The 57,671-nt window shown below is 36.9% G+C and carries 34 protein-coding genes and 2 pseudogenes (1 of these 36 running past the window's edge); 8 read left to right on the forward strand and 28 right to left on the reverse strand.

The window, feature by feature from the left end:
* Positions 1–43 precede the first annotated feature (43 nt).
* From IQ247_RS33085 to IQ247_RS09390, 8 genes are all read right to left on the reverse strand, one after another.
* Positions 44–145, reverse strand: coding sequence for a DUF4351 domain-containing protein (locus IQ247_RS33085; protein WP_322745470.1), 102 nt, complete (start codon positions 143–145; stop codon positions 44–46).
* 25 nt (positions 146–170) lie between these two features.
* Positions 171–605 (reverse strand): DUF2887 domain-containing protein, encoded by a 435-nt coding sequence (locus IQ247_RS33090; RefSeq protein ID WP_322745471.1) that lies wholly within the window; start codon positions 603–605, stop codon positions 171–173.
* Entirely contained in the window at positions 599–973 is a 375-nt protein-coding gene (locus tag IQ247_RS33095; protein WP_265579676.1) for a DUF2887 domain-containing protein, read from the reverse strand. The genes IQ247_RS33090 and IQ247_RS33095 overlap by 7 nt, the downstream gene beginning before the upstream one ends.
* A gap of 243 nt (positions 974–1,216) precedes the next feature.
* Complete coding sequence (locus IQ247_RS09370; RefSeq protein WP_193919252.1) at positions 1,217–4,237, reverse strand: thioester reductase domain-containing protein; 3,021 nt, start codon at positions 4,235–4,237, stop codon at positions 1,217–1,219.
* 73 nt (positions 4,238–4,310) lie between these two features.
* Positions 4,311–7,934, reverse strand: a complete 3,624-nt coding sequence (locus IQ247_RS09375) for a non-ribosomal peptide synthetase (protein ID WP_193919254.1) — start codon at positions 7,932–7,934, stop codon at positions 4,311–4,313.
* Between the two features lie 105 nt (positions 7,935–8,039).
* Complete coding sequence (locus tag IQ247_RS09380; protein ID WP_193919256.1) at positions 8,040–8,747, reverse strand: hypothetical protein; 708 nt, start codon at positions 8,745–8,747, stop codon at positions 8,040–8,042.
* Between the two features lie 149 nt (positions 8,748–8,896).
* Positions 8,897–9,811 carry a 2OG-Fe(II) oxygenase gene (locus IQ247_RS09385; RefSeq protein ID WP_193919258.1) on the reverse strand — a complete coding sequence of 305 codons (915 nt, stop codon included), beginning with the start codon at positions 9,809–9,811 and terminating at the stop codon, positions 8,897–8,899.
* A gap of 146 nt (positions 9,812–9,957) precedes the next feature.
* Positions 9,958–13,251 (reverse strand): non-ribosomal peptide synthetase, encoded by a 3,294-nt coding sequence (locus tag IQ247_RS09390; protein ID WP_193919260.1) that lies wholly within the window; start codon positions 13,249–13,251, stop codon positions 9,958–9,960.
* 452 nt (positions 13,252–13,703) lie between these two features.
* Here IQ247_RS09390 and IQ247_RS33575 point away from each other — a divergent pair.
* Positions 13,704–13,766: pseudogene (locus IQ247_RS33575) on the forward strand (hypothetical protein); the annotation flags it as partial.
* A gap of 72 nt (positions 13,767–13,838) precedes the next feature.
* Positions 13,839–14,159, forward strand: coding sequence for a hypothetical protein (locus IQ247_RS32470; RefSeq protein WP_228059602.1), 321 nt, complete (start codon positions 13,839–13,841; stop codon positions 14,157–14,159).
* 266 nt (positions 14,160–14,425) lie between these two features.
* Here IQ247_RS32470 and IQ247_RS09400 read toward each other — a convergent pair whose 3' ends face one another.
* The 7 genes and pseudogenes from IQ247_RS09400 to IQ247_RS09430 all read right to left on the reverse strand — a co-directional run bounded on the left by IQ247_RS09400 (position 14,426) and on the right by IQ247_RS09430 (position 38,243).
* The gene (locus IQ247_RS09400; protein WP_193919262.1) at positions 14,426–22,609 is read right to left on the reverse strand and encodes a non-ribosomal peptide synthetase; all 8,184 of its coding nucleotides are present in this window, start codon (positions 22,607–22,609) and stop codon (positions 14,426–14,428) included.
* A gap of 101 nt (positions 22,610–22,710) precedes the next feature.
* Positions 22,711–23,076 carry an ABC transporter substrate-binding protein gene (locus tag IQ247_RS09405; protein ID WP_193919264.1) on the reverse strand — a complete coding sequence of 122 codons (366 nt, stop codon included), beginning with the start codon at positions 23,074–23,076 and terminating at the stop codon, positions 22,711–22,713.
* A gap of 12 nt (positions 23,077–23,088) precedes the next feature.
* On the reverse strand, positions 23,089–23,262 hold the full coding sequence (locus tag IQ247_RS09410; protein ID WP_193919266.1) for a hypothetical protein: 174 nt from the start codon (positions 23,260–23,262) through the stop codon (positions 23,089–23,091).
* Between the two features lie 171 nt (positions 23,263–23,433).
* On the reverse strand, positions 23,434–24,276 hold the full coding sequence (locus IQ247_RS09415; RefSeq protein ID WP_193919268.1) for a DUF2887 domain-containing protein: 843 nt from the start codon (positions 24,274–24,276) through the stop codon (positions 23,434–23,436).
* A gap of 217 nt (positions 24,277–24,493) precedes the next feature.
* Positions 24,494–31,867: pseudogene (locus IQ247_RS09420) on the reverse strand (amino acid adenylation domain-containing protein); the annotation flags it as partial.
* 257 nt (positions 31,868–32,124) lie between these two features.
* Positions 32,125–36,855 carry a type I polyketide synthase gene (locus IQ247_RS09425; RefSeq protein ID WP_193919271.1) on the reverse strand — a complete coding sequence of 1,577 codons (4,731 nt, stop codon included), beginning with the start codon at positions 36,853–36,855 and terminating at the stop codon, positions 32,125–32,127.
* A gap of 383 nt (positions 36,856–37,238) precedes the next feature.
* Entirely contained in the window at positions 37,239–38,243 is a 1,005-nt protein-coding gene (locus IQ247_RS09430; protein ID WP_322745468.1) for a DUF3102 domain-containing protein, read from the reverse strand.
* A gap of 630 nt (positions 38,244–38,873) precedes the next feature.
* Here IQ247_RS09430 and IQ247_RS09435 point away from each other — a divergent pair.
* Entirely contained in the window at positions 38,874–39,596 is a 723-nt protein-coding gene (locus IQ247_RS09435) for a VOC family protein (RefSeq protein WP_193919273.1), read from the forward strand.
* Between the two features lie 606 nt (positions 39,597–40,202).
* Here the strand turns inward: IQ247_RS09435 and xisF are convergent.
* Positions 40,203–41,519, reverse strand: a complete 1,317-nt coding sequence (gene xisF, locus IQ247_RS09445) for a fdxN element excision recombinase XisF (protein ID WP_193919275.1) — start codon at positions 41,517–41,519, stop codon at positions 40,203–40,205.
* A 268-nt stretch (positions 41,520–41,787) separates the two neighbouring features.
* Between xisF and IQ247_RS09455 the strand changes: the two genes are divergently transcribed.
* Positions 41,788–42,312, forward strand: coding sequence for a nickel-dependent hydrogenase large subunit (locus tag IQ247_RS09455; protein ID WP_193919277.1), 525 nt, complete (start codon positions 41,788–41,790; stop codon positions 42,310–42,312).
* Positions 42,313–43,295: 983 nt separating this feature from the next.
* On the opposite strand, the gene IQ247_RS09460 is transcribed toward IQ247_RS09455, so the two are convergent.
* The 10 genes from IQ247_RS09460 to IQ247_RS09505 all read right to left on the reverse strand — a co-directional run bounded on the left by IQ247_RS09460 (position 43,296) and on the right by IQ247_RS09505 (position 50,872).
* Positions 43,296–45,080 (reverse strand): ankyrin repeat domain-containing protein, encoded by a 1,785-nt coding sequence (locus IQ247_RS09460; protein WP_193919278.1) that lies wholly within the window; start codon positions 45,078–45,080, stop codon positions 43,296–43,298.
* Positions 45,080–45,421 (reverse strand): hypothetical protein, encoded by a 342-nt coding sequence (locus IQ247_RS09465; protein WP_193919280.1) that lies wholly within the window; start codon positions 45,419–45,421, stop codon positions 45,080–45,082. The genes IQ247_RS09460 and IQ247_RS09465 overlap by 1 nt, the downstream gene beginning before the upstream one ends.
* 131 nt (positions 45,422–45,552) lie before the next feature.
* The gene (locus IQ247_RS09470; RefSeq protein WP_193919282.1) at positions 45,553–45,705 is read right to left on the reverse strand and encodes a hypothetical protein; all 153 of its coding nucleotides are present in this window, start codon (positions 45,703–45,705) and stop codon (positions 45,553–45,555) included.
* Between the two features lie 108 nt (positions 45,706–45,813).
* A complete protein-coding gene (locus IQ247_RS09475) occupies positions 45,814–46,020 on the reverse strand; it encodes a phosphoheptose isomerase family protein (protein WP_193919284.1) in 207 nt (68 codons plus the stop codon).
* Positions 46,007–46,210 carry a hypothetical protein gene (locus tag IQ247_RS09480; protein ID WP_193919286.1) on the reverse strand — a complete coding sequence of 68 codons (204 nt, stop codon included), beginning with the start codon at positions 46,208–46,210 and terminating at the stop codon, positions 46,007–46,009. Before IQ247_RS09480 ends, IQ247_RS09475 begins: the two co-directional genes overlap by 14 nt.
* A 189-nt stretch (positions 46,211–46,399) precedes the next feature.
* Positions 46,400–46,714 (reverse strand): hypothetical protein, encoded by a 315-nt coding sequence (locus IQ247_RS09485; protein ID WP_193919288.1) that lies wholly within the window; start codon positions 46,712–46,714, stop codon positions 46,400–46,402.
* A 93-nt stretch (positions 46,715–46,807) separates the two neighbouring features.
* Positions 46,808–47,434 (reverse strand): ribonuclease III domain-containing protein, encoded by a 627-nt coding sequence (locus tag IQ247_RS09490; RefSeq protein WP_228059603.1) that lies wholly within the window; start codon positions 47,432–47,434, stop codon positions 46,808–46,810.
* A 36-nt stretch (positions 47,435–47,470) separates the two neighbouring features.
* Positions 47,471–47,863: a putative dsRNA-binding protein gene (locus IQ247_RS09495; protein WP_228059604.1), complete on the reverse strand. Its 393-nt coding sequence runs from the start codon at positions 47,861–47,863 to the stop codon at positions 47,471–47,473.
* Positions 47,864–47,952: 89 nt separating this feature from the next.
* Positions 47,953–49,290, reverse strand: coding sequence for a helix-turn-helix transcriptional regulator (locus IQ247_RS09500; RefSeq protein WP_193919290.1), 1,338 nt, complete (start codon positions 49,288–49,290; stop codon positions 47,953–47,955).
* Positions 49,291–49,588: 298 nt separating this feature from the next.
* Positions 49,589–50,872 (reverse strand): site-specific integrase, encoded by a 1,284-nt coding sequence (locus IQ247_RS09505; RefSeq protein ID WP_193919292.1) that lies wholly within the window; start codon positions 50,870–50,872, stop codon positions 49,589–49,591.
* Between IQ247_RS09505 and IQ247_RS09510 the strand changes: the two genes are divergently transcribed.
* From IQ247_RS09510 to IQ247_RS09525, 4 genes are all read left to right on the forward strand, one after another.
* Positions 50,865–52,136 (forward strand): nickel-dependent hydrogenase large subunit, encoded by a 1,272-nt coding sequence (locus IQ247_RS09510; RefSeq protein WP_228059605.1) that lies wholly within the window; start codon positions 50,865–50,867, stop codon positions 52,134–52,136. The two genes, IQ247_RS09505 and IQ247_RS09510, sit on opposite strands and share 8 nt — an antisense overlap.
* A gap of 96 nt (positions 52,137–52,232) precedes the next feature.
* The gene (locus IQ247_RS09515) at positions 52,233–52,658 is read left to right on the forward strand and encodes a hypothetical protein (protein ID WP_193919294.1); all 426 of its coding nucleotides are present in this window, start codon (positions 52,233–52,235) and stop codon (positions 52,656–52,658) included.
* Between the two features lie 693 nt (positions 52,659–53,351).
* Positions 53,352–54,548, forward strand: coding sequence for a glycosyltransferase family protein (locus IQ247_RS09520; protein WP_193919296.1), 1,197 nt, complete (start codon positions 53,352–53,354; stop codon positions 54,546–54,548).
* Positions 54,549–55,202: 654 nt separating this feature from the next.
* On the forward strand, positions 55,203–55,712 hold the full coding sequence (locus IQ247_RS09525; protein WP_193919298.1) for a hydrogenase maturation protease: 510 nt from the start codon (positions 55,203–55,205) through the stop codon (positions 55,710–55,712).
* On the opposite strand, the gene IQ247_RS09530 is transcribed toward IQ247_RS09525, so the two are convergent.
* Positions 55,704–56,195, reverse strand: coding sequence for a hypothetical protein (locus tag IQ247_RS09530; RefSeq protein ID WP_228059606.1), 492 nt, complete (start codon positions 56,193–56,195; stop codon positions 55,704–55,706). The two genes, IQ247_RS09525 and IQ247_RS09530, sit on opposite strands and share 9 nt — an antisense overlap.
* A 1,082-nt stretch (positions 56,196–57,277) precedes the next feature.
* Positions 57,278–57,671, reverse strand: the 3' end of a protein-coding gene (locus IQ247_RS09535; RefSeq protein ID WP_193919300.1) for a glycoside hydrolase family 68 protein. It continues 674 nt past the right edge of the window; only the last 394 of its 1,068 coding nucleotides appear in the window; its start codon lies beyond the right edge, outside the window — the gene reads right to left on this strand; the stop codon is at positions 57,278–57,280.

Below are 57,671 nucleotides of genomic sequence, written 5' to 3' on the forward strand. Positions count from 1 at the left end.
CTTCCCCCTCTACCCCCTCTTCCCCCTCTTCTCCCTCTCCTTATCACTCAACGGCATCCAACCAAGTTTGTAAATCACCCATGCTGTTAAAATCAAGCAGTGCTTCACCAAGATTTTCTAATTGTTCTAAAGGAAGTTTTTCAATTCGCGATACCTTCGGTGAGCTTCGCTTAACGCGCTTCTTGAGATAATTCTCCCACCCGTCGAGTTAGCTGACGGAGAATAAGCGATCGTGCTTCTTTTTCGCGTCCCCTTTGTTCTCCTTCTTCTTTGATATCCCGGTAAAATCGGGTTTCCTCAAACGTAATTCCTAACATTTCTTCTACCTCCCTTCGGCTAAGTTGTTCAAATTTGTAGGCTATTATCGTGGTTATTAACTCTATTATGGCTTGAGTCGAAGGTTGAGGTGTTTCTTGTTGAGTTCTTTGTAATAAATACCTAGCTTCTTCTGGTGCTTGCTGCTCCGGAACTGTTGTTAAAAGCATTAAAGCTACCCATACAGGTAATTGTCGAATATCTCCTAATTCATCTAAATATATCCGATGTACTTGGTCGCAGTTAAGCTGGTTCCGATAGGGATAAATATCACCCTTCGGGTTCAGCAGTTACTCCACTTGGGGAGACCCCAAGACCGTACTGCTTCACTTTGTTCGATATTACGCGATGGGTAAATTATTACTATTTGTAAATCGCTATATCTCTTACGATTACGATAAAAATACAAATAGGTTTCCGCAAACACCCGCTCATAAAGCATTTCATCCGTTTGAAATTGTACTTCACAAAAGTACACTACCCCCGGACTTTGATTTTCCGGTGGTACAAATACACCATCAATTTCAAATCTCGGTTCTTTAACAGCTTTGGAATCAAACGTGTATTCGGATGCATTTTCCGGCTGATTTGTCAACAGTTCAAACAATAAAGCCGGGTATTGTTGAAATAATTTATAAAAAATTGAATCTCGGCGCATGGAAATCAGTAATAAAGGTCAAAGGTTAAAGGTTAAAGGTTTTGAGTTAGGAGTGAGGAGTTAAGAATTCTGGCGTTGCTGAAAAGAAGTATGAATCAAATTTTATAGATAACCGAAACCTGTGTAGAGACGTTACACTGTAACGTCTCAAAATCTATATTCATACCCGGATTCTGCAACGCCAGAATTCTTGTCTCCTTGTCCTCATCTTCCCATGCCCAATCCCCCATGCCCAATCCCCAATTACTTCATCAAATAAGAAATATAAGTAGATAACAATTGTGCATCTATCGCCGGACAGATAATTGAAGTATCGGCAAGTCCGGTTAATGTATTATGAGCATCAAACTGTAAAGGTTTTGACTCGGTTGTACTATTGCTGGAATTGGCAGAGAATAAAGAAGCAATAGCATACAAAGGATGGTTGGGAGAATTTTCGATAATTTTCAGTAATTTTTCTCGCCATTGCTGGTAAGGAAGTCTTTCGACGGGATAACCCATCGAATCAAGTTGTTTAAATAATACATCTACAGAAACTGGTTGTGGATGTACCAAATGAAAAACTTTGCCCCAAGATTGAGATTGTTTGGATAAATTAATTATTGCCTGACTAACGTAGTCTACTGGCATTATATCTAACATCATATTACCTACAGGGGCGCTTCCTAGCTGCACGCAACCCTGAATCATTTTGTAAAGAAAATCATTTCTGTTAAAAACTCCCGTTTGGCTGTCTCCGCTAACGGCTCCTACGCGGTAAATTGAAACGGGAAGGTTTCGCTGACGGGCTATTGTCATCAATTTTTCCGCTACCCATTTAGTTTGAGCGTAACCACCAGCAGGAGTACGGTTTACGTCAAGGGGTTGATTTTCGTAGATAATTTGGTTTGTGCCAGCAAATACGCTGATGGTGGAAATAAAGTGTACGGGTTTAACTTTGTTTTTACAAGCTAATCGCAAAACTTCTTGAGTTCCCAACACATTAGTTGTTTTCAGTAAAGAATAAGGGGATGTATGATGAACCCATGCGCCGTTATGGTAAATAGTGTCAATTTCAGTAGAAAGTTGTTGAAACTGGCTTTGAGAAAGTCCTAATAATGGTTGAGATAAATCTCCGACAATGGGAATAATGCGACTACTCAATGAATCTTGCCATTGTTCGCAAAGATTATAGGATTCTAGAGACTTTTTAATTTTATCTCGTGCCGATTCAGTATTTTCAGCCCGGATGAGACAGTGAATTTTAGCTTCAGTTGTTTGTAATAACTCATAGAGAAGGAAAGCACCAATAAAACCCGTTGCTCCCGTCAAAAGAATGTTATTAAGCGCAACAGTAGATGGGATACAATTTTCAGGTTGAATTCTTTCATCTAAAACAGCTTCTGCTTCTAAATCGAGCTTACTACCATTGGCTCGCTCGTGCAAAAATTGCACAATCTCTGCTTTCCGCTGTTTAATTTCAGTTTTAATTTCGGAAGTTAAACCACCTTTGGGAGCATTACACTTAAGCTTGGGTTCCTCTGAAGTATCTTGATTCTCTTCCACCCAGAGTTTAATATCTTTGTCGGAAAGCTCTTTGAGAAACTCGTTAATAGGTTTAATTTTTTCCTTCTGATTATTATAACTCCTTCCCTCTATTTCTTTGCGCCCTCTGCGTCCTCTGCGGTTAAATTCTCCTAAAATAATTTCCTTACAACCAAACAAACGCTCGCTATAGATACCATCTTGTAGACATTGCTCAACTAACTTATTAGACTCAATAATCGGACGAGAATCATCTGTATAATTAATCGATGTAATATAAGTCAACCAAGGCTCTTGTCCCATCGCATAAACATAAACCTGTTGCGGATGAAATTGATTGACTAAATTAAACGCTTTTTGAGCATCAGAACCATCTAATCTTCGCGTCTGTGCCATTTTTCTGGGAACAGATTGGGTTAACAAAGAACCATAAGCCCATGTATAAGGAGCGCCATCGCATTCCATACCAATAAACATTACATCTACATCGCCCAAAAGACAATGTAAATTTCTATATAAAGCAGGTTCTATATTATTAGAATCAGCAGCACATAATATCTTTCTACCTTTAATATTGAACCAATAAGCAGCTTTTGTGGCAATATTTAAGTCACCATGTTCGCCGAGTACGGGTAATGCTATTATAAATCCATCGTTAATTTCTATAGTTTCTAAATCATCAATTTCTTTGACATTATTAAAACCAATTGCTTCTAAAATTAACTTTAAAGAAGGGTCTATCAAAGTACCTTTATTACCTTTTGGTACTACAACATTACGGATTTTGTGCCGCAATTGTAGTAAAGTTTCAAACATTACATGGTCTTGATGATTGTGAGTAATTACAGCATAGTCAATTACTTCCGGTAAATCGGCATAGGTATAGCGAGTAATTCCAGCGCGATGTTGATAACTAATTAGTGGGTCGCATAGTATAGTAATATCTTGAGTTTCTATCAAAACACAAGCATGACCGAAATAACGAACCCGAACATCATCACCTTGATAATTATTCGATTCAGGAGGTTTTTCGGTTGTAAATAAAGAAGAAAATACAGCTTCTTGATGACTTTTTATCTGAAAGATTTCTTTGATTTCATTATAAGAATCTGCCTGATATCGCATTCTAAATAATCTATCCCAAGCAGGATGATTAAATTTAAAATCGAGATGTAAAGTATCTTCTGATGGTAAACGAGGGGTACTTAAAACAAAAGAGCGAGAATCTTCATCCGTCAAAGATAAAGCAACTGTTTGACGAGCAGTTTGATAATCGGAACTGCGATATAAAAGACCTTCAATCAAACGAATTGCGGCATGATTGTTAGCATCATAAACAAGTTCTACATAACCCTTTAATTCTTCTGGAACTTGTTCGTATAAAGGTTCTAAAGAATATCCAGTTGCTTGTTCGCGTAAAATATTTTCTAAATCGTGAATAGAGTAAGCTAACTTTAATAAACTAGCTTGTTCTGCCTTAGTTTTTGCGAGTAAATCCTTAATTTCATCAACCCTATCAATATCATAATTAATAAAAGGTCCCCCCATCATCGCCGGATTTTGCAAAGCTGACTTATGCACTTGCGGAGCTTCGATAAAAGACTCCATAATTTTGATATGGGAATCAGCAATATACATCGCAGCAGTTGCAGGTGGTACCAAATATGACCAAGCATACCACTGGTTGATTAAAGGTTCGGCGATCGCGTTTGGTTTTAGATAAACTTTGTCTTTATTCATCAGTAATTAAAAATACCTCAAATACTTCTTCCTCTCCGCGTTCCTTCGCGAAAACCTCCGCGTCCCTTTGCGTTTAAAACTCCATCTCCTCCCTCTCCCCCTCAACATCACTAACAAAACCTTGAGTCAGCAAATTCTGATCTATCCGCTCTGCTAACTCAGCAACAGTAGGCGCTTCAAACAAATCAATTACAGTGATTTCAACATCAAATATTTTCAGCAACTGACCAATTAATTTAGTTGCTAACAAAGAATGTCCTCCCAAGGTAAAGAAGTCATCTTCTACCCCTACTGTTTCTAGCTCAAGCACGCTGGTAAATATTTTAACTAACTTTTCTTCAGTCGGTGTCCGAGGTGCGACAAATGTAGACTCAGCATTACCAAACCAATCGGGAACAGGAAGGGATTTTGGATCAACTTTACCGTTAGGAGTCAGTGGTAAAGCATCTAGCATTACAAATGCAGCAGGAATCATGTAGTCTGCTAATTTTTCTTTTAAGACACGACGTAATTCGGAAGATGTGGGAGTTTTGTTTTTACTTTCAGGGACAATATAAGCGACTAAGCGTTTATCACCAGGGTTATCTTCTCGAACTATGACAATGCTGGCTTGGATACCGGGATATTGATTTAGTAGCGCTTCAATTTCCCCGATTTCAATCCGAAAACCACGAATTTTTACTTGATTATCAATCCGACCAAATAATTTAATGCTACCGTCTGGGAGATAACAGGCTAAGTCTCCAGTTTTGTATAACCTCACCCCGCCTCCGGCACCCCTCTCCTTATCAAGGAGAGGGGAAATTCGGACACCCTTCTCCTTATCAAGGAGAGGGGAAATTCGGACACCCTTCTCCTTTACAAGGAGAGGGGATGGGGGTGAGGTTTTATCATTAAACGGATTGGGAATAAATTTTTCGGCTGTCAAATCTGGTCGATTCAAGTAACCTCGCGCTAAACCGACACCAGCTATGTGAAGTTCCCCAAGTACGCCGACTGGTAGAGGTTGCAGATTATTATCTAATATATAAAGTTGTTTGTTGGTACTCGATCGCAACACGGGTAAAATCGGATTACCATTGCCACACTGTACCATGCTGGCGTTGACGGTAACTTCTGTAGGTCCGTAAGCGTTAATAAATCTGCGTTTTTGCGACCATTTCGTTATTAGTTCGGGGGAAGGTGCTTCACCACCAACTAATACCATTTTCAAGGCTGGTAATTCTTCAACGGGTAAAGCTGATAATGCTGAAGGTGTAATTGTAATATGAGTAACTTGTTTATCCCGCAATAATTTTACTAAAGGAAGTCCGGGAATTACATCTTTATCGGATGCAAGATAAAGTTTAGCACCACTAGCCAATGCCATAATGATTTCTGGAATCGAAGCATCGAAACTAAATGAGAAGAATTGCAGTATACAGCTATCGGGATGAACATCGCAAACTCGGATTTTATCTTCTGTAAGGTTAGTTAATCCCCGATGAGGAATCAGTACACCTTTGGGTTTTCCTGTAGAACCGGAGGTGTAGATTAAATATGCGAGATTGTCGGTTGTAACTCCACTTGTAGGATTTTGATAGTTTTGCGAGCTATTATTCTCTTCCCAAAAACTATCAAGATTAATTAACATCTTTTCCGTTTGCATCGGAATTATTCCGAATTCCTCTTCTTCCCTCTTCCTCAGCGTCCTCAGCGCCTCTGCGGTTTTTTTCTTATTCTTAAATTTGTTAGAAAAAGAATCTGTTATAATCTGCTTCGCTACATCAGTAGTTTGGTTATGAGTTAATAATAAAGATATTTGAGCATCTTCCACCATAAATGCTAATCTTTCTAAAGGATATGCGGGATCGAGGGGAACGTATGCACCACCTGCTTTGTGTACGGCAAGCATCGCAATAATAATTGCGGGGGAACGTTGAATACAAATTCCCACCCGTACTTCCGGAGCTACTCCATTACTTTGTAAATAATGAGCGAGTTGATTGCTGCGGTGATTTAATTCTTGATAAGTAAGTTGCTCATCGTTGTAAATTATGGCGATCGCATTACTGTTTTTTTCTACTTGTGCTTCAAATAATTGATGGAAACACTTTTCTTGAGAAAATTCTTTTTGGGTTTGATTCCATTCCACCAAGATTTGTTGTTTTTCTGTGGGGGTAAGTAACGGTAATTCCCCTATAAGCTGAGTTGGTTGATTCGCAATTCCTTCTAATAATGTACAAAAATGTCCTACCATCCGCTCGATAGTAGTTTTCCCAAATAAATCGAGGTTGTACTCAAATCCTCCCACTAAACCATCGGGAGTTTCGTACATATCCAAGCTTAAATCTAATTTGGCGCTAGCATTTACCTGCCCCAAAGAACTTAAAGTTAAACCCGGTATTTCTATTTTCTCTGCTGGTGGATTTTCCAGTCTAAATTTGATTTGAAATAAGGGATTGTAACTCAAATCCCTTTCTGGATGTAATTCTTCTACTAACTTCTCAAATGGTAAGTCTTGGCGATCGTAAGCATCCCAAGTTATCTGACGCACCTGCTGCAATACTTCTTGAAATGTCGGATTTCCATTTAAGTCAGTCCGTAACACCAAAGTATTGACAAAAAAGCCAATTAACCCTTCTAATTCAGCCCGATTCCGATTCGCGATGGGAGAACCAACTATAATATCTGCTTGTCCGGTGTAGCGATAGAGCAGAACTTTGTATGCTGCCAGCAGAGTCATAAATAAAGTTGCTTTCTCGGAAGAAGCAATGGTTTTCAATTTATTGCTCAATTCTGATGAAAGCTGAAAAGAAACCGTTTCACCTCGGAAAGCCTGAACTCTAGAACGGGGAAAATCTGTAGGTAACTGAATTACTGGTAAAGTACCTCCTAGCTGTTGCTTCCAGTAACCAAGCTGCGTTGCTAATACTTCCCCCTGCAACCACTGACGCTGCCAAACTGCAAAATCAGCATACTGGATTGGTAATGGTTTTAAAGGAGACGGAATACCTTGAGATAAAGCTGCGTATAAAGTTGCAATTTCTTTTACCAGCACTTGCATTGACCAGCCATCTGAGATAATGTGATGCATGGTCAAAAGTATTACGTACTCGGTTTGATCGAGTTCTAGCAAAGTGACTCGTAACAGTAAATCTTGCTCTAAATCGAAAGGTTTTTGAGCTTCTGCGATCGCAATTTCCTTTACTTTAATTTCTTGTTCTGATTTCGGTATCAGTTGCAGATTAATTGAGTTTAGAATAAGTTCTCGACTGGGAGAAATAACTTGAACTAACTCTTCATCAACGGCTTTAAAGTTAGTGCGGAGAATTTCGTGACGTTCAATAATAGTATTAAGAACTTGTTGTAAAACTTTGATATTTAAAGTACCAGTAAGACGAACTGCTGTAGGAATATGATATGTAGAACTACCGGGTTGCAGTTGTTCGAGAAACCATAGTCTTTGTTGAGCAAAAGATAAAGGTAATTTGTTAGTTCGTGGGGTAGCTGGGATGGAAGTAACTGTTTTTTGATTAACTAAATTTGCTTGTTGGAGAAAGGCGATAATTTCGGGTTTACGGGTTTGTAATTGAGCGGTAAGTTCGGGTGTGAGAATGTCATCTGGAGCGCTACAGCGTAATTTTGTATCGTCTTCGAGCCATAGTTGGACATCTAAATTGTGAAGATGGGTCAGGAATTGTTCTATAGTATTCATGGGATTTTGATTTAAAATAAATCCTTCTAGAGGCAGAGGAAAAAAATTGTAGAGACGTTTTAATAATGTCTCCCAAATATAAGCGGAAAAACAAACCAGCCAAAATTAATTATTATCAATTTTCCAAGCCTTTTCTATTGCAGAATATCCTTGGATATCGTATTCTTTTAATTGTTTTCTATTAAAAGGATAAAAGTCATTTTCACCAAAGTAAGCTTCTGATAGTTCTGCAAAATACTCTGATTTATTTTTTAAAGCATAAGCATCTTTTGCTTTTTTACCGTGATTTTTAGGTACTTTTCGATATAAACCCGCATTTACAGCATGATTATAAGCATTAATAATTGGTTGAAAGTCTTTGCCGATAACGTTATCGTGATAAGCATGAGCTAGTTCGTGTAAAACGTGCCAAGGTTGGGTTTTTGTTCTGGAAATAAAATTGCGGATATTGGTAATTTCGACAGCTTTAGCTTTATCTGGATTATAACCATGATTTTTTAACCATTTTGCAGAAGGATGGTAAACCATTCCGGAAAAACCCTGAATGTCTTTTTCCACCCAAATAGTCACGCTTTTGAGAAAATCATGGTGTTTTCGGGGAACAACGCGATCGACATTTTTTAATTTTACATCGAGTAACGCGATCGCGTCTTTGGTAATTTGTTTTTCTTCTTTCCAAAGTTTACGATTAATTTTAACTTTCCAGCCCTGAATATTTTTAGTTTCATATTCTGAGTTACTAAATCCACAACTGAATAGAAAAATTAAAAGTAAAAGGTTGATTGAAGAAAATGCGAGCCAAAAAATCTTCATTAATTATTATAATCTAGAAATAAAATGGCGAATTAATTCGCGTCTACACAGGCAAAGTCCACCTGCGTGGACTAATTAATTAATTTATAACCCGCGCAGGCGGGTTTTGTTTGTGTAGACGCGGTTTCAACCGCCCGGTAATGTGAAATTTACCGTCGCAACCAGCCATTCAGCGTAAAACGACTAGCTTTAAATTCCCCAGACGAACACAAAATCGGTAATACTTCATGTTTACAGCGACTGTTGAAGAAAACAATACTATTATTACGGGGTTCTATAACTCTACTATTCTCCTTTTGAATAATCTTTTTACCCTGCATTTCTGTATCATATATTTTTAATTCACCACCTGAAAATTGTTTTGGCTCTTGATAAAAGTAATATACATAAGTCAATTCTCTAGTTTTAGTTTTTTCGCTTCCTGCATCAGTATGAGCTTTGTAAAATGCACCATCATTATGAGCCGTCATCTGCATTTCTACATGGGAAACCGAAAACTCAGGATGTTTTAACTGATTTATAAGAGATGGAAATGTTTCTAAAAGCTTATTTTTTACTAAATAATAAACTTCAGAAAACTCTTTCCCTGGTAAAATCAATGATTGACGATAATTTTCGGTATTAGTAACGGTTCTAGAATCTTTAAACTCTGATTGTTTATTAAAGGCTGTATCTATAACTTTTTGATATTCTTCTTGGGGTAAAAAGTTGTCAATTTGTAAGTAATTAGCGGGGAAAAATTGAGATTCTGTCTGAGATGTACTTTTATTATTTGTGGGAAACTGAGCAATTTTTGCTGGTTCGGAATTTTTTACCGTAAGTGGTAATTTAATATTCTTGTTATCAATTACTTTTATTTGCTCGCTTTTATCTGAATACTTAGCAATTTGTAAGATTTTTAAAGCGATTTCTGCTCTTTCTGATGGGGGAGTTTCTGTATCGTCAAGAATTTTTTCTAAGGTTTGTTGAGATTTGATCGCTAACGAATTTAGAATGTTGGATATTTCTGCATTCTCAAATTCGGTTTCTGGTTGGCTATGACTCTGTTTGCTGTTCAACATCATTTGTATTACCGATTGTTAATATATTATTTACGTTTTTATTAATAATTATTCTTGATTATTTTAATACATTGCGACGGTAATGGTTCGTAGTTGCGCTTTAGCGCATCTTAATCCGGAAGCGCTGAAGCGCAACTACGAACATAATATTACAGTTCGATTTCTTTGCGTCCTGTGGTTGGGGTATTCGAGTTTTGTTGCTGTATGGTGATTTGTAAGGCTTGGATATAAACGGCGATCGCCACAATTGTCGGTTTTTCAAAAATGCTTCTCAATGGTAAATCTAGTTCAAATGTTTGTCGCAAGCGGGAGTTGATCCGAGTTGCTAAAAGTGAGTTACCACCCAAGTCAAAGAAGTTATCGTAAATTCCAACTTGTTCGAGTTTTAAAACTTCTTTCCAGATAATAGCAATCATTTCTTCGGTAGAGTTGCGCGGTAGTACCTGATGAAACAATTTTACACCCATTTCATCCAGTGCTAACAAAGAACGTCTATCAATTTTACCGTTGGGTGTCAGCGGTATAGATTCCAAAATTACAAATGCAGAAGGTATCATGTAACTGGGTAATTTTGCTTCTAAGAAAGAGCGCAAAGATGTTTTTAGCTCGGCTGTTTCTGTTTCTTCTTGAATAGGAACAACATAAGCAACAAGTCGTGAATTATTATTTTGGTTTTGGCTTTGATATTCTTTGGCAATAACTACAGCAGTTTTAACTTCCGGATGTTGCAATAACACAACTTCAATTTCACCTAGCTCAATGCGGAAACCACGAATCTTCACCTGATAGTCAATTCGTCCCAAAAATTCAATGTTCCCATCTGGTAAATAACGTGCTTTATCTCCAGTTTTGTATAATTTTGAACTCAACCTCACCCCGCCTTCGGCACCCCTCTCCTTAGTAAGGAGAGGGGAAGGGGGTGAGGTTTCATTAAACGGATTAGGAATAAAGCTTTGTGCTGTCAAATCGGGACGCTTAAGATACCCGCGTGCTAAACCATCACCTCCAATATACAATTCTCCAGCAACTCCAATCGGAACCTGACGTAAATGAGAATCGAGAATGTAAATTTGAGTATTGTGAATGGGAGTACCAATCGGAATAGTAAAAGGATGGGGAGAAGTATTCTTAATACCTTTTTCCTCTTTCCTTCTGCCTTCTGCCTCCTGCCTTCTGCCTTCATAATAAGTTACATCAATTGCGGCTTCTGTGGGACCGTAAAGGTTATGTAGTTGAGCATTAAGATGAGTAAAGAAACGTTTTTGGAGTTCAGATGTTAATGCTTCACCACTACAAATCACTCTTTTGAGAGATGTACAAAATTCTAATTGTGGTTCTTCTAGAAAAGCTTCGAGCATCGAAGGAACAAAATGCAGCGTAGTAATTTGTTGCTCTTTAATTAAATTTACTAAATATCCACTGTCTTTATGTCCTCCGGGTTCAGCTATGATTAAAGTTGCGCCAAATAATAATGTCCAGAAAAATTCCCAAACGGAAACGTCGAAGCTAAAGGGTGTTTTTTGCAAAACTCGGTCATCTGCTGTGAGTTGATAGGTTTGTTGCATCCAGTACAGCCGATTTACTAAGCCGCGATGGGTGTTTATTACTCCTTTTGGTTTACCTGTAGAGCCAGAAGTATAAATAACATAAATACTATTTTCTGGAATTGTATTATTTACAGGATTAGATTGCAATAATTGAGCAGCATCTGAGAGAATTTCTGTAATTTTATCTTGAGTTAGAACCGTTTTTACTTGAGTTTCTTGCTTGATAAAATCTAATCGCTCTTGGGGATATTCTGGATCGAGGGGAACGTAAGCACCACCTGCTTTTAAAATAGCAAGGATAGCGATTACCATTTCTACAGAGCGTTCTAAACTAATACCAACTAAAACTTCTGATTGTACTCCGAGAGTTTGCAGGTAATGCGCTAACTGATTTGCTTTAGTATTAAGCTCTTGATAGGTAAGCAAATCATCCTTAAAAATTACCGCAGTTGCATTCGGGGTAAGCTCAACTTGTGCTTCAAATAATTCGTGGATGCATTGCTGCGGATATTCACTTTGCGTTAAATTCCACTCTGTTAATAACTGCTGTTGTGCATCGGTTAACACGGGTAATTTTATCAAAGAAGAAAAAGGATTATTCGCAATTGCTTCTAAAAGAGTATAGAAACTCACGAATAAACCAGAAATTCTCGAATCATCAAAGCGATTTGAATCATATTTAATTTTAAAAGTTAGTTCACTAGCTACCGATACCAGCATTGTCAAAGGAAAACTTGTCCATTCCAGAGAATTTACTTTTTCAATTTTCAATCCGTCTTGCGATCGCAATAATGAAGCATCAACCGGATAGTTTTCAAATACTAGAATATGCTCGAATAGCATTGAACCCCGTGGAATCTCGCTCCAGTTTTGAATTTCTAGTAACGGTGTATATTCATACTGTAATGCCTCTATTTGTTGAGTTTGCAGTTGTTGTAACCAGGGAATTAAAGATGCTTCGGGGTCAACTTGCACTCGTACTGGTAGAGTATTGATAAATAATCCTACCATTGATTCAGACCCGGTAAGCGTAGGGGGACGACCGGAACTGGTAGCACCAAAAACGATATCATCTTGATTAGAATAACGACTCAACAGGATAGCAAAAGCTCCTTGAATCAAAGTGTTTAGAGTGAATTGATGATTCTTTGCTAAAGTTTTCAGGTTATTGGTAATAGAAGCTGGTAAAGAAATTTGTTGTTCAGTCCAATTAGGTTTTATTGAATTTGACGACGATTGTTTAACTTGTAGAACATTAGGTGTAGAAAATCCTTCGAGTTGCGTTTTCCAAAATTTTTCAGCCGTTGATAAATCTTGCTCTCCCAACCAAGTAATATAGTCAGCATAAGGACGATAGTTATAGATTAATAAATCAGGTAAATCTGCACCTTTATGAAATACTTGATATAGTTGAAAAACTTCTTTAAGAACTAATCCAGCTGACCAACCATCGATAATTAAATGGTGTTGCGTCCAAATCAGATGATAGCAGCTTTCTGTTAAATGAATTAAAGTAATCCGCAATAAAGGGGGAATTTTGAGGTCAAATCCCTGCTGTCTATCCTCCTCCAGAAAATCTTCTAACTTGTGCTGTTGTTCTTCCGGTGAGAATTCCCGCCAATCCTGCTGTTGCCAAGGTAAATCTAAAACCCGATATACTACTTGAAAAGATTGGTCTCGTTTTTCCCACCGAAAAGCCGTGCGTAATATAGAATGTCGTTGAAATACTTCATTCCAAGACTTTTGAAAAGCGATTACATCTGTCAATCCATCAACAGTAATACAAACTTGGGGTACATAAGCACCAGCATCCGGTGACAGCAAGCTGTGAAATAGTATACCTTGCTGCATCGGTGAAAGGGGATATATATTCTCAATATTTTTTTGTTTATCCATTTTTTATACTTAAGTGTGGAAGATTTTTAAAGTAAGCGATATTGCTTTGACTAGAAATTCAGGATGAAGCTGTAACACGCAACTCTAGTTTATATCTCAAATTATAAAGTAACGAAGCGCCCATTCAAATATTAAATTAAACTTTTCAAACATCCACTAAGGACGATACAAGCTATTTTAGCGAGATACTTTGTAAACGTGTCGCAAAAAACACTTGATCAATCAATAAATCATAGTAATATTCACTTAAGTACTTTTTGAGGGACAAACTATGACTGTAAATAACATCTCAACGCAAATATTACCCATACCTATTTTTAATATTATTATTGGTAAACAGAACGAAACCTTTACTTACGATGCAAATGGAAATCTTTTAACCAGCTATCGAAGTCTTTGGTAGCAATCAACTAATTTTCGGTGGAGATGAAAGTGATTTAATTGATGCTTCTATCGGTAGCGAAGGTGGAAACCGAATCTATGGTGGTAGCGGTGACGATACTTTCATTCTTGGAAGTGGCGATAGCTTCGCTCGCTCCTTCGGAGATCGCATTATCGGTGGTGAAGGTGATGATAAGTTCTTCGTCATGAGTGGTGGTGATAATATCATTACAGGTGGTGCTGGTGCAGACCAATTCTGGATTGCTACAGCAGAAATTCCCGATGCAGCCAACATCATTACTGACTTTACTTTAGGTGAAGATGTCCTTGGTATCGCTGGGTTAAGTATTGGCTTCGACGTTATTTTATTTGACTTTATTTTAGATGAAGAGGGTATTGGCTTTGATGATTTGAGTATTACTCAACAAGAAGATAATACTTTGATTGCTGTAAATGGTTCCGATTTAGCGATATTACAAGGTATTGTTGCAACTAGCTTGAGTGAGGATAATTTTGCTTTCGCTTAGTTCGTAGTTGCGATTGATTGCTGTAAATTAAGGGCTGAAGCCCAACTACAAACATTTAAAATAATTCGTAATTGATAATTCGTAATTCGTAGTTAAAGACTGTTTGAGACGGTGCGCCCTTCGGCATAGCTCAGGGACTACCCAAAAATTACGAATTACGAATTAGTAAAAAGACGCGATATATCGCGTCTCTACAAAAATTTCGGTTTCCCAAAAAATCCGTTTCATACATCAAACTCCTAACTCCTAACTCCTAACTCCCCTTCCTACAAATCTTCCAAAATATCATCTAATTCATCTTGACTCAACTGCATTTGGGGAAAATCGGAAGGTGTATAACCTCCAATTTCATCACAACAAAGTTGAATCAGATTACGCAAAGCACTCAGATATAATTCACTAAGATTAATAATAGTACTTCTACGGTGAACTGCTTGAGAATAAATCCAATCCAGCCTTAATTGACCTCCACTAATAATACTATTAATTTCTAGTAAAATATCTCGTTTACCGCGTTTGCTACGAACTGTACCCGTAGATTCTGTTGCTGGTTTTATCAAGGTTGATTCTGCAAAAACTCCATCAACTTGACCAAAATAATTAAATCGGATTTGTGGAGAAATGGCACTAAGTTGTGTTTGTATTTCTTGATTACCCAAATAGCGCAAAATACCATAATCAATTCCTCGGTTGGGAATTTGACGTAGTTGTTCTTTAATAGTTTTCAGAGCAGAAATTGTTTGTTTTTGGGCATCTTTTACTGTACTCAAATCCAGCCACACTGGAAACATGGTAGTAAACCAACCTACAGTACGAGATATATCTACTTCGTTAAATAAATCTTCTCTTCCGTGTGCTTCTAAATCAATTAATAAACGTTTTTCTCCCGTCCATTTTTCAAAGGTTTGCACTAATGCTGTTAGTAATACATCATTAATTTGAGTTTGGTATGATAATGGTACTTGTTGTAATAAAGCTTGTGTTTCTTCAACAGTAAAAGTGATTGAAACTGTATTTGTTGTCGCAACAGTGTTATTTTCTACTGAATAATCTAATGGTAAGGAATTTGCTGGTGATTTACAGACATTTTGCCAATATTTTACTGTTGATGAAGATATTTGAGATTGAGCATAATTTTGTAGAGATTTAGCCCAATATTGAAATGATGTAGTTTTTGGTGGTAATTGGATTTTTTGATGGGAAGTTAATTGTGTAAAAATCGTTTGTAAGTCAGATAATAAAATCCGCCAAGATATTCCATCGATAACTAAATGGTGAATTATAAATAGTAAGCGATTGGTATTATTATTAATATTATGATTATTTAATTTGAAAAATGCTACACGTACTAATCCTGTTGTCAAATCAAGACTTGTTTGTAGTTGTGTTGCTGTTGTGGTTATTGTTGATTGTTGCTGTTTTTCATTTAAAGCTGATAAATCAAATTGTAATAATGGAGTTTGTTTATTTATATAATTATCTACATCGGCATTAATTTGCTGTAAACCAAATTCTGTAGTTTGTTCTATATTTCGGAATTGTAAACGCAATGCGTCATGATGTGCGAAAAGTGTCTGTATGCTTTGCTCTATATATGTAAAGGAAATCGATTTATCAACTTCAAGCATAATCGATTGATTCCAGTGGTGGGAATCGGCAAGATTTTGAGCAAAAAACCAATGTTGAATTGGTGTTAAAGGTACAATACCTGTAATGATTCCTTGTTCTGCATTTACAGAAACAGTATCCGCTACTGCTGCTAATTCTGCTATTGTTTGATATTGAAATAATTGTTTGGGTAATAAACGTAAACCAGCTTGACTGGCTTTGGCAATCACCTGTATTGCTAAAATTGAATCACCACCCAATTCAAAAAAGTTATCATGAATTCCGATTGATTCAATACCAAGTAATTGACTCCAAATTTGTGTTAATATTTGTTCTTGTTGTGTTCTTGCTTCTGCATGATTAATATTCTTATTATTACTATTATTATTCTGATTATTTGAAATATTTGGTTCCGGAAGAGCGCGACGATTAATTTTACCATTAGGAGTTAATGGCATTTCTTCCAACATCATAAAGATAGCCGGAATCATATAATCGGGAAGTTTATTTTGGAGAAAATGACGTAATTGAGTTAAAAAATTATTTTCATTGACAGGATTTGTTAATACAAAGTAAGCGACTAATCGTTTATTTACAAATGTATCTTCCCATACTTTGGTAACAGCTTGATTAACTTCGGGATGTTGATTCAAAGCACTTTCAATTTCTCCTAATTCAATCCGAAAACCTCTAATTTTTACTTGATTATCAAAACGTCCGAGATATTCAATATTTCCGTTTGATAAGTAACGTGCTTTATCACCAGTTTTGTATAGACGTTTGTCTAAGAACCTCACCCCGTCCTGACGGACACCCCTCTCCTTATCAAGGAGAGGGGAAGAACTTACACCCCTCTCCTTATCAAGGAGAGGGGAAGAACTTACACCCCTCTCCTTACTAAGGAGAGGGGAAGGGGGTGAGGTTTTCTCTTCAAAAAACGGATTAGGAATTAATTTTTCTGCGGTTAATTCTGCTCGATTGAGATACCCCCGCATTAAACCATCACCCCCAAGATACAATTCACCGGGAATACCTATGGGAACTGGTTGTAGATAGGAGTCGAGAATATAGGTTTGAGTATTTGCGATCGCACTTCCGATAGGAGGAGATTGGTAATTGGTAATTGGTAATTGGTAATTGGTAATTAATTCTTTTTCTCCTTGTCTCCTTGTCTCCTTGTCCCCCTGCTCCCTACTCCCTGCTCCCTGTTCCCTATCTCCAGATACTAGTGCATAGGTTGAATATGTGGTATCTTCACTGGGACCGTAAAGATTATAAATATTTTCAATATGGTCATGTTGTTGGAGTTGTTGTACTAAACTTTGTTGTAACGCTTCTCCAGCTAAGTTAATTGTATTAACGGAATTAGGGATGGCTTTTAATTGCGATAATTGTAATATTGCACTTGGTACTGTATTAATTAAAGTAACTGAATTTGCTGTATTCAGGTAGGGAAGTTGTAGAGCATTTTCTGCTAAAATTACTTTCCCACCCCAAGATAAAGGTACAAATAATTCAAATACAGATAAATCAAAACAAATGGAAGTTGATGCGAGTACTCCTGCAAGTTGTTTATCGGTGAACACATCCCGCGACCAATGAATTAATATTGTAGCACTACGGTGAGTAATTGCGACACCTTTGGGTTTTCCGGTAGAACCTGATGTGTAGATGACATAAGCTAAGTTTTCGGGTTCTATTTTTAGATTAATATTTGTTGTGTTTTGCTGAGTTATTATATTCCAATCACTTTTGAAGTGAACAACATTTAACGATTCCGAATTAGAAATTTCAAAATCCGAGTTCTGAATTAAAACAGATACCTCAGCATCTTTAAGCATATATGATAAACGTTCTTGGGGATATTTTGGATCTAAAGGAACATAAGCTCCTCCTGCTTTAAGAATAGCCAACAATCCAATTACCATATTTATACGACGTTCGACGCAGATTCCTACCCGTGTTTCTGGTTTTACTCCCAATTTGATTAAATAATTAGCTAATTGATTTGACCTAATATTTAATTCTTGATATGTAAGTTGTTGATTTTCGTCTACAATTGCAATACTATCAGGTATTTTCTCTACTTGTATTTCAAATAATTGATCAATAGAACTTTGGGGATAGTTTACTTGAGTTTGATTCCATTCAACAAGTAACTGTTGTTGTTCTGATACAGTTAATAAAGGTAATTCATAAAGTTTTTGTTGGGGATTTTCGACTATTGCTTGTAATAAAGTTTGCCAATGTCCAATCATACGTTCAATAGTACTGACTTTAAACAAATCTTGGTTATACTCAAAGCTACCAATTAACCCGTTTGCTGTTTCACTCATGGACAGCGTTAAGTCAAATTTAGCCGTACCATTATCGCTATTAATCGGACTCCAACTTAAATCTTCTAATATCAAAGGTTGAATAGAAGCATTTTGCAACAGAAACATCACCTGGAACAACGGTGTATAACTTAAAGAACGTACTAATTGCAATTCATCTATCAACTGTTCAAAAGGTAAATCTTGATGAGCATAAGCACCTAAAGCAACTTCTCTAACTCTATTTAATAATTCCTCAAAAGTTGGATTTCCCGATAAACTTGTCCGCAAAGCAAGAGTATTCGCAAAACAACCAATCAACCCTTCTAACTCAGCACGATGACGATTGGCGATCGCACTTCCAATGACAATATCTTCACTGTTACTATAGCGATACAATAACGTTTGAAATGCAGCTAATAAAGTCATAAATAGCGTACATCCAGATTTCTGACTCAATTGTTTGAGCGCTTGAGATAACTCTACAGATAATTCAAATTTTATACTTCCACCCCGTGTAGTTTGTACAGCACCACGAGGAAAATCAGTAGGTAACTCCAACAAATTAGGAGCATTTTGTAACTGATTATGCCAGTAATTTAACTGTTTTTTTCTTACTTCTCCCTGAAGTAAATTTCTTTGCCAAGCTGCAAAATCAGCGTATTGAATTGGTAATTCATTTAACCTCACCCCCTTCCCCTCTCCTTGATAAGGAGAGGGGTGTCCGTCAGGACGGGGTGAGGTTTCCTCTTGATATATAAGAGCAACTTCTTTTACTAACACTCCCATCGACCAACCATCTGCAATAATATGATGCAAAGTTATGAGAATTACATGACTTTGAGAATTCAAACGCAGTAATTTTACCCTTAATAAAGGAGGTTTATCAAGTTGAAAAGGTTCTTGTGCTTCTTCTGTAGCTATTAGTTTTACTTTTTCTTGTTGAATTAGTTCAGTTAAATTAGTTAAATCAATTATTTGTAATTGAAATTCATTTATAGATAATAATTGAGCAACAGGTTTTCCTTCAACTGTGAAAAAAGCAGTACGTAAAACTTCGTGACGATTGATAATTTCTTGAAAACTAGCTTCAAGTACTAAAATATCAAGTTCACCGCTTATTTGTAGTGCAGCAGGTATATTATAAAAAGGACTATCCGGTTCCAATTCTGATAAAAACCACTGACGTTGTTGAGCAAAAGAAATCGGTAATTTATTTTGACGTTCGATTTTCTCAATTTTCGGTTGAATAAATTCTAATTTGCTTGTAGTAATAGCTTCAGCTATTCCAATAATCGTCGGATTTTCAAACAATATTCGTAAAGGTAACTCAACAGCAAACACTTCCCGAATTTGAGAAATTACACGAGTCGCAAGTAAAGAATGTCCCCCCAACTCAAAGAAATTATCATCAACACTAATTCTTTCAACTCCTAGAATCTGCAACCAAATATTTACTAAAAGTTCTTCAATTGGATTACGAGCAGCAATCAAATTTCTCTTTTCTTGAATATCAATTTGTTCAGGTAACGGCAAAGCTTTTCGATCAACTTTACGATTAGGAGTCAGGGGAAACTCTTCTAACATCATATAATCAGAAGGAATCATATAACCAGGTAACTTACTTTGTAGAAATTGCCTTAATTGAGTTATTGATACTTCTTCTTCCGCAATTAAATAAGCAATTAATTTTTCATCATCTTGATTATCATATAAAGTTACCACAGCTTGATTCACCTGTGGATGCTGCATCAAAACCGCTTCAATTTCCCCCAACTCAATCCGAAAACCACGTAACTTAACTTGATAATCAATTCTTCCCAAATACTCCAAATTCCCATCATGTAAATATCTTACTAAATCCCCCGTCTTATACAACTTAGAATCATGAATCTCTCTTTCCCCTCTTTCCTCAGCGCTCTCAGCGTCTCTGCGGTTAATTAATCCTACTTCCTCAATACTAAACCAATTATCAACAAACCTTTCCGCTGTCAATTCCGGTTGATTCAAATAACCACTAGCTAATCCCACACCACCAATATATAACTGTCCCGCTACCCCTATAGGAACTGGTTGTAAATCATCATCAACAACATAAAACTGAGTATTATTAATCGGTTTACCAATCGCAACACAATCATTAATAAAATCACCCGTAATTTGAATTACACTAGACCATATTGTTGCTTCCGTTGGTCCATATAAATTCCATAATTCTTTACCACGTTTAACTAATTCTGCTGCTATTAATCTATCTAAAGCTTCTCCACCACTGAGAATTTTTAAGTTTTGACTTCCTTCCCATCCTGCTGTTAACAATAACCTCCAAGTTGCCGGAGTCGCTTGCATTATTGTTACTTGATTATTCTCTATACTTTGCGCTAATAATATTCCATCTGTGGTAGTTTCTCTACTAGCAATGATTAACCGCGCTCCTGTAATTAAAGGGAGATATAATTCTAATGCGGCAATATCGAATGATAATGTTGTCACTGATAGTAAAATGTCATCTGATGTGATTCCTGGTTGCTGCTGCATTGATTCAAGACAGTTCACTAAGGATTTGTGCAGAATTTGCACTGCTTTGGGTTTTCCTGTGGAACCTGATGTGTAGATGATGTAGGCTAAATGGTTGGGTGTTGTTTGAGGTGCTAGGTTTGAGTGGGATTTTTGTTCGATTAATTCGCGATCGCAATCTAGGTTAATCAGCGTTTTTCTCTGTATCTCGGTTAGGGGTGAGGTTTTTGAATCGGTAATTAAAAAATTCACCCCTGAATTTTCAATCATATATATTAAACGTTCTTGGGGGAATGCTGGATCTAAAGGAATATAGGTTCCACCTGCTTTGAGAATTGCGAGTAATGTAATTAAGATTTTTTCTGAACGTTGTAAATATATTCCTACTTTGGTTTGTGTTTTTACTCCTATTGATTTTAAATAATGAGCAAGTTGATTTGCTTTTTCGTTTAACTCTTTATATGTAAGCTGTTGCGATTCAAATACGACTGCGATTTTTGAGGGAGTAAGTTCTACTTGATTTTCAATTAGTTGATGTAGACAAATAGGAGAATATTCGCGGTTTGTATTGTTCCATTCTATGAGTAGTTGCTGTTGTTCTCCTAGGGTTAATAGGGGGAGTTGGCAAATTTTTTGTTCGGGTTTGGTGACAATTGCTGTTAACAGAATTTGGAAATGACCGATAATTCTTTCAATAGTTGACTTCGCAAATAAATCTGTATTATATTCAAAAATTCCCGTTAAACCCGAAGCTGTTTCATACATATCCAGACTTAAGTCAAATCTGGAAGTTTCGTGTTCTGGTTCGAGATATTTTAACGATAACCCCGATAAATTTATGGTTTGTGTAGGTGTATTATGTAGAATAAACATCACCTGAAACAACGGATTATAGCTGAGATTGCGTTCTGGTTGCAGTTGTTCTACTAAATACTCGTAGGGTAAGTCTTGATTTGCGTATGCATTTAACGTAACATTCCGGACTTGTTGAAGGAAATCGTCAAAACTGGGATTACCGGATAAATTGGTACGGAAGATGAGGTTATTAACAAATAATCCGATTAAGTTACTAATTTCAGCCTGATTTTCTCGATTTGTAATCGTAGAACCAATTAGTATATCTTCTTGATTACTGTAGCGATAAAGTAATATTTTAAACGCTGCTAATAAGGTCATAAATAAGGTAGTATTTTGACCTTGGCTAAGATTTTTGAGTGCCTTTGATAAGTCTTGGGAAAGAGCGAAAAATTCTCTAGCACCACGAAATCTTTGTACGGGTGGACGAGGATAGTCGGTAGGTAGTGCTAATAAAGGTGGATAATTAGCTAAGTTTTTTTGCCAGTATTTTAGTTGGATATCACGTTTTGGACTTTTTAACCATTTTTGCTCCCAAGTTGCGTAATCGCCATATTGAACAGTTAATTCTGGTAGTTGTGCTGTTTCTCCTTTACTCAAAGATTGATAAATTGTTGCTAATTCTCGGATTAATAATCGCATCGAAAAATAATCTGAGATAATGTGATGCATGGTGAATAACAACACATATTCCTCAGAGTTTAATTTAATTAATTTGACTCGAAATAAAGGTTTATCAGATAAATCAAATGGTTGTATCGATGTTTTTTTAATTAACTGTTTAACTTGTTGTTCTTGCTGCTGGTTTGGTAATAATTGTAAGTCAATCAGAGGAAATTTTAATTTTAATTTAGGATAAACTTGCTGTATGGGTTCCTCTTCTACTACCGTAAAACTAGAGCGTAATACTTCATGACGCTGAATAATTTGATTAAGACTTTGTTGTAAAAGAATGATATTAACAGAACCAGTTAAATGTAAAGCTGCGGGAATATTATACGCTGATGATTCTGGTTGCAGTTTGTCGAGAAACCATAATCGTTTTTGAGCAAAGGAGAGAGGAAAGTTTTGGGGTTTGTTGGCTTTTTCTTGAAGTAGTTTTGCTAGTAATTGACGCTTTTGTTCTGGGGAGAGGTTTTCTAGAGATTTAGACATTTTTAAATAGTTTTAAACTTCTAATATTGTTAAAATAGGTAAGAGGCAAAAGGCAAGAGGCTTTATTGTAACGCCGGTTATTGACTCCTATACATTTTTATTTAATTATTAAAAAATGTAGGGTATATTATCGGCATTAATTTATCAAGCATCAAATTAATCATCCTGATACCGTTAGCATAATGCCATAATTGTTCTATTTCATAAACATGATTATTTTGTACTGCTTTTAATTGTTGCCAGGTTCGATTATTAGCAAGTTGTTGGGATAGGGGAATTTTGCCTGGAGAGTATGTTTGGAAGAAAATGATATCGGGATTTACCGACAAAATTTTTTTCAGAGAAACATTTGTTAAACCTGGTTCGATATTGTAACCTTTGGGTTCAAACCAGGGATAATGGCTAAATCGTTGAATAATGCTGCCAAAAGTTCCGATATTGGTTTCAATGATAAATTTACCACTCAAACAGTTGATTTTTCACCCTCCCATAAATAGCACCGTTTTGTAAGCTGTTGTGGGAATAGTATTACTATACATCTGTAGACGATGATTAATTGTTGCGATCGCCATTTCTGCTTGAGCTAGTCGATCAGTTAAGCAAGCAATATCGCGGAGTCTTCGCAATGCTGCTTGATATCCATTACCACCCATGAGGTAAAATGGAATTTCACGACCTAAATAATTTAACTCAAATAAAAAACTTCATAGATTTTCTTCCTGTTAATGAACCAACCTGAGAGTTAGCAGCCGAATTATGGGCAGAAGCAAGAAATAAAGGATTACCCATTACCAATTACCAATTACCCATTACCCCATCTCCGATCATTCCCCAACCGTATCTAACCAACTTTGTAAATCAGCCATGCTATTAAAATCAAGCAACGCTTCAGCAAGGTTTTCTAATTGTTCTAAAGGTAGGGTTTCAATGCGCGATCGCACTTGTTGTGATAATTCTCCCACCCGTCGGGTTAGTTGACGCAGGATGAGCGATTGTGCTTCCGCTTGTCTTCCTTCTTGCTTAATTTCACGGTAAACTCGCGTTTCCTTGAGCGTAATCCCTAACATATCTTCTACCTCTCTCCTACTTAAATTTTCAAATTTATAAGTTATTATCGTCGTCACTAATTCTATTATGGCTTGACTTGAAGGCTGAGGATTTTCTTGTTGAGTTCTTTGTAATAAATACCTAGCTTCTTCTGGTGCTTGCTGTTCATTAATTGTAGTCAGCAGCATTACCGCTAATCCCAATGGTAGTTCGCGAATATCTCCTAATTCATCCAAAAAAACCCGATATACTTGTCCACCATTCAGAAATGAGCGATGTGGGTAAATATCGCTTTGTTCAATGCTACGATTGGGATAAATTATAACTATTTGCCAGTCAGTGAATCTGTTACGATTACGGTAGAAATAAAGAGAAGTTTCTGCATCTACCCGTTCATAAAGTCTTTCATCCTTTTGGAATTGCACCTCACAAAAATATACTGCTCCTGGACTTTCATTTTCCGGTGGTACGAACACCCCATCAATTTCAAATCTTGGTTCTTTAACAGCTACCGAATCAAACTTGTATTCAGATGCATTCTCCGGTGGGTTTGTCAACAATTCAAATAGTAAAGCTGGATATTGTTGAAATAATTTATAAAAAATCGAATCTCGACGCATAATTATTTCTTAAATCTGATTCAGTTTGGAATACATTTAATCATAATTGGGTTACATATTGCTACTCTTCCATCATTTGTTTTAATAAAGCATCAACGTCTTCTTCAGAAATTTCTTCCAAGTTTTCTAATATTTCTTGGTTGTTATTTCGTTCAACTTTTTTAATTGTTTCTACGCAGCTAATTTGTTTTGGTTGCTGTTCAATGACTTGTGCTTGCTCTGCAATTGTGGGAGCTTCAAAGAAGTGACGAATTGTAATTTCTACTTGCAAGATTTGTCGCATTTGAGTAATTACTTGAGTTGCGGATAAGGAATTACCACCCAACTCGAAGAAATTATCATGAATGCCGATTTGTTCGAGCTTAAGAGCATTTCGCCAAATTTGTGCGATCGCCTTTTCTAATTCCGTCTTAGCTGCCACATATTCTACATCTATTTGACCGTGTAATTGCGGTTTTGGTAAGGCTCTACGGTCGATTTTACCATTGCTAGTTAATGGTAATGTATCTAAGAGCATATAGTGAGATGGCACCATATAATCGGGTAGTTTTTGTTGGAGATATTGACGCAATCTTTCCGAAATTGACATTGACTGTTGCGGTGTTTCTGAAGACATCCATTGTTGTGTCCAAGTTTGCTCAATTTTTCCACCAACGAAGCTATGTAATAAAATTTGACTGGGTTCTAAATTAAACCATTCTCGTATTCTTTCAAATTCTAGTACTCCAATGGGACATAAACCAATTTTAAAATCTGGTGCTGTTTCCATCAGTAATTGGCTGATATAACCTGCTTCTAATAAGCAAAAATCTTTCGCTTTGTCACCATATACGGGAGTAATTGCTGCTAATTCTGCAATTAGGAATAGTGAAAACCCGGACTCTTCAAAAATTGCTTGATTGCCGCTATAAACTTGATTATCAATAACTGATTCTTGATGGAGTAAAGTTAAATTATGCTTTGCAGGATGATAATAGTAAATTCCTGGTTCTAATCCTGCAATCCGATTATTTTTAACATACAAATAAGCTTGTACGGGATAAAGACTACCCGCAGAACCATAGCGATATTTAGGCAGTGGAAAATCCTTTAATTGCATTTGTGCTAAACTACCAATCCACTGACTAAATTGGTTTAAATTAATCGGTTGTTGGAGAAATTGACGGTAACTTTGTCGTCTTAAATAAGCTTGATTTATATTTTCATCCCGTTCAAGTTGTGGAAGTTCTATCTGTTTTTCACCTTCATCTTTACGAATACCAAGTTGCTGCAATTTAAAATCAATTTTTTCTACAGGATTGGGGACAATATAAGCTACCAATTGCTTATTATCAAGTTGATTATCAAAATTACCCACAGCAGTTACAACCGCTTCCTGAATCAAAGGATTTTTGAGTAATACTGTTTCTATTTCCCCCAATTCAATCCGATAACCATTTACTTTTACTTGAAAATCTTCTCTTCCCAAAAATTCGATACTACCATCTGGAAGATATCTTCCTAAATCCCCGGTTTTGTATAACCTCACCCCCTTCCCCTCTCCTTGGTAAGGAGAGGGGTGTCCGTCAGGACGGGGTGAGGTTCCCTTCCCCTCTCCTTGGTAAGGAGAAGGGTGTCCGTCAGGACGGGGTGAGGTTTCTTCTACAAAGGGATTTGGAATGAATTTTTCTGCTGTTAATTGGGGTTGATTCAAATATCCTTTTGCTAAACCAATTCCACTAATATAAAGTTGTCCTGTTACCCAAATCGGACAAGGTTCCATTGCTTCGTTTAGTACATAAAACTGTTGATTTGTCAATGGATAACCGTAAGGAATACTCTTCCAACTGGGATTAATTTCTTTGATAGGATAAGCAATCGACCAAATTGAAGCTTCCGTTGCTCCACCCAAGCTTATAATTTCTGCATTTGTAAGCTGATTCCAAATTCTTTGGGGTAGATTCAATGGTATCCAGTCGCCGCTCATCAACACTAAACGTAAGGAATTTGTTTTTTGTTCAACTGACTCTAAATGCTCTACTAACAATTGCATTAAAGCGGGAACCGAATTCCAAATTGTTACGTGATATTCCTGTATCAAATTTGTCCAGTGTGCGGAGTCTTTTGCTAAATCTGCATCGGGAATAACTATAGTTGCTCCTGCGGCTAATGTTCCGAAAATATCATATACAGATAAGTCGAAACTTAGAGAAGATAAAGCTAAAACGCAATCTTGTTGAGTAATTCCAAAGCGTTGATTAATATCCAAAATTGTATTAACCGCACCTTGATGATTAATCATCACACCTTTGGGTAATCCCGTAGAGCCGGAGGTATAGATTATGTAGGCAAGTTGTGAGGACTCCAAAGTAACCTCACCCCCATCCCCTCTCCTTACTAAGGAGAGGGGTGTCCGAAAGGACGGGGTGAGGTTTTTCATGGAATTTTCTACTACAATTCGGGTGATACCATCTTCCCAATAATCGGAATTATCTAACCAAGGTTGGATGACAACGTATTCAATTTGTGCTTGCTGTAATATCTGAGAGCGTCTTTCTCTTGGTAATTCTGGGTCTATAGGAACATAGGCTGCACCTGCTGTTAAAATACCTAAGACAGCTACTACTTGTTCCCAACCTTTGGACATTACAACCGCGATTAGTTGATTTTGTAGCCCTAATTCTTGTAACTGTGTGGTGAGATATAAAGTGCGATCGCGCAATTCTTGATAACTAAAACAAACATTTGAGGTGATTATTGCTTGTTTATCGGGATTGAGGGCAACTCTATCAAAAAATAATTCGTGTAAAAGCGGTTGGGTATTGATTAAATTTGCTTGTGTGGCATTTACTCGATTAAATATTTCCAGTTGTGTGGATGGTAATAGTTGTCTAGTAGTATTTTGCCATGCTGCTTGATTCGCCAAACTTTCTAGAAAACGGCTGTAGGTAGTAAACATATCATCGAGCATTCCCGAAGGGAACAGTTCGTCAATGGTATCCCAGTTATAAACTAATGCTCCGTTAATTTCGGAAACTTGATGATCGAGGTAAACTTGGGATGTTTGACTCACACTGTAGACGACTTCTCCATCCCAATTTCGATTTCTAGATGATTTTTCGGAATTATCTTGAGTAAGAGTGCTGGTAAATACAACGGGCATTAATGCGCCAGTCATTCGCCCTTTAGTACGCGCTAATCTTCGTAATACTTCAACTCCACTCACATAACGATGGTCTAAATCTGACCATAATTGTTCCTGAATTCTTTTAGCTCTAGTAGCAAATATATCTTTACCGCTATTATCAATTGCCAATAATGTTGATGAAGTAAAATCTCCAATTAGTTGATTTACCTGGGGATGTAATGGTAAACGATTGAATAGGGTTAAATTGAGAGTAAATTGGGGATTATTGCTCCACAATGTCAGGATTTCGGCAAAAGCTGCGAGTAATAAGCCAGAAGGGGTAATATTATTTTGGGTTGCAAGCTGTTTGATTTTTCCCCATAATTCTGGTTTTAAAGTGTGGGTACGACGGATAAAACGCGGTTGTTTAATTGCGTTGGGATTTTTTTGTAACGGTAGTTGGGGAGCAGGGGGTAAAGTTGTCAGACGTGACAGCCAATAATTCCAAGATTGCTGATATTTATCTGAATTACGAAACTCGTTTTCCGCTAATACATAATCCCGGAAAGAAATTTCTAACGGTGGGAATTTATTTGATTGTTGAATCAACAATACCAATTCTTGCGCTAATATCTGTAAACTCCAAGCATCACCCATCAATACATCAAAACTAATCAAAAAGCGTACTCTGTCATCTGACAACAACACCGCTTGAATATCAAATAAAGGATATTCTTCCGTGGATAACACTTGATGAGAAAGCTTATCCCGTAAGTTTGTTAACTCCTTATCAACCTCTTCCACAGAAGAAGCACACAAATTTAATGTTTTAATTTTATAGGGTGGCACTTGCGGTAAAATTCGCTGTTTACCATCAGATTCCACAATTACCCGCAGCATATCATGACGATTAATCAACTGCTGCAAAGCAACTTCCACCTGTTGAACACTTAACCCTACCGTTTCAATTTCTCGATAACCATGAGTCGAGACATTTCCCAATTCAAAAGCTTTATTTCGTCCAATCCAGTAAGCTTGTTGAATATCAGTTAAGGGAAAAGGTTCATAACGTTGCGTTAAATCTGGTACGAGTTTCGGTAAACTTTGGAAATTTGGTATTACTGAATTATTTTCTACTTGCTCAACCAATCCCGCAACAGTAGGATTTAGAAACAAACTGCGTAAAGGAATATCAACTTGTAAACATTGATTAATCTCCGCAATGATTTTAATACCTAAAAGAGAATGTCCCCCTAATTCAAAGAAATTATCGTGTAACCCAACTTGTTCTACCTTTAATTCATCTTGCCAAATTTTAGCGATCGCCTTTTCAATTTCCGTTTGTGGTTGAATAAAAGTCGTCTTTAATTCCCGACGAATGGTATCAGGTAAAGGTAATTTGCGTCGATTTATCTTACCATTTGGCAAACGCGGTAATTCATCCAACTCCACAAACGCAGCAGGAATCATATAAACAGGAAGTCTTTCCGATAAAAAATTACGAACTTGAGAAATTGATATTTCTAAATCATCCTTAAATACAACATAAGCAACCAGTAACTTATTTTCTCCCTCTTCTCTAACATTCACCGCTGATTCTTGTACTTGGGGATATTGACTTAAAGCAGCTTCCACCTCACCAATTTCAATCCGATACCCCCGAATTTTTACCTGACTATCCAGCCTACCAATATACTCAATATTACCATCAGCTAAATAACGTACCAAATCGCCAGTTTTGTATAATCTGCTAATGGGTAATTGGGAATTAGGAATCTTCTTCTCTCTTCCTTCTTCCTCAGCGCTCTCAGCGTCTCTGCGGTTAATTAATTCATCATCTTCCGTAAAAAACGAATTAAACCGATTCGGAATAAACCTTTGAGCAGTCAAATCCGGTTTATTAAAATAACCCCTTGCTAACCCCGCACCACCAAGATATAACTCACCAATGACACCCACGGGAACAGGTTGTAAATAACTATCGAGAATATAAGCTTGAGTATTCGCAATTGGAAAACCTATCGGAGGAGATTGGTAATTGGTAATTGGTAATTGGTAATTGGTAATTAATTCTTTTTCTCCTTGTCTGCCTACTCCCTTCCCCCTTCCCCCAACTAAAGCATAGGTAGAATAGATTGTATCCTCACTAGGACCATATAAATTAAATATCTGCTGAATATAAGGATGTTTTTCTAATTGTTGTACCAAACTCCACTGTAAAGCTTCTCCAGCTAAATTAATCGTATTTACCGAATTCGGAATTGCATTTACACGAGATAATTGAGAAATAGCACTCGGTACAGTATTAATCGTTGTTATACCCCAAGCACCAGGTAAATCCACTAAATCCAAAACGTTTTCTACGAGAATAATTTTTCCACCCCAACTTAATGGTACAAACAATTCAAATACCGATAAGTCAAAGCAAATCGAAGTTGATGCTAACATTCCAGCAATAACTTGATCGTTAAATACTTCCCTTGCCCAATGCAGCAAAGTTACCGTACTACGATGAGCGATCGCAACTCCTTTGGGTTTACCTGTAGAGCCGCTCGTGTAAATTAAATATGCTAAATTGTCTGCTGTAACTTGACTTTTGGGATTATCTGTACTGTGTTGAGCAATTTTTTCCCAATCGTTAAATAACCTCACCCCGCCTCCGGCACCCCTCTCCTTGTCAAGGAGAGGGGAAAAGCTTTCTTCTACACCCTTCTCCCTATCATGAGGGGAAACTAATCTACCTCCGGCTCCCCTCTCCTTACCAAGGAGAGGGGCTGGGGGTGAGGTTTCCGTCAATAAAATTTCTATTTGAGCATCTTCAATAATATATGCCGTGCGTGCTTCTGGATAAGTTGGATCTAAAGGTACGTAAGCCGCACCAGCTTTGAGAATCGCTAAAATACCAATTACTAATTCTAAATTTCGCTCAAAATAAACTCCAACTTTCGACTCTGGTTTTACACCCAATGTTTGCAAATAATGAGCTAATTGATTTGCACGCTTATTTAATTCCCTATAAGTCAAATGACAATCATCATGAACAAGGGCAATAGCATCAGGGGTTTTTTCTACCTGAAGAGCAAATAACTCATGAATACATAAATCCTCATACTCGCGCTGTGTCTGATTCCATTCCCACAATATTTGTTTTGATTCCGCTTCACTCAACAGTGGTAAATTACCAATATGACAATCGGGATTATCAACTATTCCCCCTAACAAAACCCGAAAATGTTCTACAAGACGGACAATGGTTTCCTCGTCAAATAAATCGCTGCTATATTCAACCTGTCCACAAATACCTTTTTCTGTATCTTGTAAATTCAAACGCAATTCGTACTTGACAAATTCTTGCTTGTATGCATCTCGTTCTACCGTCAAATTATTTAATTGTAAAGGTTTGACACTCGCTAATTGTAAATCAAACTTCACCTGAAACAACGGCATCATTTGACTGATATCGCGGTTAGGATTGAGAATTTCCACCAACTTTTCAAATGGTAAATCCTTGTGAGCAAAAGCTCCTAAAACAACTTCCCGCACTCGCTGCAATAATTCGCGAAATGTCGGATTACCAGAAACATCAGTTCGTAACACCAAAGTATTTACTAATAAACCAATTAAAGGTTCAATTTCAGTGCGATCGCGATTTGCAATATCGGTTCCAACAACAATATCATCTTGATGGGTGTAGCGATGCAGCAACACTTGAAAAGCAGATAACAGCATCGTAAACAACGTCACTCCGGATTTTGCACTCAAATTCCGCAGCTTTTCTGATAATCTTTGAGAAAGACTTAGAGGATAATGTGCGCCTTTATAACTTGGAACTGGTAATCTTTTTCTATCAGTAGGTAATTCTAATACCGAAAGATTATTTAATTTTTCTTTCCAATAATTAGTTTGGTTTTCTAAAACCTCACCCTGTAACCATTGACGCTGCCAAATTGCGAAATCACCATATTGAATCGGTAATTCATTTAGCGGGTTTTTCGTTGCATCTCCTCCGGAGATAGTTTTGCGATCGCAAAAAGCATTATAAATACTTGATAGCTCCCGTAAAAACACCCCTATTGACCAACGGTCGGATATGATGTGATGAGTTGTAATTAATAGGATATGTTCAAACTCGCTTAATTTAATTAAACTTAATCGTAATAAAGGTTTAGTCAAATCAAAAGGAGATTCATAAGCATCTCGCACCAACTTTCTGACAATATCTTCCCTTGATAATAAACCTTGTAAATCCACCACAGGTAAACTCAGTTCTTCGGGTACAGCAATCTTTTGAACTGGTTCTTTTTGGGAATTACTTATAAACGTAGTGCGAAGAATTTCATGTCTTCTTATTATTTCATTTAGCGATTTTTCTAAAACTCCTACATTTAATTTCCCCTTAAGCTTAAGAGCGCTAGGCACATTATAAGTACTGCTTTCGGGTTCAAGTTGCTGAATAAACCACAAACGTTGTTGAGCAAAAGACAACGGTAATTCATCCCCAGATTCTCGTGGATAAATTTGATTATTATCAGGAATTACTATCCCTCTTTCTTTAAGACGACGTTTGAATAGTTTACGTTGTTCGGGAGTTAGTTTTGTAAGTTGTTCGTAAATATTATCCATTGCTTAACACCATTTTTAATATATTTGCAACCCAGAGGCACGCAAAGGAAACCGCAAAGAAACGCAAAGTCTTTAAACCCTCCTCCGCGCATACCTCAGCGTACCTCTGCGTTTAAATCTCATTCCTCCAACTCCTTCGCAATCTCTTCAGCCGATAAACCTTGAATTTCAGCCAAAACATCAGCCATTTGAGCTAAATCATCCTCTTTCGGCTGCTCTCGCCCTATCATCCCCGCAATCTTACCCACCGTCGGTGCTTCAAACAAAACACTCCGCATTTCTAACTCAACCTGAAACATTTCTCTAAGTCTTGCTATTGCTTGTACCGCTAACAATGAATGTCCCCCCAACTCAAAGAAACTGTCATTTACCCCGACTTTATCTATCCCTAATAAATCTTGCCATATTTGAGCTATTGCTTGCTCAATATCATTCCTGGGTGCTACATATTCATTAGTTAAATTTGGTCTTGTATGACTAGAATTATTCCCAATGGTAGATGCTTCATTTAATGGTTGTACCCTTACCCACTGCTCGATTCTTGCATCTAACTCTCCCTTACTCACCACAACTTGAGGAACACCCATCTTTAAAATACTTTGAGTTGCTTCCCACACTTCACGGGGAGTCAGAGCAAATTGAGCCATATTGGAACTAAATTCACGATGTTGATTTAATTCAAAATCACAAGCATCCCAATTAACGCTAAACCAAGGAGTTGATTCCTCAAGATTATTACTTAATTGCTGATGAGCAAAAGCATCGACAAAATAATTTGCAGCACTATAAGCTCCTAAACCCAATCCACCAACAACAGTAGATAAAGAAGATTGCAAAATACAAAAATCCAACTTTCTTGACTGCAAAACCTTCGCTAAAACCTGTAAACCATAAACTTTATAACGGAAATTATACTCGCAATGATTCCCAGTCAATTCTCCAATTGTTGCAGTCGAATGCTCGTTACTCATCGGAGTGGAATAAAATACCCCATTAATTTCTCCAAACTCTGCTTCAGCTTGAGAAACAGCATCCTCCATTTGCGACTCTGATGTTATATCCGCTTCCACAAACAAATATTCCCACTCCCAACTTGGTTTCTCATCCCCAATCAAAACCAACCTTGCTCGCATCGTGTTAACTAAATACTCAGCAAAAACCCTACCCAATCCCCCAACCAAATCCCCAACAATTAAATAACTCCCCACCTCACGCAACACAATCTCCGTACTTCTTCCCTCAGCGCCCTCAGCGCCTCTGCGGTTATTTAACTCCGTAAACACCTTTCTCCAACGATACCTTCCCCGATAAGCAACAGTAAAATCTCTAACTTCACCCACCATCTCAATTAACAGCTGCTTAATTAACCTTTCCTTTTGCTCGCAAATCTTCACATCAATATTACAGCAAGCAATATTAGGATATTCTTGTCCAATCACCTTACTCAAACCCACTATAGGAGATTGAACCGGATTTAACTCCTCTTCCCCAACAACGTCATATAAACAATTAGTAATAATCTTGATATAAATCGAATTACTAATCTTCTGTTGAGAAATTGCCTTAGTTAAATACAGTAAACTATAAAATCCTAACTTTTGAGCATCTGCAAAGCTCGTACTAACATCATCTAGATTCCATAGATGAATCACCCGCTCAACATTTAATTCCCGTAATTCCAAATCTTCCAATAACTCAACATAATCTTCCTGACATTCGGGATTAATGCTAAATTGTCGATAACCCACTTGGTCAAACTTATCACCAACGGCAACAGTAATTACATCATGTCCGGCATTTGCCAATTGCTGAGCAATTTCGCTACCAATACCAGCAGCATCAACAAAAATTAACCATACATATTTATATGAAGCAAGTTTCTCCCTAGTTACAAACTCAACTCGATCGCGTTCCCAAGAAGATACATAAAACCAATCTCCATCATGATTAATTTTGACTCCACCTTTTATACTTCCTCTACCACTTCTTTCCTCAGCGCCCTCTGTGCCTCTGCGGTTTTTTAATCTATAATCTTCTACACCAAACAAACTACTTACTTCCCTAGCACCATCTATCCAGTAACGCTTTCTCTCAAAAGGATAAGTTGGTAAAGGTACTCGATAACGCTTCTGTTGCTGATAAAAACCACTCCAGTCAATCTTTAACCCATTTAACCACAGTTGTCCCAATGTATTTAAAATAAAATCAACATCGGATTTATCTTCTTTGGGATGTCTGACACTTGTTAAAACCAGTTCCCCTTGTCCCTTCGCAAAAGTACTCAACGTTCTTCCCGCACCAACTTCTAGTAAAATGCGATGGGAATCTTTTGTTAACTCTGTAACACCAGCAGCAAACTGTACCGTTTCTCGTAAATGCTTCACCCAATAAGCTTTATCCGTTGCTTCTGTTGCAGTAATCCAAGTACCAGTAACGTTAGATATAAAGGGAATCGAAGGAGGATTTAGTTTAATAGACTCCAACACCTGCATAAACGGTTTTTCAGCACCCGACATCATTGGTGAATGAAATGCATGGGATGTATGTAAAAGCCGACAAGCTATATTTGACGCTTCTAAACGTTTCTCTAAATTAGCGATCGCCTCACATTTTCCCGACACTACACATAATAATGGTGAATTAATCGCAGCTAAAGTAATTTCATCGTTTAACCAAGATTGAATATCATTAGCAGATAAAAATACCGAAAGCATAGCACCAGTTGGCTGTTGCTGCATTAACTTTCCTCGTACAGCAACCACTTTTAAAGCATCTTCTAAAGAAAATACCCCAGCCAAACAAGCTGCTACATATTCCCCAATACTATGTCCAATACTCACTTCTGGAGTAATTCCCCATGACATCCATAACTTAGCTAAAGCATATTCGATGATGAATATTGCAGGTTGTGCGATCGCAGTTTGGTTAAGGGGAGAAGGGGTAGAGTTTTCACTTCCTATTCCCTTTTCACTAGGATAAATAAGAGTTTGTAAATCAAAACCGAGATGGGGTTTTAGCAAAGTACAGCAATTATCTACTGTTTCTTGGAATACTGGTTGTGTTTCATATAGTTCCCGTCCCATGTTAACGTATTGACTGCCTTGTCCGGAAAACATGAAAGCGACACTTCGAGTTGTTGGGGTGTGAGTGTGGGTGAAAACTTCCGGAGAATCTGGTGATTTTAGTAATAGAATAGCGGATTCGATGTTTTGACAAACCAAGAAGCGACGATGTTCAAATTCTTGTCTACCAACTTTCAAAGTATAGGCAACATCCGCTAAGTTTAAATCGGGATGTGCTTCTAAATATCTGGCTAAATTTGCTGTAGCTGTTAAGACTGCCGATTCTGTTTTGGCAGAAATTAATAACAGTTCCCACGATTTAACCTCACCCCCTTCCCCTCTCCTTGTTAAGGAGAGGGGTGTCCCATCTGACACGCCTCTTTCTCCTCTTGTTGAGAGGGGTGTCCCATCTGACACGCCTCTTTCCCCTCTCCTTAATAAGGAGAGGGGTGTCCGTAAGGACGGGGTGAGGTTTTCTTCCAATACCAGATGAGCATTTGTTCCTCCAATTCCAAAGGAACTCACACCAGCACGACGAGGTAATTTATCGGTTTCCCATGGTGATAAACTCGTATTGACGTAAAAAGGACTAGCATTAAAATCAATTTGTGGATTCGGTTGCTCAAAATGCAAACTAGGAGGAATTTGTTTGTATTTGAGTGCCAAAACAGCTTTGATTAAACTAGCAATTCCCGCAGCAGTATCTAAATGTCCGATATTGGTTTTCAGTGAACCGATACCGCAAGCTTTTTGTCTTCCCCTTACTCCCTCCGCTCCCTCTGCTCCCTTTTGACTTCCAAATACTTGAGTTAATGCTGCAATTTCAATTGGATCTCCCAATGCAGTACCAGTACCGTGAGCCTCTATATAACTTATACTCGATGGTTCTACGGACGCTATTAACTGTGCAGCACGAATTACTTTTGCTTGAGCATCAATACTCGGAGATGTATAACTAACTTTAAAAGCACCATCATTATTAATCGCACTTCCTTTAATTATCGCATCAATACAGTCTCCATCATTTAAAGCATCTTCCAATCTTTTGAGAACAACAATTCCGACTCCACTTCCCGAAACTGTTCCTTTTGCATCAGCATCGAAAGCACGGCAATGTCCATCAGGTGAATAAATACCACCTTCTTGATATAAATACCCTACCTGCTTAGAAATTGCTACCCCACCCGCCAAAGCCATGTCGCACTCGCCGCTTAATAAACTTTGACAGGCTATATGAACTGCAACTAAGGATGTCGAACAAGCCGTTTGTACGTCAACACTTGGTCCTTCTAAATTCAGTTTATAGGATACTCGCGTTGTTAAAAAATCCTTGTCGCTGGCTAAAAATAACTGATAGTTACTAACAGAATTACGAATATTTGGATTTGTATAGAGATTAAACAAATACCCATTCATTCCCGCACCACCGTAAACCCCTATCAAACCTTGATAAGTTTGGGGATTGTATCCTGCGGTTTCTATTGCTTCCACAGCACATTCTAAAAATAAACGCTGTTGTGGATCTAAAATTTCTGCTTCCCTGGGACTAAAACCAAAAAAATCTGCATCGAATAGTTCAACATCTTCGAGTACCGCTCCTGCTTTTACATACTGGGGATGCTCTAAAGATGATTTATCTACACCTTGAGAAAGCAAATATTCATCCGTCAAAGGACGAATTGATTCCACCCCATTCTGAATATTTTGCCAAAACTCATCGATATTCTTAGCACCTGGAAACCTACCAGCCATACCGATAATCGCAATTTCTAATCCATTCGTAGTCATTTAAATTTTAGATTTTAGATTTTAGATTTTGGATTTTAAATTTTAGATTATGTCCTACGGACACAGTAATTAGATGATTATTTTTTCTAAAAATTAAGAAGTGGCTTGTAAACTTTAGTTTTTAAACACAATGGGCTTCGATTCGTTTCTATTCGTAACTTCTACTTTTTTGAGAACTATTTTTAATCTATTGATAATTTTTTTTTACATTTGACTATTATTGCACAATCATGAGCAATAAATACGTATTTTTGATTACTTATTTTCAATATATGAATTTTTTATGTTGTTTAAATATTTACGTGCTTTTCGTATATTTTGTGACTTTTACAATACTTAGCTTTGACCTTTGAGCTTAAACCTTTAACCTGTTCCTTCTCATATCATAATTTAACCGATGCAAAATCCAAACCAGATGCTGAAATTGCTTGCTGACACTTTTGAACCGACATATCACCCGCAATCGCTTTGCGATTTAACTTATTCGCGATCGCAATCATTTGTGAATATGGTAGCCAAGGAAAGACAATTGTGTCCCCTGGTTGAGAAAACATATTAATTAATTGCTCTAAATTATCTTGCTGCAACGCTGATTCTTGTAAAACAATCAAAGTTCCGGCTACATCAATTAACCAATCGTGATCCCAATTACTAGAAGTCGCAGCCACAGCTAAGGTGATGTCAGGGATATGAGAATGGAACTGGGATGAAGCCGTATCTCCACAAAAAACCAGATGTTGTCCTTCCAATACATACCAACCGGCTTCAACTTTCGTATCGGAAGCGAAATTTGGTTGTTTTGATTGTGCTTGGGAAACTTCTACTGATTCAACCTCTACTACTTCTTGAGGAACTAATCGAATAATTTCAGGTATAGAAGCAGAAGAAATAGATAGCTTTGTTTCGTTAACGGGCGTATAATCTTTGTGCTCAGTTTGAAGGGTAGATTTGTGTTTTTTCTGCTCGATGTGCGATCGCAATTCTTTATGAGTAATTTTTTCTCCTTCTTTGGCTTTGAGTAAATACTCTTCCCGTACATTTTGAGGTGTAGATGGTGCAGCTAAAAGGTAAAGTGCAGAAGTCGCAATGTCAATTTGTGCAAGATTTGCACGTTCCCCAAAAGTCTCATAAACATTGATAAAGTTGTATGCTGTACGTCTACTCCAACCAAATTCCGCTTTTAACCAAGCATCGAATTGACCATGCTTCAATTGAGCGCGTACATCCGCTAAACGCTGACCGATTTCCCAAATATCTTGAGCCGAACGTTGTAAACGCTCTTGGATTTCACCAGTTCTTTGCATGACTAGGATACGCTGCTCTGGGGTCAACGCTTCATAATCAAATATAGAAGTAGCGATTTGCTTCGTTTTTTCCAATTTGCTCACAACTAGCTCCAATTTATCTATTTGATCATAATTTATTTCTTGTCATAAGGATATACAACTGCTTACAAGCTAAACCAGATCACAAATCAATTTTTATTAATGTATAACTTTTGTAAAAAAAAACACGACAGACTTGACAAGCAATCCCTTTCATTAGTTAATGAGAATAATTATTATTTGATGACTACTAGTTGGTAATCAATGTTCCATCAATAGAATGTTTTGCAGATGATTAAACGTTTTATGTTTCAAGACTTATATTTATCTATCTAAGGGAGGTTATTTTTAAGTAAATATTGGCTATTTTTAGCTTTGCCTGATTATCAATTGAGAATTATCGAAATTAATTATCTTGAAGAAATCAGGATTTGAATCATTAGAGGCTTTAGAAGAAGCGCTTATAAACTCAATTCTGTTAAAAGACAAAACAAAAAGTAAAAATAGTTGATAAAAAAATATATAAATTAATATGATTTAAAAGTAATTAATTTCAGTCTATTTAGGTAAATAGGGCTAGTAACAGTTCAACTACCCCTTTGTGCCGGGTGCGGCTGAAGAGGGGGATTGCTAAAAACAAATGTAGCGACGCAAGTGTTGAATGAACAAGATAGTAAACAAAGCAAATAGTAAATGGCACAATTACTGATAAATGAGACTTTGCTAGAAATAGATCACATTTTTGTCTGTCTGGGAGCAGCACCTAATAAGCTGTCTCTAGAAAAAATAGGTTTAATTTGTGGAGAGAAGATAAGTTACCATCCACAGCAAGGAACGGCTTCAAGCTTGATTTGCTTTGAAAATACTTACATTGAATTAATCTGGGTTGAAGATGAAATCAAAGCTGAGATATATGCTATGCGTTCGGGAATAGATTTTATTGCTCGTTCATATTCTCCAACAAAAATAACTTCTCCATTTGGAATTGCTCTTCATCAGAAACCGAACATTGTTCATCGGGAATATAATAATTTATCGAATAAGTTAATTAATCAATCTTCGCAATCTCCAGAGCAATTTATTAACTTTGCAGCGGCTAATCTTGCTGTTGAAACAGAACCGCTGTGTTTTATGATTCCTGAGCAAGTTTCTTTTTTAACCATATTTAATCCTCTTCTAGAAGACCACCAAAAATTAATTAATCATCCTTTGGGAATCAAAAAGCTAACAAATACTCGTATTTTCATGAGGAAAGTAGGTAATCTGACTAATCCTATTTCCATGTTAAAAACAGAGGGAATTATAGAAATTGAACAAAATTCTTTACCATTATTAGAGTTGACATTTGACTATGGTAGTCGCATGACAAGTGTTGATTTGCAATCCATTGGTATTCCGATTGTGTTGAAATATTAGTATTCAATAATTATTCAACTGATTCTAGTTTAGTTTTTTGTTATTCAGTGTAGTGTTTTTTTTTTAACAAGGCGTATTTATTTTTGTTGAATCCTTGTAAAACTGTGTTATTTTGTTGTGTTAATATTATTAAAAAAATATTTCACGAAGCAAGAAGGAAGAGGATCGAACGCTATAAGAACCCACGATTCAAATCGTGAGATTGAAATAAGGACATAAAAATTTATTGCGCTGCGCGTCTGAAAATTTTATTTTCTTTTAAACTTTGGCTTTAAACCCAGAACGCGCATTTTTTAATTATGTTCATCCTTCTTCCTCCAACATCTTTGTAAGCGTTATTTCTTCAATATAATCTCCATCAACTGGGTTACGTAGAACTTTAACGAGGCGATTTTTTAAATCTACATCCGAATATTCTTTAATCTCACATAGGGCGTAAGCTTTTCGCTTTGTATCTAAATCTTAACAACGGTACCATTCATGGTAACTTTCTGTTCACCAAGAGCGGAATTAATTAATCGAACCTTCCAAAATAAATTACGCTTCAGGACACAGGTTCATGTTAGATAAAGATATTTGGCAAAGCATTCGAGAAAAAGCAATTAACTACGGCACAGAGATGTCTCGTAAACAAACTTCTATCTCCCTACCACCATTGAACACAACGGTTTCGAGAAAACGCAAACAGATAACTTTAAACTCTGTGTCAGATAACAATTCCCAAAAGTCCGCTTGACCAAACGAGCGTAACATTAAATAATCCTCTTCCGTCTTGGATTCACGAGTATTATTTTGTTGCTCGTAATTTTTCATTTGTTGTTTTAAGTCAGTAATCGCCAAATCAATGGCGGGGTTACTAGGCAGCGACTGGAGTGTTTGCAGTTGATGTTGTAGTGTGATTAATCTTTTATCAACTGCTATATCCGTTTGTGTTCGGTTATTAACTTCCCGCACAACTTCAAAGGCATATCCCGTGAGAACTTGTGTCACTTCTTTTTTGACTATAGATTTAGCGATTGTCTTCCCGTTACTGCATCCAGCTTTGCCAAACTTCTTATACTGAGTACATTGAAACTGAAGACCTGCTTTAGTTTTAGTCATAGCGTGTCCGCAAACCCCACATTTGAATATTCCAGCCAGAATGTGGGGCTTAAATTTACGTGGGTCTTTTTTGTTAGTATGAGCGGTAATTTTCGCTAAATCCTGGTATTCGCTTTCTGTTATCAATGCTTCATGGGTTGTGTAATGCCGATCAATTTCCCCCGATTTCAATTTATAAAATGTGTGTCCTCGTATTGCAGGATTGTGCAGCCAATTACGCAAGCTGGAAGGGTACATTTTGATTTTAAAACTTTCCGCTAGCCAACGGGAAATGGAAGCAAATGAGTTCGTGTAAAATCTGTAAATTATTTCCTTGGCAATTAGCCAATCTGTTGGGTGAGGAATGCATTTACCATTTACATCCTTTGTATAACCAAACGGAGGCTTGCCAAAATATTTTAAATTGGAGCGGTAATATTCGGTTCCGTGGGAGATTCGCTCAGATAATAATCTACTCTCAAATTCTGCCAACCCCGCAATATTATTAATAGTTAACCATCCAAAAGCCGAATTTGTATCACCTAGAGGAGAATCTAAAATGGTAAGCTTAGCCCCAGCTTTTTGAAGTGTTTCTATTGTTTTATGGATGCTAATTACATTACGCCCAAGTCGATCTAGCCGCGTAACGATTATTTCTGTTGCTACTCCGTTCTTAGCTAGAGCAATTGTTTGGTTAAAGTTTTTTCTAGTGTCTTTTCTACCCGACTCGATATCATACAACACTTTATCAGCCCCAGCTTTTTCAAGTCGGCTTATTTGCTGATCAAGCGCTTCTGTATCCGCTTGCTGACGAGTTGATACGCGGGCATAGCCTATACGCATTCTAGGTTAAAGGGTTATTTTATGGAGCAAAATTATAGTACCACACCATACATGAAACTCAAACTGTAATGGGAGTTCCTAAAGATTTACCGACAGGAGTTAATAAGAAAGATTACGCCGTCTTGACAATGGCAGCAAAAGACTCAATGCCAGATTGGGCAGAAGAGGACTTTTTTACAATATAGGGAATTGGTAATTGCGAATTGGTAATTGGAGTTAAATAAATAATGACTATTGACCATCAACCATCAACTATCAACTAACAACTATGATAAAAACATTAGACATTTCGCCTTTGGGTAGGGTTGAAGGCGATTTAGATGTAAGAGTTGATATCGACGACGGACAAGTCGTCAACGCTTGGACTCACGCGGAATTGTTTCGCGGATTTGAAGTGATTTTACGCGGTAAAGACCCACAGGCTGGGTTAATTGTGACACCTCGTGTCTGCGGTATTTGCGGTGCTTCTCATTTAACTAGTGCAGCTTGGGCTTTGGATACTGCTTGGAAAACTGAAGTTCCGCGCAATGCAATTTTGGCGAGAAATATCGGTCAGATTGTAGAAACTATACAAAGTATTCCTCGCTATTTCTATGGACTGTTTGCGATCGATCTGATAAATAAAAAGTATCGGCATAGCCATTTTTATCAAGAAGCTTGTCGCCGTTTTGCACCTTTTACGGGTAAGTCTTATGAAATTGGCATAACTATTTCTGGTAAGCCCGTAGAAATTTATGCTTTATTTGGTGGACAATGGCCCCACAGCAGTTATATGGCGGAATCCTTTATATAATAGGCGTTTGAAAAGATATTAATGATGATTCCCTGGGTTTTCCTTAAATTTACACATTTCTTCTTATCCAATTTAATTATTTTCCTTAGTTTAAAGTCATTTGATTTTATCAATCATTACCTAAATTTTCCCTTGCTTTGGAATTATTGAAAACATCAGCGAAAAAATAGATTCTTTTAATTCAACCTCTAAAAGAATGCCGATCGCTATTATGTCAAATCCTCCCACTACTGCATTCGGTACTCCGAATCAGTGGGGGATTCCAAGAATCACTTATTGGACGATGTATATTTCTTTTCTCTATATAGAAATAAAAACCCGGATTTTTCTCTATATAAATACGTAATTTAGATTATTGTTGTTTTAATAATTACAACAAAATGCAGTCGGCAATCGGCAGTGGGTAAAAAGTATCAATTTAAAATGCGCGTTCTGAGTTGAAATCAGTAAAAATCAAGAATTATACAGAGGCTGAATGAGCGCGAGGTATAAAACGTCAATTTTTCATTCGCTCGAAGAGCGCGGTTCATCTCACTATGAATAAGGGTGAGTCACTACTGCCTACTGCCTACTGCCTATGAATCATCAAAACAGTTATCTTTGGAGATTTCTTAACGCAAAAGACAATTTGCCATCGTTAGATTGATATTAATATCAACAATTATGCTAATTGATTTCCTATTAAGCAACTGACTAGTACCGCTGCGCGTTCGTCAAAAGTCAAAAATATTATAGGATAAGGGTTTCAAGCATTTTAAATGGTTGCTTTATTTACGCCGTGCTGTACTAGAGTATTGGCGATCGCAATAATCACTAGTGCAGTTATCGGTCAATGCTATTCAAAATATTACAGAAATTTATCGGACACAATAACCTAAAAATCATTTTATACTAGTATACTTAATTAGGACTTACGCTGCATAAACTGCGTTTCTAGGAATTTATGCGTAAGTCCTGACTAAATATTTGTGCGATCGCCAAGATTAAGTTTGCGTTACGGGGGTATTCAAAGCTTTTTGAACCCGTATAAAAAATTGGGGTAAATATCCATAAAATCGCTGATATCGTAAAGACATGGCATCAATGGTACAGCTACCGCAATGTTCTCCAGGGGGAGGGACTGCTATCGATTGTACTACTGCATCTGAAACACCTGCCCAAGGTAAGTGTCCCGTAGGAGCTTGTAGTGAATAATTGAGTTCGGATTCATTGAGCCAGTCGCTGCTGATAAAATCGTTTTCGGTGCGAGGAACTGTGAGTTTCCAACCAACGCGATCGCGAAAAGCATTAACAGCTGCTTCGGAATTGTGGGGATGGGTTGCCATTGCTTGTTGCCAAATTTTAGCTTGAATGCTGAAACCAAATCGTCCACTGCTAGCGGCTAGCCAAGCTCGATCAATTTCTCGAATCAATTCTAAGGGAATAGTGGCAGAATTCGGACTGTAGAGGTCTTTTTGAAGTGATAATAAGCGACGGGTTTCTTTGTCCGCAGCAGCCCAGTTTTTGGATTTGAGCAACTCTTGGAGTTGGGAAATATTTGTAGTTGGAGTTTTACCGTTTTTAGTTGCAATATACTGCTCTAGCAAATTAATAATTTGGGTTTTATTCAGTTGTCGAGCCAAGTCTAGAGCCGTTTTACCCTGCTTATCTTTGATGTCAACCCTAGCATTTTTACTGAGGAATAGTGTAACTAATTCTGGTCCAAAAAAACTTTGCTCCTCTAATACTGCTTGATGCAGAGGTGTTCTACCTAAATTATCTTGAATATTTAAGTCTGCATTCGCTGCAACCAGTAGTTGAGCTACTTCCAGATTCACATCATATAGAGGGGTTTTACCTTCAACATCTTGCAAATTAACTTTTGCTTTTCGATCCAGCAGCAGTTTAATCAAAGAAGGTTGGAAACGATGCACGTGCAGCGGAGTTTGTCCCTGAGCATTGCGGAGATTCACATCAACTCCCCGATCGAGTAGGAGTTGTAGTACTGTGGGGTTAATATCCTGAGAGTGAATCACAGCCCCTTGACGATTTTGGATGGTTAGATCCGCGCCTGCTTCGATCAGTTTTTTGGCGATTTCTAGATTTGATGCTGCGTAGTGTAGTGGTGTCCAGTTTTGATTGCTGCGAGCATTTATATCCGCACCACTGCGAATCAATAGCTCGGTAATATCAGCTTTTCCTGAATTGGGAACAAGATGTAGCGGTGTCATTTGCTCCTGATTTCTAGCGTTAACCTTAGCGCCTCGATCGATCAACAGTTTGATTACAGCAGCGGTTTTCTCTCCAAAAACGTTGTGGAGTGGGGTATTACCATTCTGGTTACGGACATTCACCTTTGCTCCCTGAGCTAAAAGCGATCGCGCATTTTTCTCAGATTTTCCCACATAATGTAGGGGAGTATCTCCTTTGCCATCGCGAGCATTCACATTTACCCCTCTTTGAATTAAACGCTGAGCAAGTGCTTCATCTGTAGACAGCAAGATGTTAAGTGGTAGCCACTTTTCACCAAACATATCGCAGGGTTGATTCAAATTACCACCTTGATCGATTGCTTTACCCAAAGCTACAGATAAATCAGGAGCAGCACCAAAAGGACTAAATTTCTCCGATAATACTTTGCAAAAAGGAGAGATGGAATTAGAGGTTTTCTTTGGTACCTTAGATTCAACAGCAAATGGTATCATTACCATTGTTCCCAAAGCAGTAAGGGAAATCAGAAAAATTGTCTTGAAGAGATAACGAGATGATTTGTAGTTAAATTTCGCCATTATGATGTGATTTCCTTATTTCCTATAAAAGATTTATAAATTATTAATCCAGCTATTCCCCAAACTCCGATTGTCAGGAAAACAGACAACGCAAATCGGACATTATTAAAGGATTCAATGCGGCTTTCGGCAATCTCTCCATTTTTATAATAGTTTCTGGTGAATGCATATCCCAGGATGCCGTATTTGTGATTATATGGAACGTTGATATCCGCTCCTTGTGTGATTCCGATTAAGGTTTGCGCTCCCGTATACGGAAATTTTCCTAATAAAATATAAGTTGACAATACTGAAGTAAGTATTAATATTGCGATCACAATTGCTTTGATATTCTTACTCATGAGTAATTACCAAGTATTGATACAAACTGACATAAATAATTACGTTATGAATAAGTAAGACTTTGAGTTGAGTAATTTAGTTGCTCAACCCTACTTGGAATATCTAAGAGCGTGTTTATTAAATAAATATGTCATTCTGAGTAAAACGAAGAATCTAGGTTTTGCAGTTCCCGCTGTGTGCCTGGAAGATGGTATTCTATGCCGACAATTTCACCTTGTTCGATTCGTTGTCCGAGTTGATACTTGGGTGGTGTCCAAGATGCGGGAATGTTGATTTTGTTCATATATATTAGAAGCAAATTAAAAACGCCGTACTGTTGGTAGCTACGACGTTGGGAAAAGTTACCGAAAATAGCGTTGTGTTTACGGCACAATGCTATACCTGTAAAATCTTAGCTAGCTTGTTCTAGCTTTTCTCGACGCACCAATTCAGCATACAAAGCTTGGCAGCGCTTGGATGCACGGAAAGCTTGCCACATCAGCTTACTTCCTTCTTCCCGATTGCCAGCGTGAATCAATTCATTCCCGCGTTTGGCACAGTCAACACATTCGGAACTGATTTCTTTGATTCGGCTTTTTAACTCTTCAACTGTTTTCATTTGACAACTCCATAATTATTGCTCCTAAATTTTCGGCTTGCTCAAATATTTTGTCGGCTTGAACTCTGAGTAGCTCAGCGCTGGAGTCCAAGCCACTTTCAACTGCTTTGTCCGATGCCAAGTACAACTCAAATGCTGCGTCTTGCATCAAAATATAAGCTCGGTTTAACGCTTCTATTGTTGGTTCCATATTTAATTTTCATGGTGCGGTTAGCATGGTTGCTTGACTGTTCGCACCGCCAATTGTATGACAAAATTGATTTTATGTCATACAAAGCTGTAAAAACTTAAAGCCCGCTTCACTCCAATGAAGACGGGCTTTCCTTAACTATTCGAGAAATTAAATTATGCTGTTGCCTAAGAGTGTTGTTTTCTTCTCTTAGGCGGCTGATTCCCCCATGACTATTTCCTCTATCTTTTTCAATCTTGAGCTTAACTCTTCGACCCCAATTCTTTGATCCGGTTCGCTTAGGTATCTTTCGACTAATTCGTTTAGCACTTCCGACGTTTTTCTACCTTCCTTCTCTACTTTATTAATAAACTCCATTTTTCTGGATGTTGGCAACCGGAATATCAATCTATCGTCTGCTTTCATTTTCGTTTTTGTATGACAATGTAATTCAAGTATAGAACCACTTTCTATCACTTTCCATAAAATTGACATACAAAGTTGACAATGCATGACAATTGACATACAATTAATTCAAGCCAAAAAAATTGCGATCGCTATTCTCTAAAATATTTAAGGTTGCTGGTCAGTCCATTGCACCAAAGTTGTTATGCTGCACTAATTATCACCAGTTACATCTAAGTAACACATCCTGATTATGGCGCATATATCACTATTAACACAAGTGTTGCAAACATTAAAATGTATCCAAGTTTTACTAATTTCATCAAGCTCTGAGTCTTGATTAGACACTTGATGATTAGAATGTCCTACCACTGTTTCCTTGAATAAATTAATCACTACTCCTTTGGTTATTTCATGACTTCCGCTATCAAGATGAATTGCTGCAACTAGTGCTTCAAATGTTTCTGCTAAAACTGAATATTGGTTAGAAATTTCTTGTTTTTCTTCTCCTTTTCCAAAGCGAATAAATTCTGTAATTCCCATCTTTTGAAACATCTGTGCCAGATTTTTTCGATTTTCAAGCTTACTCTTTTCCTCTGTGATCGACCCAGGGCTATTTTTACCCTCGTCAATGAGCATCTCAACTAAGATTAGCTTTAAAACTGCGTCCCCAAGAGTCCGATAAACTTCTTGATCTTCACAATTTCGACCCTGCTGCTTTTGTTCTTGTGCAAATGTCTTGCGAGTTAGCGCTCGAACGAGTAAATCCTGATTTTTGAAGGTATAACCCAAACGCTGCCCAACATATGAAACATTAGCTGACATATTTTCAGTTCTCATTTTTTAATCTACCTATTTATAAAAATCTTCGTTTATTTAACTTGGATATAGCATCAACAGCCGCCTGTTTTTCTGCATCTTTCTTACTACTTTACCCTCACCGTAGAATTTACCATCTACATAAACCTGAGAAAAAAATTCTGGAGCATGATCTGTTCCACCTAATTTTTTTGTGTCATAATTCGGCGGACTCTTTGCCCCATTTGCCTGGACAAGTTCCTGGAACTTATTTTTTGAGTCTATATTTGAGCGTTTTACCATAACTTCTTGAGGCACAGAATCAAATGGTTGTTCCACTAAAGGACGCAGTGCTTCAATATTTCGCTTTTTATCTAAATAGTAAGCCCCAATGACTGCTTCAAAAGTGCTGCTCAGAAGATTCGGATTTTGATAACCACCATCACGGATTGCACCTTGTCCTAGTCGCATTCTAAAATCTAACCCAACTTCAACAGCAAATGTTGTCAAGAAGTAAAATTCAAAAATATCAAAAAATACAGGCTGTGACTCCCATATCCCTAAGTGCGTGGATACTGGAATGAAAAGCGATTATCGTAGTAATTCCTCTTCAAATACGTTAAATCAGTTTCCCAATCCTCAATTGCTTTACTAAAACTACTTTGATTGCGTCGTTTTGCGTTGCGAGTAAATGTAGCAATCGAGTCAACTATTTTTTTTAATCTTCTAGCGCTTTTAGGTTCACCCCACTCCTTTAAATAAGCAACGTTATCTATATTTATTAATAAAGGTTGCAAAAATACTGTATCCAGAATTTCCCAACGCTCTCTTTGTGATAAACCACTCATTCCAACTTTGTAACCATAATGTTTAAGTAGCCCTTCTTCATATTTAAAAGCATCAGTTGAGAGGTTATGCAAGCCAGAATTAGCTTCTGTTGTTGACCAATTAAATTGTGTTTCCTCTAACTGAGTTAATCTAGTTGCAATACATTTACGCAGATCGAGAGCTTTTTTACGAGAACGAAATTCTAACTCGTAATGAATCTGGTTCAAAACTTCTGTATTATCCCATTCTGAAGTAGCGATTGTTTCCAGTTCATTAGTACGGTAGTTGATATAAAGGCGTTGCTTTACTTGATTATTTTTTGTTTGGGTAACTTTAGGTAACGGAATTTGCGATACAAGGCTTACTTTTTCCGGAACATTGGGTAATGTTATTACATCAGAAATCACTGGCGAATAATTTACTTGGCTTGCACAGACAATCTCAATATCTCGCATACGCTTAAGCGCAAAGTGTCTTTTAGCGCTTCTTAGATAACAGTAGCCTTCCAAGCATAAAGTTTGTTTAACCGTCTTGAAGCTAACTGGGGTGACAGTGCGTTCGCTCTTCTCACCATCTCTTGTTTCGTAACTAAATCTTACCTTTTGACTGCTTTGAATTGCCCATTCCAACAATTTAACTTGTGGTTCAACTGACTCAGTTTCTACTTTATTCGCTGATTTAGGAAATGTTTGTGGAGGTTGATTACGGTAATTAGAGTAATTCTGCTCGCTCCCTGTAGAAGGTGATGAATGTTTAGGTTTTCTTTCTGGAAATGTTTGGGGTGATTGATATACAGTTTTTGCAGCATCGATTTTGGTTTGTTCAGCAACTTGAGCAAGATGTCTTTCGGTAATACTTACAGCATAAGAACCGATTACTGCCATAGCTAGAAATACCCAAAAAAGACGAGCGGTAAGCAACACACCAAAAACTTGCAAATGTAAATATGGATTAAAAATTTGGATAAAGTTTTGCTCTAAAAAGCTCCACTCAATTGAGATAAATAAAATTCCATTGCCCAGGTAGCCCAAACCCCAGAGGACAGTAAATATAAATTTTAACAGTTTCATAGTTATGTTTTTTCACACAGGCAGCTTACAGCATTTTTTTACACATCGGTCTCGAATAATTTTTGCAAGAAAAATTTGACTCGATGTTCTTTGTGAAAATTTACGTATTATTACTAGATGATTCCGGACACAATTAATATTTTTTTACTAAAATCTGCTTATATGCGATCGCGTTAAGAAAGCGGGTTTTGTAGTTGGGCTTTAATCCTTATTTAAATTTAAAAATAACAACGCTCAAGCGCTACTACGAACCAAAATATTTATATGTAGCTAATCTTGATAATTAGATTGTATGGAATTAGAATTTCAACCTCTCAACTTCCAATTTCAACCTCTCATTTTCCATCCGTAGCGCTAATATTTCATTTTTCTGCAATTCAATTACGGATTTTTGACTAATGACTTCCCCAAAGGCTTTTTTACGATTCTCCATTCCAAACCAGCGCTGATAAGTCTTTGTATGTTCCTCAACGGTATGACCTAAGTTATCTGCTGCGGCTTTGATGGGTATTCCCTGGAGGTGCGAGCGAATCGCGCAAGCATGACGCAAGTCGTAGGGTTGAAATTCAATGCCAACTTTTCTAAACCATCTGGATATATCTCGACGCATCCAATTGATATTTTGCACGGATGTAATTTGAGAAATTTTCCGCTCCAAAATTTTTAACGGTTGGGGATTTTTTAAATCAAATAATTCTATCCATTGGGGTACGAAAGGGATGACTTCTCGATACCCGGTTTTAGTATCTTGATCGACTTTCCAGGTACTATCTATATTTTGTGCGGATATCCACCAATTAAGATCGGGTTTGACAAATAATTCCCTTGGGCGTAAACCAAAGGTTGCTAGCATTCCATACACCCAACGCCACATTATCCAAGTATCCGTTGCATCGCAGATATTGGTATTTTTACGGTTGAGGGCAAATTTTTCAAATAGCTTGTAGGAATAAATGATTTTCTCGTCGTCGGGAATTTCTCGGAATTTGGGAGTAACGCGATCGCGCTTCACATCAAGTGAAAATCCTAACTCAAAGGTTTTGATCAACACAGAAGATACTGCAATTAGTTCGTTTTTTTTATTTCCCCTCGATGTATTAATTACTTGTTCAAAATTATGCTTTGTTGCTAAACTTGTTAAACAAAAATTTCTTTTAATTACTGATATGTAATTAGCAAAAGTATTTTGACTGGTGATAGTTTTCTGACGATTTTGATAATAATTATCCTCGAATTTATCTAATAATTCCCCAATGGTTTTTATCTGTTGTTTTTCCCGATTTCTTTCTCTAATTTTTATTCCTAAATACTTTTCGTTCCACACAAAAGTATGACGAGCGATTAATTTACCTAACTCGTAACTTTCTTCAATTGCGGTTTTGAGTCCTTCTAAATTCGCTGGTATACCCAAAGACAAATCATACTGCTTTCTACCTTTACCGGAACAGTTATAATCATCTGGTTTCAACGGTAGAGTTGCTCGTAACTGTAGAGAATTCCCAGTTTGTTTAATACTGACTCTAACTCTATCCCTTTTTAAATTAGAATTTGCTTCGACTAACTTTTGCTCAAATTTGCTCATTCCCTGTGATTACTCTGCGCTCCTCAGCGTTACCTCAGCGCTACTCTGCGTTGAAAATATATTTCTACTTATAAATTCAGATCAAAAAACAAACTGTGAGCAAATATCATTAAAGCGCGATCGCAAAGTTGCTCGCGAACGTTTTGAGCATTTCACCCGTTCCCACAGCAGTTATATGGTTCCCGGTGGAGTGATGTGCGCTCCGACATTGACTGACGTTACCCGCGCTTGGTCGATTTTGGAATATTTCCGTACCAATTGGCTCGAACCAGTTTGGTTGGGTTGTTCTTTGCAACGCTATGAAGAAATCCAAACCTATGAAGATTTTATGAACTGGCTCGATGAAAGCCCAAATCATGCTAATTCGGATTTGGGTTTTTATTGGCGTATGGGTTTGGATATTGGTTTACATAAATATGGTGGGGGTTTGGGTAAATATGTTAGCTGGGGATATTTACCTCATGAAGTGAAATATCAAAAACCCACCGTTGAAGGACGAAATGCTGCTGTAATTATGAAAAGTGGCGTTTACGATAGCTTTACTGATACTCACACTCCCATGAATCATGGTTTTGTCCGCGAAAACACCACCCATTCATGGTATGACGAAGGTACCCAAGACGTTCACCCTTACGATCGCAATACTCGACCCACCAATAACAACGTTAAGGATTTTGAAAATGCCTATTCTTGGGGAACTGCGGTAACTCACGTAGATTATGGACGTTTAGAAGCAGGTCCCTTGGCTCGTCAATTGGTAGCTGGTGGTACCCACGGCGAAACTTGGCAACATTATGATGGGTTTATCCTCGATGCTTTTAAACAAATGGGTGGTGCTAGTATTCATCTACGTCAATTAGCACGAGTCCACGAACTTGTCAAGCTTTATCGTCAAGCGGAACGTTGTTTGCGAGAATTCCGTTTGAATGACCCTTGGTACATTAAACCCAAAGAACAAGACGGACGCGGTTGGGGTGCTACAGAAGCATCAAGAGGAGCTTTGTGTCACTGGATAGATATTGAAGGTGGCAAAATTAAAAATTATCAAATCATGGCTCCTTCAACTTGGAATATCGGACCTCGTGACGGTGAAGGAAAACGCGGTCCCATCGAGGAAGCTTTAATCGGTACACCGATTTTTGACCAAACAGATCCGGTTGAAGTAGGACACGTAGCCCGTTCCTTTGATTCCTGTTTAGTATGTACCGTTCATGCTCATGATGCAAAGACGGGTGAAGAATTAGCGCGTTTTCGCACCGCTTAAAAAATAGGTAATGAAGAATTGGTTGAAAATTTTACTTGATTACATATTACCAATTACCAATTACCTATTACCAATTACCTATTACCAACATTAACCATGTCAAAACCATTACACGAATATTTTTCCAATCTTCCCGAAGAAGCACTGCAAGAGTTTACCCAGTGGTGCGTTACTCAACAAGCCAGGGAAGCAGGATACGAATTTACTCCCGATGAAACGAAGTTAGAAGATTTACCGATAGAGGATTATATTCCACAACTTGTCGGTCAATTTATGGATACGACAAGAAATGATATTAGAACTGGATTAATCGCAACATTTGCCGGAAAACAAGCCGATAACCATTCTTTATCTGGTTTACCTGCGATGGTTGATTTTATTTCCCTTTACGTTAAACATTTATTTCCTGCTGAAGGAAGTGACGAAACAGAAACAGAAGAGTTGTTAACTAAAGCATCTCAACAGCAGTTAGAGAAACTTTCTCAAATTGCTCAAGAACATAATGTCAAATTGTCGGCTTGAATACAATTCAAAATTAGACAATAAATACCTCACCTTTTCCCCTCTCCGATGCTTTGGAGAAGGGAAGGGGTGAGGTTTATTTGTAAAAACTCAATTAAAAATCGGGTTTTCAAGTCAAATTCAGTAGCTTCAACTAATAACAAAAAAATAATCAAATTAAATTAGTTATTTTCTACACTTGTATTAATCGATTAATTCGTGTTAATCATTTGACCATATATATTAGTTAAAGTCATGGTTTTATGGATTAATTTCGTAAAAGGATTGCTCCCAAAGTACTTTAAGTTCGTTTATAATGAGTCCTATAGAGTCTCGCAGCAGTAAACTAATATTAAATGCTGTTCGTGGAATTACCATCAGTAAATGTTTAAACTTTTATTAAAACGTTGACTATTTCTACTGAAGTCAGTTAAAACCGATTAAGAAATCATCACATAAAAACTGTTTGGTTTAACTCTATTGCTGTTTGACACTTTATTCTCTGCCAGGATAGAAAAATCACATATTTTACACTTCTTGGAGCAAGAGTAATTCCTTCTAAGAAGATAAATATAAAAGCTGTAAATGCTTATTATTAATAGCGTTTGCTTTAAGGTGGATTGCGGATGAGGCATTTCCCATACTTTCTGCTACATATACTTGAAAAGTATCTGACAAAAATTTTATCTGTTAATTTATGGAGGCTAAATAAAAATGTCTAATTTAATTCAAAACATCATAGCTAGTCACGAAAATATTAATTTACGTGAGTTCACTAATTTATTACGTCAATCTCAAAAGCATTATCTACTCCGTGACGATATTTTGACTATTTTTTATCAGTATTACAGCATTAATGGAGAAGATAAAAATTTATCTCGTAATTCAAATTTAAGTAAATTAATTTACTCCACTCAAGAAGTTATCTTAGACAAAGAGAGTCTTTATTTTGTGATTCGTTGCCAAATAGCGGCTCAAGAAGCTTATCGTTTGTGGTCAGATATGACTGTAGAAGCTATCAATAGCGAAGAATTATCAAACTTACGAGGTAAACTTGGCGTTAGCGATTCTTCTCAAGATGGGGAAGTGTTGGAAATTGATTTTCAATCTTTTTATGATTACTCTTCTAGTCTAAGTGGTTCAAAAAAAATTGGTAATCGAGTTGATTCCCTCAGTCGTTATCTATCAAGTAAATTATTTGACGAGCATTCCAGTAGTTGGCAAGAAACTTTGTTCAATTTCTTACGCCAGCATAAATATAATGGTCAACAGCTATTAATCAACGAACGTATCAAAAATAAATTGCAGTTATCTGAAAAGGTAAAACGAGTACTTGACCTTTTAGATAAATATCCTTCTCACACATCTTACGAAAACTTTCGCTTTGAATTACGCAGTTTTGGATTTGAACCTGGTTGGGGAAATACCGCTAGTAGAGCGCAAGAAACTCTATCATTACTAGAACAATTGATTGATTGTGCTGATCATCAAGTATTGTCCAATTTTCTTTCCCGAATTCCCATGGGTTTTAAGGTTTTAGTTACTTCAGAAGACGTTTTAGGACAAACAGATACTGATAAACAAGCAGTTTATATCCTCGACGGCGTAAAGGAATTAGAAAAACAAATCCAAGAAAATGCCAAATTAGGGGGACTTGATGTACTTGGTGCTATCAAGCCGAAAATAATTGTACTTACAGGTTTGATTCCTAATGGTAAAGGTGCTAACTGCAATCAAAGGTTAGAGAAAATAGACGATACCAATAATTGCTGGATTTTACGAGTTCCCTCTCACAAATCTCAACTGTCAACAGCTAAAAATGAGATTTCTCGGTTTGATATTTATCCATATTTGGAATCTGTTACTACTGATTCCGAACAAGAACTGTTAGCAGAGTTTCAAAGGAATTAAAATTTATCAATTGGGATGCTTTTTTTGCTCAACCGACCTTGTTTGAAGTATCTAATTTGAAAACCTTAAAACTCTAAAGAGACGTAGCATTGCTGCGTCTTTACGTTTTGGGTGTTGTTCTGAGTGCTTTCTAGTCTCAAGGTTGAGAAATAGTTTACAAACTTATATCTTGCACAGAGCCGCATAATTAGCTAAATAATAAAAAATATAAATAGAAATATAACTAACGTAAAACTGTAATATTTTTAGTCCATTTTAATAGACTTCTGCTATCAGACTGGGACTTGCAGTCCCAGGCGGGTAAAAACGAAGCCAAACAATTAGTAATTATTTTAACAATAGGTTTTTATGATGCAATTTATGAAAAAAAAACCATATTTTTGTAAATATGTATACTTTAAAATCAATCTATTAATGATATCAAAAGTATTTTTGAGTTTTTTATTTCAAAATAGAAAAAAATCTCTAAAAATATGTAGAATAGGAAAACGAAAACAAACGCCGTACTCTTCAAAAATTGTCGTCAATTTTTGTACAGCTCTGCAAACAAAGCGTAAATCTGTCTGTTTAATTACAAATCCATATTCTCTGAATTATTCTGGCAGCAAAGAATTTACCGATAAGGATAATCAGAATTAGAAAAGATGACTATAAATGACGAATCACCAAACAAACCTCACAATCATTGGTTGCGGCAACCTTAATCGCAATGATGATGCTGTAGGTGTAATTATTGCTCAACGCCTACAGCAATATCTTGCCACATATCCTCATCCTCACGTGAAAATTTACGACTGCGGAACCGCAGGGACGGAAGTCATGTTTAAAGCAAGAGGTAGTAAACACCTAATAATTATTGATGCGAGTTCGACAAATTCCGAACCAGGTGCTGTATTTAAACTTCCAGGGGAAGAATTAGAAGCAATACCAGAACCCAGTTATAATTTACATGATTTTCGCTGGGATAACGCAATCGCTGCCGGAAAAAAAATCTTTAAAGATGATTTTCCCATCGGTGTGACGGTTTATTTAATTGAAGCCGCAAATCTTGATTTTGGTTGGGAGTTGAGTGCTGCTGTAAAGCATTCTGCCGATTTCGTGTTTGAACAAATTAAGACAATTATTGGACATAATCTAGAGTCTGACACTAATGTTTTAAGCTGAGTCTTCTCGATAAACAGATAATTCATCTACCCTCATTTCAAAAGGTATTCCTTGATTGACAGGGGGACAAATGCGAATTTTAGCGCTGCTCGCAATATTATTCAATAATGATGCCATTGGTACCATTCTTTGTAATACCCGCCAGTTGGTCACTTGGTCGGGACACTCGATTACCAAAACCATTGCAGAGGTTTGGGTAGTCACATACCACCGACAAACCGATAGTAAATCGCGAATTTTGCGATCGCAATTATCGTAAAAGAACTTACTTAGAGATTTCTCCAACTGCTGACGTAGTACAATATCTGCTGATGATGGCTGAAACGGTCCCAAATCATCATTCTGAAAGAAATACTTATTGTTCATGTCTTCTTCCGTGTAATTTTTCTTGCAAACTTCAATCACAATACCACAAACAGTAAATTGATTTGTAGCTAAATATTCTAGTTTTTTGTTATTATAAATTACTGCCAGATCAGCCATAATTTAAAACAAATCAAAACAAAAAAATTAGCTAAATATATATTTAGCTGGAGAATATTTACACCACATCTAATAGTTCCACAACTATTATAATCACATACAAGCAATAATGTTAGTATATGATAGTTGAAAAAAAATTGCTTTAATCTATAGATAACCTATATGAAGATTAATCTTACTTTCCTTAACTAAATCCTTACCTTCGCACAGAAAAACGTTCTATTTTGGACATAGTTGATAATAGATATTGATGATTATATCTCCGTTCTAAATGCTGAAACAAGAAAGGTAATGTAGTTAGAAGCAAAGGATTATTCATCCCCCAAGACTTTTAGGTCTTGTACTCCACAGGTAGTAATTGTACTTGCATATTGTCCGTTATCCAAAAAGCAACATCTCACGCTTGGGGTATCTATATTTTGAGCTAGACCTATAATAAACACAATAAATAAAAAAAAAGCAGCCACTGATACTTTTATGTTGTAATATATAAAACATTTACTCTTTATAAATGGTTTTGTAAACTAAAATACAAGAATTATTCCTAATAGAGATAATTTAATGTGAATACCCAGCGTTCCAGCATTCGCTATGATTATGAATCCTCGATTACTATTTCCTCAGAAAAGAAGCTGTAAAACCTTAATTTTCCGTGAAGTAAGAAGTGGAGTTTTGATAAATATTTTCTGATCTTAGGAATATTTATATCTTAAAAACTCGACTTCTGTGTAAATTTAAGATTGATTTATATTTCTTTATATAACATTATTTTTTTGTACCAGTTTACTTATCGGAAATTCAACGTCCGATTAACGCTACACCCGGACAACTATTATTACAATTAAATACTTTGGTCTATCGTTAGCAATTCCCTGTCAATTTTGCCACAACCAATCTGTTTATATTTGAAAAAATTCACAGAAAATTCCAGATTTATAAATAAAGAAATTAGTAGTGCATCCATTTTGAAAAGTTTTCTCTAGTTTTGTCTATTGCTCTATCCCATCTTTAAATTCAGATTTATCAAAGGGGAAAAATACACCTAATGCTTTGACAATAACTAAATCATGTAGTGTTCAATTTTAAGCCATCACTTTTATAGAGTTCAGTTCCCAATTTACCCTATAGTTTGTTGAAATATGAATGTCAGAAGCAGTTGGTCGCCAACCGTAGACAAAATAATTATCAATACTATCAAGAAGTAAAGCTAAGTTAGTCGCATAGAGTCCCGTCTTGCTACTATTTTGAACAATTGGAATTTGACTTATTGGTTGATATGGACCAGTAATAGTATTTGCAACATAATGGTATAAGCAAGAATCATTAATATCGGGATTACCTACTTCTTCTAACCACTCTGGATTAATAGCATGTTTCCATGTGGAAAAGAAAAGGTGATACTTGCCATTTTTGTAAATTACTTGAGGACGTTCCATTTCATAAGAAAAGAAATGTAATCCTTTACCAATCAATGGA

This window comes from Plectonema cf. radiosum LEGE 06105 (genome assembly GCF_015207665.1).
Lineage (GTDB): Bacteria > Cyanobacteriota > Cyanobacteriia > Cyanobacteriales > Nostocaceae > Rivularia > Rivularia radiosa_A.

What these genes read in the sequence shown, in the direction of transcription:
- IQ247_RS33095 (WP_265579676.1), bottom strand. Translation starts at nt 973, where the DNA reads ATGCGCCGAGATTCAATTTTTTATAAATTATTTCAACAATACCCGGCT.
- IQ247_RS09370 (WP_193919252.1), bottom strand. Translation starts at nt 4,237, where the DNA reads ATGAATAAAGACAAAGTTTATCTAAAACCAAACGCGATCGCCGAACCT.
- IQ247_RS09375 (WP_193919254.1), bottom strand. Translation starts at nt 7,934, where the DNA reads ATGAATACTATAGAACAATTCCTGACCCATCTTCACAATTTAGATGTC.
- IQ247_RS09380 (WP_193919256.1), bottom strand. Translation starts at nt 8,747, where the DNA reads ATGAAGATTTTTTGGCTCGCATTTTCTTCAATCAACCTTTTACTTTTA.
- IQ247_RS09385 (WP_193919258.1), bottom strand. Translation starts at nt 9,811, where the DNA reads ATGATGTTGAACAGCAAACAGAGTCATAGCCAACCAGAAACCGAATTT.
- IQ247_RS09390 (WP_193919260.1), bottom strand. Translation starts at nt 13,251, where the DNA reads ATGGATAAACAAAAAAATATTGAGAATATATATCCCCTTTCACCGATG.
- IQ247_RS32470 (WP_228059602.1), top strand. Translation starts at nt 13,839, where the DNA reads ATGAGTGGTGGTGATAATATCATTACAGGTGGTGCTGGTGCAGACCAA.
- IQ247_RS09400 (WP_193919262.1), bottom strand. Translation starts at nt 22,609, where the DNA reads ATGTCTAAATCTCTAGAAAACCTCTCCCCAGAACAAAAGCGTCAATTA.
- IQ247_RS09410 (WP_193919266.1), bottom strand. Translation starts at nt 23,262, where the DNA reads ATGGGTGGTAATGGATATCAAGCAGCATTGCGAAGACTCCGCGATATT.
- IQ247_RS09415 (WP_193919268.1), bottom strand. Translation starts at nt 24,276, where the DNA reads ATGCGTCGAGATTCGATTTTTTATAAATTATTTCAACAATATCCAGCT.
- IQ247_RS09425 (WP_193919271.1), bottom strand. Translation starts at nt 36,855, where the DNA reads ATGACTACGAATGGATTAGAAATTGCGATTATCGGTATGGCTGGTAGG.
- IQ247_RS09435 (WP_193919273.1), top strand. Translation starts at nt 38,874, where the DNA reads ATGGCACAATTACTGATAAATGAGACTTTGCTAGAAATAGATCACATT.
- xisF (WP_193919275.1), bottom strand. Translation starts at nt 41,519, where the DNA reads ATGCGTATAGGCTATGCCCGCGTATCAACTCGTCAGCAAGCGGATACA.
- IQ247_RS09455 (WP_193919277.1), top strand. Translation starts at nt 41,788, where the DNA reads ATGATAAAAACATTAGACATTTCGCCTTTGGGTAGGGTTGAAGGCGAT.
- IQ247_RS09460 (WP_193919278.1), bottom strand. Translation starts at nt 45,080, where the DNA reads ATGGCGAAATTTAACTACAAATCATCTCGTTATCTCTTCAAGACAATT.
- IQ247_RS09465 (WP_193919280.1), bottom strand. Translation starts at nt 45,421, where the DNA reads ATGAGTAAGAATATCAAAGCAATTGTGATCGCAATATTAATACTTACT.
- IQ247_RS09470 (WP_193919282.1), bottom strand. Translation starts at nt 45,705, where the DNA reads ATGAACAAAATCAACATTCCCGCATCTTGGACACCACCCAAGTATCAA.
- IQ247_RS09475 (WP_193919284.1), bottom strand. Translation starts at nt 46,020, where the DNA reads ATGAAAACAGTTGAAGAGTTAAAAAGCCGAATCAAAGAAATCAGTTCC.
- IQ247_RS09480 (WP_193919286.1), bottom strand. Translation starts at nt 46,210, where the DNA reads ATGGAACCAACAATAGAAGCGTTAAACCGAGCTTATATTTTGATGCAA.
- IQ247_RS09485 (WP_193919288.1), bottom strand. Translation starts at nt 46,714, where the DNA reads ATGTCAATTGTCATGCATTGTCAACTTTGTATGTCAATTTTATGGAAA.
- IQ247_RS09490 (WP_228059603.1), bottom strand. Translation starts at nt 47,434, where the DNA reads ATGAGAACTGAAAATATGTCAGCTAATGTTTCATATGTTGGGCAGCGT.
- IQ247_RS09495 (WP_228059604.1), bottom strand. Translation starts at nt 47,863, where the DNA reads ATGCGACTAGGACAAGGTGCAATCCGTGATGGTGGTTATCAAAATCCG.
- IQ247_RS09500 (WP_193919290.1), bottom strand. Translation starts at nt 49,290, where the DNA reads ATGAAACTGTTAAAATTTATATTTACTGTCCTCTGGGGTTTGGGCTAC.
- IQ247_RS09505 (WP_193919292.1), bottom strand. Translation starts at nt 50,872, where the DNA reads ATGAGCAAATTTGAGCAAAAGTTAGTCGAAGCAAATTCTAATTTAAAA.
- IQ247_RS09515 (WP_193919294.1), top strand. Translation starts at nt 52,233, where the DNA reads ATGTCAAAACCATTACACGAATATTTTTCCAATCTTCCCGAAGAAGCA.
- IQ247_RS09520 (WP_193919296.1), top strand. Translation starts at nt 53,352, where the DNA reads ATGTCTAATTTAATTCAAAACATCATAGCTAGTCACGAAAATATTAAT.
- IQ247_RS09525 (WP_193919298.1), top strand. Translation starts at nt 55,203, where the DNA reads ATGACGAATCACCAAACAAACCTCACAATCATTGGTTGCGGCAACCTT.
- IQ247_RS09530 (WP_228059606.1), bottom strand. Translation starts at nt 56,195, where the DNA reads ATGGCTGATCTGGCAGTAATTTATAATAACAAAAAACTAGAATATTTA.